This is a genomic window from Maritimibacter alkaliphilus HTCC2654, from assembly GCF_000152805.1.
GTDB classification, from domain to species: domain Bacteria; phylum Pseudomonadota; class Alphaproteobacteria; order Rhodobacterales; family Rhodobacteraceae; genus Maritimibacter; species Maritimibacter alkaliphilus.
In genome coordinates, this window is record NZ_CH902578.1 from 792,256 (window position 1) to 849,087 (window position 56,832).

The window sequence follows — 56,832 nt, forward strand, 5'->3', positions numbered from 1 at the left end:
GGCACCGGACCAAGGGCGACTGCGGCGACATCGAACTGCTATATGAACCCGGCACCGATCGCCAAGCCATTGCGGATGCGGTCAACGGGTTGAATCCAAAAGGCAAAACGCCGCTCTCAGCCGCCGTTCTGCAAGCCGCCGAAACCCTGAAGTATACCGAGGAAGCCGCGACCGTGATCCTCGTCTCCGACGGGATCGAGACCTGCGATTTCGACCCCTGCGCGCTCGGCCGGCAGCTTGAGGAAACCGGCGTCGGCTTCACCGCCCATGTCATCGGTTTCGACGTGACCGAGCCGGAAGCGCAGGCCCAGCTTCAGTGTCTGGCCGAAGAGACGGGCGGCATGTATCGGTCGGCCTCGAACGCGAGCGAATTGTCCGGCGCGCTGGAAGAGGTCGCCATCGCGGAACCCGAGCCGGAGCCGGAACCCGTCATCCACACGATCACCTTCCGCGCCACCGATGGCGAGAACGGGCCGATCATTCCCGAAGGTCTGGTCTGGACCATCGAAGGGGGCGAGCAGGTTTATGCCAACAAGGTCGAGGACGACAGCCTGAGCTATGGCATGGCGGCCGGAACGGCGGGCACCGCCGAGGTGCTGCGCCTGTCGGACGAAGCCACCGGAACCGCCAGCTTCACCACCGGGGGCGGCGACATGGTCATCACCATTGCCCTGCCCGCGTATGTTGAACCCCTGCCGGACGCGACCGTCGAAGCCCCCGCCTCGGCACCCGCCGGGTCGCTCGTGCCGGTGAGCTTCACCGGGCCGGACGCCGAGGGGGATTACATCGCCTCGGCCACCGCCGACAAGGACGACGGATATTACGACGCCTACGACTACACCCGGAATGCCGAGGATGGTGTGGTCATGGTGCGGATGCCGCCCGTCACCGGCCCCGCCGAAATCCGCTATATGCTTGGCAGGGGCGGCGATGTGCTTGCCCGGACGGCCATCGAAGTGACGCCGCTCGACATCCAGATCACCGCGCCGGACGAGGCGGCGGTGGGGATGCGACCCGAAATCGAATGGGTCGGCCCGGATTACAGGGGCGACTACCTGACCGTCGCCGCGCTGGATCAGGGCGACGGGTATTACGAGACCTATGCCTACACCCGCGACGGTAATCCGCTCGCGGTCCCGATGCCGACCGAACCCGGCACATACGAACTTCGCTATGTCCTGTCGGCTTCGCGTCACGTCGCGGGCCGGTCGGAGCCGTTCGAGGTCAGCGAGACGATGGTCACGCTCGACGGCCCGGACGAAGCGGTCGCGGGCGCGGATGTCGAGATCGGCTGGACCGGGCCGGACGCCAAGAACGACTATATCGGGATCGGGCGCGTGGGGCGCGATGAACGGCCCTACCTGACCTATACCTACACCAATGCGGGCAACCCGCTGGTGGTGAAGGCACCGATCGAGCCGGGCGACTACGAGATCCGGTATTTCCTTGGGCAGGACCAGTCGGTGCTGCATTCCGAACCGATCACCCTGACCGCCGTCGGCGCGTCGATCACCGCCCCGCCCTCGGCTCTCGGCGGCTCGGAAGTGTCGGTGGAGTGGACCGGCCCTGACTACAAGTCGGACTACCTTGCCGTGGCCAAGGTCGGCGCGGATGGGGGCGATTACGTCACCTACACCTATACGAACGAAGGCAGCCCGCTCGACATCCTGATGCCGACCGACGCAGGCGATTACGAAATCCGCTATATCGCCAGTCAGGGCAGCAAGATTCTGGGAAGCACGCCGATCTCGGTCGAGGCGGCGACGGCCACCCTGTCGGCCGCTGCGTCGGCCCCCGCAGGCAGCGACATCTCGGTCACGTGGGAAGGCCCGGCCACCAAGGGCGACTATCTGACCGTGGCCGAGACCGGGTCGGACGCCGGGGATTACATCACCTACACCTATGCGCAGGAAGGCAGCCCGCTCGACATCCAGCTTCCGTCCGTGGCTGGCACCTATGAACTGCAATACGTTCAGGCCGGGCGACCGGCCAAGGTGCTGACCCGCACACCGATCACGGTGAGCGAAGTGACGGCCACGCTTGGCGGTGCCCTCGTCGGTGACAAGATCGAGGTGACGTGGGACGGCCCCGGTCATCGCCGCGACTACGTGGCGATCGCGACCCCGGAGTCGAATCTGAGCACCTATGAGGATTATGCCTACACTTCGAACGGCAATCCGGCGGTTCTGGACGTTCCCGAAGCCTCGGGCACCTATGAGTTGCGCTATATTCTGGACGGCACGACCGACCGCATCCTGGCCACTACCCCCTTCACCGTTCCGTGACGCGCATCGGAGACCCTTGACGTATTCAATTTTTGGAATATATTCGTCGTCAAACGCGAATGAAGGATGTGTTCCAATGCTGAAAGCCATGTTCGGAGGGCGCTCCATGCCCAGCCTGTCGCCAAAGGACGCGGTCGAAAAGGCCGCCGCCGGCGAAATCACCCTGGTCGACGTGCGCGACCACAACGAGCTTGCCATGACCGGCAAGGCCGAGGGCGCGGTTCATATCCCGCTCGCGGTCATCCGGATGCAGGCCGACCCGCGCAGCCCGGATTTCAACCCGGCGCTGGATACGAACAAGCCGGTGGCGGTGTACTGCGCCTCGGGCGCCCGCTCGTCGATGGCGGCTCAGGTGTTCTCGTCCTTCGGGTTCGACGTGTCGAACATCGGCGGGCTTGGTCACTGGCAGATGGCGGGCGGCAAGATCGTGCGGGCCTGACCCGTCCGTTCGAAATTGAAACAAAGGCGGACGATTCCACACCGGGATCGTCCGCTTTTTCTTAATCCCTTGGTCCGAGCATCACGGCGTTCACTTATTCGACGGACGCGCGTGACCATGAAACCTCTCACACTCAAAGCCTTTTCCAACCTGACTTCGGTCGTCTGTTTCGTTTGCGCGGTGGCGTTCGCCGCCGCCTCTCTCGGCCTCTACACACTGGTCGGCCAGTTGGACCGCCAGATCGACATGGTCGAGCGGCAGTCCGACCCCAACGTGATCGCCATGAACGAGATCGTCGGAAACCTCGGCTTCGGCGGCATGATCCATGCCTTCAAGAACCACCTGTTGCGCGGCGGCGAAGAGATTCGGGTCTTCGACCAAAGCACCGGGGCGATCCTGTCGAACCTCGACAAGCTGGAACGGCAGCTTGGCGCCGCGCATGAGGCGGACATCGAAGCGGTCCGCGCGATGGTCGAAGACTATGCCGCTCAGATCGAAGTGGTGCGCAGGATCCGGGCGATGGACGATCAGGTCGAAGCCATCGACCGGGTGGTCCGCGTCGATGACAGCCACGCCGCCGCCGCGCTGGACAATCTGCGCAAGGCGGTGATCGAGGACGGTGAAAGCACCAAGTGGAAAGTGCTGTTCGAGTTGCGCCGCGCGCTCGGCTACGACGGCATGATCCATCACTTCAAGAACTACGTGCTGCGCAAGTCGCCGGACTACCAGACCCAAGCGCGCGCGGCCATCGACAGGGCACTCGTCGCACTCGAGGCCTATCGCTCCTTCGGGGTGAACGAGACGGAAGCCGCCGCGCTCGACGATCTGGCGGGTGTCATCGTCGATTTCCGCGTCAATCTGGACATTGCCGCCGAGATGATCGCGGCAGGCGCGACCGCCGCCGAACTCGACGCCGCCGTCGGTGTGACCAAGGATGCCGCCTATGCCGCGTTCATCACGCTCGGCAAGCAGATCCAGTTGGAATACCGCGCCTGTCTGGCCGATCTGCACGCGCAGATGGCGCTGTTGAAGCAAGGGGCCGTCGCAATGGCGCTGATCGTCTGTCTGGGCGTGATCGGCTTCAGCCTTGGCCTTCACTACGTGATCGAACGCATCGTCGTTCGCCCCGCCGCCGCCATCGCGCAGGGTCTGGGCGCCCTTGCGGCGGGCGAAACCCATGTCGACCTGTCCGCCTACGCGAGCGACACCGAGATCGGGCGCATCGCCCGCGCGTCGCGCCGGTTTCGCGAGGCGCTGGTGGACAATATCCGCAAGTCCGAGGATCTGCGCGGCCTGTCCCTCGAACGTGACGACATGCTGCGCGAACACGCCCGCATGGTGGCCGAACGCGCGGAATACACGACCAAACGCGCGGCCTTGGAACGGCTGCGGGCCGACGAACAGGAAGACCTTCAGAACCTGCGCGATGCCATCGGGACGGTGATCGAGAACCTTGAGAACGGCATTTTCAACTACCGGATCGACGAGGTTTATGAGGCGACCCACCTTGGCGGGCTGGCCCGTGACATCAACCGAATGCTGTCACGGATGGACGAGGCGTTTCGCGCGCTGGCGAAGGCCGTGGTGGCGGGGGATCAGGCGCTGCCCGGCGGACCCGATCCGGAAGATGTCCGGGCCGCGACGCTCATGCGCGAATCGATGACCCATGCGCTCCAGACTCTGAACGACGCCATCGAAGAGGTCCAGCGCGGGGCCGAGATGCTGCGCTACGCAAAGCCCTGAAACGCGAACGGGGGCGTCGCCGCCCCCGCCTGCATCTCCGATCCGACACGGATCAGAAGTGGATCGCCCGGCCGTAGGCGTCAAGCACCGACTCGTGCATCATTTCGCTCAAGGTCGGATGCGGGAAGACGGTCGCCATCAGATCCTCTTCCGTGGTTTCAAGCTGGCGCCCGACCACGTAGCCCTGAATAAGCTCGGTCACTTCGGCCCCGACCATATGCGCGCCCAGCAATTCGCCGGTCTTGGCGTCGAACACCGTTTTGATCATCCCCTCCGGTTCACCCAGAGCGATGGCCTTGCCGTTGCCGATGAAGGGAAACTTGCCGACTTTCACGTCGTAGCCCAGGTCCTTCGCCTTGGCCTCGGTGTAGCCGACGCTTGCCACCTGCGGGTTGCAATAGGTGCAGCCCGCGATGCTTTCCGGCTTCACCGGATGCGCGTGCTGGCCCGCGATCAGTTCCGCGACCATGACGCCCTCGTGGCTGGCCTTGTGCGCCAGCCACGGCGCGCCCGCGATGTCGCCGATGGCATAAAGCCCGTCGACGCCCGTGCGGCAGTATTCGTCGGTCACGACATGGGTGCGGTCGACCTTGACCCCAAGTTCGTCGAGCCCGAGACCTTCGACATTGCCGACGATCCCGACCGCGGAAATGACCGTGTCGAACTCTTCCGTCTCGGTCTTGCCGCCCTTCTCGATATGGGCCGTGACCTTGCCCTTACCGCGGTCCAGCTTGGTCACCGTCGATTTCTCGCGGATCTTCATGCCCTGCTTTTCGAACTGCTTCTTGGCGAAGGCCGAAATCTCGGCATCTTCGATCGGCAGCACGCGGTCCATGACCTCGACCACCGTCGTGTCGGCCCCGAGCGTATTGAAGAAACTCGCGAATTCGATCCCGATGGCCCCCGACCCGATGACCAGAAGCTTCTTCGGCATCCGAGGGGGCTGGAGCGCGTGCTTGTAGGTCCAGACCAGATCCCCGTCAGCTTCGAGCCCCGGAAGGGTGCGCGCCCGCGCGCCCGTGGCGAGGATGATGTTCTTCGCCGTCAGCGTCTCGGACCCCTTGTCGGTCTTGACCGCGACCTTGCCCTTGGCGGGGATCGACCCCTCGCCCATGACGACCGTCACCTTGTTCTTCTTGAGCAGGTGCGCCACACCGCCGGAAAGCTGCTTGGCCACGCCCCGCGACCGCTGCACGACCGCGTCCAGATCATAGCCCGCCTTGTCGACCGACAGGCCGAAATCCTTGGCCCGGTGCATGAGGTGATAGACCTCGGCCGACCGCAAGAGCGCCTTGGTCGGAATGCAGCCCCAGTTGAGGCAGATACCGCCCAGATGCTCACGCTCCACCACCGCGACCTTCAGGCCCAGTTGCGCCGCCCGGATCGCGGCCACGTAGCCCCCCGGACCGGAGCCGACCACGATCACGTCAAAGCTGGTCTCAGCCATCGATATCTCCCTCGCGAAAAAGTAGTTTACCCTTAAACTATTTCTGCGGGACGATCAATCGCCACAGAAAGCCAAGCAAAAACAAGGTCCGCCAGCGAAACCGGCGGACCCGTATAGTCTAGACGATTCGGTGAGTTGGGTCAGGCGGACATTTCGCGCAGCATGGCGCCGTATCCGCCCTGTTCGACGAAGGCCGCCTCGGCCCCGGTGGTCGTGCGCGAAAGTGCGTCGTTGCGATACGGGAACCGCCCGAAGCGGCGGATGACTTCGCGGTGGACCTTGGCATGAAGAAGGTTCCCGGCCCCGGTCTCGGGCATCCGCGTCAGCATCAGCCGCACGCAGCGATCCTGATCGATCAGGTTCTCGGAATGCATGAGCGGCATGTAGAAGAACTGGCGCGCCGGTTCGTCGATCTTCATGTCCCAATTCTTGTCGATGGCGCATTTCGCCGCCGCAAGCGCCACCTTGTCGGTCGAAAACGCCTTGCCCGACCCCCGGAACATATTGCGCGGGAACTGGTCGAGCAGGATGATGTAGGCGAGCGTTCCGCTGGGATAGGTCAGCCAGAGCGAATATGCGCCCCGCGTCGCCTCGCGCCAGGCATCGCCGAACCGCTCGACCACAAGGGCGTCCAGATCGTCCGTTCCCTCGTACCAGCCTTTCGGGCCGATCTCATCCAGCCAGAAGCTGAGTATGTCCTCGGGGTTGGCCATGACACCCTCCTCGCCCTCGCCTGTCCCTAGCCCGACGTTACAAAGTTTTTACGTTCGGACAAGGGGACTTAGGCTCAACGCATGTCGCTTTCTGCATGTGTGGCATCTTCGCTTGCCTCCGCAGCTTCCTCGACGGCGTCCGCATAGAATTCCTGCGCCACCTCCATCGCGACGGGCGAGGCCTGCGGCGACAGCGCCGCATAGCTGACGGTCGAGTCCACCGAAGCCGACGGGCGACGGGTCGTGCGCCAGAGGCCGTAGAGGACGACGAGCGCCAGAAGGAAGCCGATGACGAAGAAAAAGCCCTCGGCCCCCATCGGCCCCATGATCCACCCGACCGCAAGCGGCCCGGCGATCGCGCCGACGCCGTTGACGAACATCAGCCCGGCCGAGGCCGCCGACATATCCTCGTGGTCCAGAAAATCGTTCGTATGCGCGATGAGGAGCGCATAGAGCGGGCCGAGCATCCCGCCGATGAAGAACGCCGCGACCAGCAGGATGGCATAGACCGGGAACAGGTATCCCGCGACCGATGCGGCGACGGCCACGCCCGCCGTGATGATGATAAGCAGCCGGCGGTCGACCCGATCCGAAATGAACCCGATGGGATATTGCAGGACCATGCCGCCGACATAGAACATTGCCACGAACAGCGAGAGCTGCTCGACCGTCAGCCCCGCCTCGGTGCCATAGACCGCCGCCATGCCGAACATGGCCGCATAGGCGCCGCCGACCAGCAGCATCCCCATGACGCCGAGCGGCGAGTTGTTGAAAAGCTCGCGCAGGGTCATGCGCCGGGCGGTGTCGAAGGCGGGTGTCGGCGAGATCGACAGAAGGATCGGCGCGAACGAGATCGACACCAACACCGAGGGCAGGATGAACAGCACGAAACCGGAGGGATCGCCCAGCACGACAAGGCCCTGCGCGGCGATGACCCCGATCATCTGCACGATGAGATAGAGGGCAAGCGACTGGCCCCGCGTCTCGTTCGTCGCCTGATTGTTGAGCCAGCTTTCCGCCGTGACGTAGACGCCCGAGAAGCAGAACCCGATGAACAGGCGCAGGAGCGACCACGCGATCGGGTTGGTCAGCGTCGGATAAAGGATGAGCACGGCGGAAATGAAACTGCACAGCGCCGCGAAGACACGGACATGACCCACGCGGCGGATCAGTTCGGGGGCGGCCCGCGACCCGAACAGGAAGCCTGCGAAGTAGCTCGACATCACCACGGACATCTCGAAGGTCGAAAACCCTTCGAGCCCGCCGCGAATACCCAGAAGTGTGCCCTGAATGCCGTTGCCGACCATCAGGAACATGATGCCCAGTAGCAGGGCCCAAGAACTGGATAGAACCTGAATCATCGCACGCTCCTTGCCGGTGGTGCCCCCCGACTAACAGCCATCACGCCGGGGTGCGAGCCTTGCGCGACCCTTCGGCGGCGTTTCGCGTCAGAGCGACGTGACCCAGAGGATCAGGGCATCCTCCGGCGAGATCGAAATGACGTTGTGGCCCATGGAGGCGTCGTAATAGGCGCTGTCGCCGCGCCGCATGTCGACCGGCTCGTAGAATTCCGTAATCAGGCGGATTTCACCCGTGAGGACGTAAAGGAATTCTTCGCCGTCGTGGCGCACCCAGCCGTCGAATTCGTCGAAGCTGCGGGCGCGCACACGGGCGCGGTAGGGAAGCATCGCTTTCTTGGTCAGGGCACCGGCGAGCAATTCGTGCTCGTATGTGGCGGTCGGATGCGCCTGCCCCTCGCCGGTCTTGGTCACCGTCATCCGGCCGGACACCCGCGCGTCCTGCGGCGGGGTGAAAAGCTGGGGCACCGAGATCTCGAGCCCCACCGCCAGTTTCTTGAGCGCCTCGAAGGTGGGCGACATCTGGCCGTTCTCGATCTTGGACAGGGTCGAGCGTGCGAGCCCCGCCTGATTGGCGGCCTGTTCCAGCGTCCAGCCGCGCGACTTGCGCAGGTCGCGAACCCGTTCGCCCAGATCCAGCGGTTGCGGATCGGGCGCGGACCCGCCGCTTTCACGGGCGAGGCGGATCAGGCTGGGCATGGTTGGGTCGTTTTCGGCCATGCGCCGTTTTATGCCGGAAGGTCAGGCTATTGCAACTGGCCTGCGGGCTGACATAGCTGTGCGCATGGACGCGATCTACCATTCACAGCCCGACCTTCCGCCGCCGCCCGACGCCTTCAACATGGCGGCCTATGTTCTGTCCGGCGGGTCCGGGACGCCCGACAAGCTGGCGCTGTCGGTTCTGGGCGAAGCCCGCGACGACTGGACCTATGCGCGTCTGACCCGCGCGGTGCGCGCCATCGCGGGCGGCCTTCTCGCGCAAGGGCTGGTTCCGGGCGACCGGGTGCTGCTGCGTCTGGGAAACACGGTGGAATTTCCCTTGGCCTTTCTCGGCGCCATCGCCGCCGGGCTGGTTCCGGTCCCGACCTCCTCGCAACTGACGGCCCGCGAGATCACGGGGATGGCCGCGCAGATCGACCCCGCTTTGATCGTGGCGGGTGCGGGGGTGGCCCTTCCCGATCCCCTGCCCTGCCCGGTCCTGACGGAGGCGGCGCTTCACGACCTTGCCACGGGTCCGGAGGCCGCGTTCGCGATGGGCGACCCGAACCGCCCGGCCTATGCGATTTTCACCTCCGGCACCTCCGGCAAACCGCGCGCCGTGCTGCACGCCCATCGCGCGATCTGGGCGCGGCGGATGATGTGGGAGGGTTGGTATGGTCTGACGCCGGAGGACCGGCTGATGCACGCGGGCGCGTTCAATTGGACCTATACGCTGGGCACCGGGCTGATGGACCCGTGGTCGCGCGGCGCGACGGCCTTGATTCCGGCACCCGGCACGAACTCAAAGGCCCTGCCCGACCTCATCGCGGCGGAGCGGGTGACGATCTTCGCCGCCGCGCCGGGGGTTTATCGGCAGATGCTGCGCGGGGAAATGCCGGACGCGCCGGACCTGCGCCACGGTCTGACGGCGGGCGAGAAGCTCGCCGACCCGATCCGCGCGGCGTGGGAGGCGGCGACCGGCACCACGCTTCACGAAGCGTTCGGCATGTCGGAATGCTCCACCTTCGTCTCCGGCGCCCCCACCCGGCCCGCGCCGGAGGGATGCCTGGGCTACCCGCAGCCGGGCCGCAGGGTCGCGGTTCTGGGCGCCGATGGGCCGGTGGCCCGTGACGTGCCGGGCGTGCTGGCGATCCACCGGGACGATCCGGGGCTGATGCTGGGCTACGTGGGTGCCGAGGACGAGACCCGCGCGCGTTATCAGGGAGAGTGGTTTCTCACCGGGGATTCGGTCCTGATGACGGAAGACGGCGCGATCCGGTATCTCGGGCGCGACGACGACATGATGAACGCGGGCGGTTTCCGCGTCTCTCCGGTCGAAGTCGAAAGCGCCATGGTCCTCCATCCCGACGTGCACGAGGCGGCGGCGGTCGAGCTGTCCGTCTCGGCCACGGCCAAGGTGATCGCCTGCTTTTACGTGCCGGAACCGGGGGCCGCGCCGGATGAAACGGCGCTTACGGCCCATGCCCGCGACACCCTTGCCCATTACAAATGCCCGCGGGTCTTCATCGCCGTCGATGCACTTCCCAAGGGCGCGAACAACAAGCTGCTCAGGCGCGCATTGAGAGCACAGGCCGAGGCGGGAGAGTTCGGGGCCATCGGTCGCAAAGGCTGACGCGTCCGGTATTTCGGGACCACAAAAGCCGGACCGCCCCCGTGCAGGTGACAATCGGGCGCGAGCGGCGTAGGAGTCGTACATGCTGAAACTTTACATCTTCTCCGACCCGGTCTGCCCGTGGTGCTACATCGGCAAGGCGCGGCTCGACCGTGCGCTCGAACAGCGCCCGAACCATCCGTTCGACATCGAATGGCATCCGTTCATGCTGAACCCCGACATGCCGGCGGGCGGGATGGACCGGCGCGCCTATCTCGAGGCCAAGTTCGGGGGCAAGGAGGGCGCGGTTCAGGCCTATATGCCGGTGGTCCGTGAGGCCGAGGCGAGCGGGCTGAACATCAATTTCGACGCGATCGCCCACCAGCCCAACACGCTGGACGCGCACCGTCTGATCCACTGGGCCGGGCTGGAACAGCGGCAGACCGCGATCGTGTCACGGCTGTTCAAGGCCTATTTCGTTGAAGGGCGCGACATCGGCGACCACGGCGTTCTGGCCGACATCGCCGAGGGTGCGGAGATGGATCGTGAGATGATCCTGCGGCTTCTGGAAAGCGGCGCCGATGCGGACGACATTCGGGCGCGCGACATTGACGCGCGCGAAAAAGGCGTGAACGCGGTGCCGACCTTCGTGATCGCGAACCAGCATGTCGTGCCGGGGGCGCAGCCCACCGATCTGTGGCTCAAGGTGATCGACGAAATCGCGGCGCAGGTTCAGGGCACGGCCTGAGCGCACAACGTGCGTGCATCGGCGGGGCTGGCATTCGCGCGCGCGCGGATATATGCCGATAGCACACAAATTCCGAAGGCACATGTCCTACACCTCCGCCCCCACCAAACGTATCGGCACGCTGGAGCTTGTCGCGATCCTCGCGGGTCTCATGTCCCTCATGGCGTTCACCACGGATTCCATGTTGCCCGCCATGACCGATATCGCCGCCGAGATGGCGCGTGACGACAAGTCGCGCACGCAATACCTCGTGAGTATCTTCCTGCTCGGCGGCGCGGCCGGGATGCTGCTGTTCGGCCCCTTGGCCGACAGCATCGGACGGCGCGGCGCCCTTGCAGCCGGGATCGGGACATACGTGGTGGCCGCCATCGCGGGCGTGTTCGCCCCGTCGCTCGAACTTCTCATTCTGTCGCGGTTCTTCATGGGGTTCGGGGCCGCCGCCGCCCGCATCGTCTCCCAGACCGTGACCCGCGATCTTTTTTCCGGGGCCGAGCAGGCGCGGATCGCCTCGCTCATATTCATGTTCTTCGTCGTCGTCCCGGCGGCCGCCCCCCTCTTGGGGCAGCAGATCATCTTTTTCGTGGGCTGGCGGGGCCTGTTCGGTGTCTATGTCCTGTTCGGGCTGCTCGTCCTTGGCTGGTTCCTTCTGCGCCAGCCGGAGACGCTTGATCCCGCGCACCGCCGCGCCTTTCGGATCAAGCCCATTCTGGCGGCCGCACGCGAAGTTCTGACGACGCCCGTATCGCGCCGCTACCTTGCCGTGCAGGTCCTGATGTATGGCCAGTTCATCGCCTATCTGAGTGCGGCAGAGCAGCTTTGGGTCGATGCGCTTGGCGTGGGCGACATGTTTCCCGTCTACTTCGCGATTATCGCCCTGTTGTCCGCTGGCGCCGGGTTCATCAACAGCCGGCTGGTCATGAGGGTCGGAATGCGACGTATGCTCATCGCCGCCTTCGGGTCGCAGACCGTCTTTGCCACCCTTGCGTTCGGCTTGTGGACGCTGGGCGGGCTGGAAACCGCGAGCGATCCGGTTCGGATCGGCGTCTTCATGGCCTGGACGCTTTCGCTGTTCTTCATCAATGGTCTGACGCTGGGCAATGTAACCGCGCTCGCGATGGAGCCGCTGCCGCATGTCGCGGGCACCGCCTCGGCCGTGATCGGGGCCTTCGGTATGGGTCTGGGAATGCCCATCGCCGCCGCCATCGGTCAGGCCTTCGACGGAACGCCCCGGCCGATCATGCTGGGCGCGGTGGGATGCTCGTGTCTTGCACTGACACTGGTGCTGACCGACATGGGGCGCGAGCGGAAAGCCTGACCCGGGCGTTGTTCAGGCTTTCGCCTTTTTCTTCTCGGCCACGACCTTTTCGGCCAGATCGCGCGCGATGGCGAAGGCGCCTTTGATCTTGTCCGAGTCCTTCTTCCAGTCGCGCCGGACGATGATCTTGTTGTCCTTGACCTTGGCCAGCCCGTTCTGCGCCTGCATGAACTCGACCAGCCCCGTGGGCGAGGCGAATTTGTCGTTGTGGAACTGGATCGTCGCGCCCTTCGGCCCACCATCCAGCCGCGCGATCCCGGCCCGTTTGCACATCGCCTTGATACGCACGATCAGAAGCAGCGTGTTCACCTCTTTCGGAAGCTTTCCGAAACGGTCGATCAACTCGGCGGCGAAACCTTCGAGCTCGACCTTGGTGGTCAGGTCCGACAGGCGGCGGTAAAGGCCCAGCCGCACGTCGAGGTCGGGCACGTAGTCCTCGGGAATCATGACGGGCACGCCAAGGTTGATCTGCGGTGCCCAGGTTTCCTCGTATTCCGTGAGGCCTTCGAGTTCGCCCGAGCGGATCTTGGCGATCGCCTCCTCCAGCATGTGCTGATAAAGCTCGTAGCCGACCTCGTTCATGTTGCCGGATTGCTCTTCGCCCAAGAGGTTGCCCGCCCCGCGAATGTCGAGGTCTTGGCTGGCGAGCGCAAAGCCCGCGCCGAGGCTGTCGAGCGAGCCCAGCACCTTGAGCCGCTTTTCGGCCCCCGGCGTCAGTGGCACGCGCGGCTTGGTGGTGAGATAGCAATAGGCGCGGGTCTTGGAGCGGCCCACCCTGCCCCGGATCTGGTAAAGCTGCGCCAATCCGAACATGTCGGCCCGCCAGACGACCATGGTGTTCGCGGTCGGGATGTCGAGGCCGCTTTCAACGATGGTCGTGGCGACCAGAACGTCGAACTTGCCGTCGTAAAAGGCGTTCATCCGGTGATCGAGCTCGCCCGCCGCCATCTGGCCGTTGGCGGTCACGAAAGACACTTCCGGCACCTGCGTTTCCAGAAACTCTTCGATCTCGCGCAGGTCTTTCACGCGCGGGACCACGACGAAGCTTTGCCCGCCCCGATAGTGTTCGCGCAAGAGCGCCTCGCGGATCGTCACGGTATCGAATTCGGAAACATAGGTGCGGATCGACAGCCGGTCCACCGGTGGCGTGCCGATGATCGACAGGTCGCGCACGCCGGTCAGGCTCATCTGAAGCGTGCGCGGGATCGGCGTGGCGGACAGGGTCAGCACATGCACGTCCGAGCGCAGTTCCTTCAGCCGTTCCTTGTGGCTCACGCCGAAGCGCTGTTCCTCGTCGATGACCAGCAGGCCGAGGTCTTTGAACCGGGTGCCTTTGGCCAGCAGCGCATGGGTACCGACGACGATATCGACGGTCCCATCCTTCATCCCTTCGCGGGTGCGGTTCGCCTCGCCTTGGCTCACGAAACGGCTGAGTTGGCTCACCTGAATGGGAAAGCCCCGGAAGCGTTCCGCGAAACTTTTGTAGTGCTGACGCGCCAGCAGCGTGGTCGGTGCGATCACCGCGACCTGTTTGCCGCTCAGCGCCGCGACGAAGGCCGCGCGCATCGCCACCTCGGTCTTGCCGAAGCCCACGTCGCCGCAGATAAGACGGTCCATCGGGCTGCCCGCCGACATATCCTCGATCACGTCCGCGATGGCCGAAAGCTGATCGTCCGTCTCGGTATAGGGGAAGCGCGCCGCAAATTCCTCCCACGCGTGATGCGGGGCCTCCATCACCGGGGCCTTGCGCAGGCTCCGTTCGGCGGCGAGCCGGATCAGCTTGTCGGCAACCTCGCGGATACGCTCTTTCAGCCGCGCCTTCTTGGCCTGCCACGCGCCGCCGCCCAGCTTGTCGAGAAGCCCCTGTTCATGCCCGTATTTCGACAGAAGCTCGATGTTCTCGACGGGCAGATACAGCCGATCCCCGCCCGCGTATTCCAAAAGCACGCAGTCATGCGGCGCACCAAGCGCCGTGATCGTCTCGAGCCCGCGATAGATACCGACGCCATGATCGACGTGAACGATCAACTCGCCGGGGCTGAGGCTTTGATGCTCGGTCAGGAAGTTCTCGGCCCGCCGCTTTCGCTTGGGCGCGCGGATCAGGCGGTCGCCCAGAACGTCCTGCTCGGAAATCACCGTCAGGCCCGGCGCTTCGAACCCATGCTCCAGCGGCCACACGGCGAGGTAGAGCCCGCCCTTGCCCGCCACCACGTCGCGGAAATCGGTGATCTCGGTCTGCGCCGTCAGATCCTCATCCGACAGAAGCCCGCCGAGACGTTCGCGCGCCCCTTCAGAATAGGAGGCGACGACCACCGGTCCCTCGTCCCGCCGCGCCCGGATATGGGCCGCCAGCACTTCGAACAGGTTGATCTTTTCCTGCTGCCGTTCCGGCGCAAAGTTCCGGCCGATCCGCCCGCCGCCGTCCACGACCCCCGGCCCGGTCTGGCGCGGCAGTTCGGTCAGTTGAATGGCGCGCATCTCGGCCAAGGCCGCGGTCCATGCGTCCTCGTCCAGATAAAGCAGGTCCGGCGGGCACGGCTTATAGACCGTGTCCAAGCGGTTCTTGTCGCGCATCGCGGCGCGGCGCGTGTCGTACTGGTCCGCGATCCCTTCCCACCGCGCGATGCGGGCGGGGCCGGTCTGATCGTCGAGCATCACGCTCGCCCCCGGCAGATAGTCGAACAGGGTTTCGAGCTTTTCGTGGAAGAAGGGCAGCCAGTGCTCCATCCCCGAATGCTTGCGCCCCGCGCTGACCGCCTCGTAAAGCGGGTCGTCCGATCCGCCCGCGCCGAATTCCACGCGGTAGTTCTGCCGAAACCGCGCGATCGCGGCCTCGTCCATGATGATCTCGGACACCGGCGCCAGTTCGATGGCCGACAGCGTCTCGGTCGTCATCTGGCTGACCGGATCGAACCGCCGCGCACCGTCGAGCACATCCCCGAAGAGGTCGAGCCGCACCGGACCCGCCTCTCCGGGCGGGAAAATGTCGATGATCCCGCCGCGCACCGCGAAATCGCCCGGCTCGGTCACCGTCGGGGCCTGCGCGAAGCCCATGCGCACAAGGAACGCGCGCAGCCCGTCCACGTCGATCCGGCTGTCGACGGTGGCCGACCAGCTTGCCTCGGCCAGAACCTCGCGCGCCGGAACGCGCTGCGTGGCGGCATTCAGGGTGGTGAGCAGAATGAAAGGCCCCGGCATCCCGTGGGCCAGCGCCGCCAGCGTCGCCATGCGCGCGGCGGACACGTCGGCATTGGGCGACACCCGGTCGAACGGCAGGCAATCCCAACCCGGAAAGGTCAGCACCGTGACTTCCGGTGCGAAGAACCCCAGCGCCGCCCGCATCGCCGCCAGCCGTTTGTCGTCGCGGGCGACATGCACCACGGGGCCGCCGGACTTTTCCAGTTCTCTGGATACAAGAAGGGCGTCGAATCCCTCGGGCGCGCCCGATAGCGTGATGTGATCCCGGCTGGCCATGTGGGTGGGAGGTAAACCGCCCGGCAGCGGTGTCAATGCCCGATTGGCGGCTACTGCCCCAAGGCGCCGTAGGTCATGTTCTGATACATGCCCCAAAGCGCGGTCACGAAGATCGCGATCATGCCGACGAACTGCGTCATGATCCGGTGGCGATGCATGAACTTGCGCAGCGGCTGGCCAGACAGGGCGGTGTCGCGAATGACGCGCGCCGAATTCACCGACAGCGCCCCCACCACGATCATCGGCGCGCCGAGCAGGAACACCGCCTGCGCGAACTCCACGTCATAGTAAAAGCCGAGCATCGCCAGCCCGGTCATCAGCATCGCGCCGAAGCCGACGATCCAGAGGCCGGACACCCCCGCCACGTAAAGCAGTCGGTTGCAATTGATGCGCACCATGTCTTCGAGGTCGATCTCGGCCTCGCCGCCATGACGCCCGGCCCGCTGGATCATGTCGTAAGGCACGCCGAGCACGTAACGCGAGGTCTGGGACCAGACGGCCGCCAGCGCGATCCAGTACCAGAGGTTGGAAAAGCTCCTCATGTCGATGAGCTCGAAAACGGCTGAATACCAGTCCACCGTGCTGCCTGTCCCGTCTTGGCGGTTGTTTTGCGCGACCATACGCGCGTGATCCGCGCGGCGCCACCCCTTGAGGGCCGGGTTTTGCCGTGGCAAGGAAAGCGAACCCAGAAGGATGCAGACATGACACGCACAACCGCCCCCTTCCCGACCACCCGCCTGCGCCGCAACCGCCGCTCGCCCGCCCTGCGCGCGCTGGTGCGCGAGACGACGCTGACGGTGGACGACCTGATCTGGCCCGTGTTCCTGATGGAGGGCGAGAACGAGACCTACGACATCCCCTCGATGCCCGGCGTGAAACGGATGACCACCGACCTCGTGGTCAAGGCCGCGCGCGAGGCACATGATCTGGGCATCCCCGCGATCTGCCTGTTTCCCTATATCGAGCAGTCGGTGAAAACCGAGGATTGCGCAGGCGCGTGGGACCCGGACAACCTGTCCAACCGCACCACCCGCGCGATCAAGGACGCGGTGCCCGACATCGCGATCATGACCGACATCGCGCTCGACCCCTACAACATCAACGGCCACGACGGCTTTGTCGTGGACGGCGAGATTGTGAACGACCGCACGGTCGAGGCGCTGGTGAAGATGGCGCTCGCGCAGGCCGAGGCCGGCGCAGACATCCTCGGCCCCTCCGACATGATGGACGGGCGCATTGGCGCAATGCGCGCGGCGCTCGAGGCCGAGCGGCACCAGAACGTCTCGATCATGTCCTATTCGGCCAAATACGCCTCGGCCTTCTACGGCCCCTTCCGCGACGCGGTCGGCGCGTCCGGCGCGCTGAAAGGCGACAAGAAGACCTACCAGATGGATCCCGGCAACACCGACGAAGCGCTGCGCCTCGTCGAGCGCGACCTGATGGAAGGCGCCGACATGGTCATGGTGAAACCGGGTATGCCCTATCTCGACGTCTGCCGCCGGGTGAAAGACAGCTTCGGCGTGCCGACCTACGCCTATCAGGTGTCGGGCGAATACGCGATGTTGCAGGCGGCCATCCAGAACGGCTGGCTCGACGGCGAAAAGGTGATTATGGAAAGCCTTTCGGGCTTCAAACGCGCAGGCTGCGACGGCATCCTGACCTACTTCGCCCCCGAAGCCGCGAAACTCCTGAACGGCTAGGGGCGCACCCCGCGCCCCCTTCTCTGTTTCACAAATACTTCGGGAGGTCTGGAGGGCAGCGCCCTCCAGAGCCGCCACAGGCGGCTTGTGGCGGCTACGCTTCAGCCTTCTCCGCGAGCACCAGCCATTCCTCTTCCGAGGCCGCCAGCTTTTCCTGCCGCTCCACCAGCGCCTCGGTCGCCTTCTTGAACTTCACCGGCTCGCGCGTGAACAACTCCGGGTCAGACAGCAGCCCTTCGAGCTTGCCGATCTCGGCCTCCAGCCGTTCCATCTCAGCCGGAAGCGCCTCCAGCCGGTGCTTTTCGGTAAAAGACAACCCGGCCTTCTGCGGTTTGGCCACGGGCTTCGGCTCAGCCGGCTTGGCCGCAGGCTTCGCCTTCTCGACCGGGGCCGATGCGCCCTCGGTGCGCTGCGACAGGTGATCCGACCAGCCGCCCGCATAGACCGTGGCCCGCCCATCGCCCTCCATCGCGATGGTGGTCGACACCGTCCGGTCGAGGAAGTCACGGTCGTGACTGACGAGAAGCACGGTGCCGTCGTAGTCCATGATGAGTTCCTGAAGCAGATCCAGCGTCTCGACGTCCAGATCGTTGGTCGGTTCGTCGAGCACCAGCACGTTCGAGGTTTTCGCCATGATCCGGGCGAGGATCAGCCGCGCTTTCTCACCCCCCGACAGCGAACGCACGGGCGCACGGGCCTGCCGTTCGTCGAACAGGAACTCTTTCAGATAGCCGACCACATGCTTGGGCTGCCCGCGCACGAGGATCTGATCGGCTTTGCCCGACACCCGCATTTCGGGGTCGCCCGCAAGGTTCTCCCACAGGCTCGCGTCGTCGTCCAAAGTCGCGCGGTTCTGGTCGAACACCGCCATTTCGATGCCCGTCCCAAGCGTCACCGTGCCGCTGTCGGGCGATTCTTCCCCGATCAGCATTTTCAGAAGCGTGGTCTTGCCCACGCCGTTCGGGCCGACCAAGGCCACGCGGTCGCCCCGGTTCACGAGGATCGAGAAATCCCTCAGGATCACTTTTCCGTCGTAAGCCTTTGAAATACCTTTCGCGTCGATCACCTTGCGGCCCGATTTCGGCCCCGCCTGCAACTCCATCGCCGCAGCGCCCTGCCGCTTGATCTGTGCGGCCCGCTCGGCCCTGAGATCGCCAAGCGCGCGCACCCGGCCCATGTTGCGCTTGCGCCGGGCCGAGATGCCTTCGACCGCCCAACGCGCTTCCGCCTTGATCTTGCGGTCGAGCTTGTGGCGCTGCATGTCCTCGTCTTCCCAGACTTTGTCGCGCCAGGTCTCGAACTTGGCGAACCCTTCCTCCTGCCGCCGGACCTGCCCCCGGTCGATCCACAGCGTCGCGCGGGTCAGCGCGTTCAGGAACGCCCGGTCGTGCGAGATCAGGACGAAGCCTGCGCGGGCCGTCGAAAGCTCGTCTTCGAGCCACTGGATCGCCTGAATGTCGAGGTGGTTGGTCGGCTCGTCCAGAAGCATCAGCTCCGGCGCCTCGGCCAACAACTTGGCCAAGGCCGCGCGGCGACGTTCCCCGCCCGATGCGGTCGCCACGGCCACCTCCGGGTTGAATTTCAGCCCCTCGGCCACACGCTCGACCCGGTAGTCCTCTCCCGCGTCCAGCCCGCTCGCGGCGAAGTCGCCCAGCGTGGCGAAGGCCGACATATCCGGGTGCTGCTCCATATAGCCGACGCTGATCCCCGGCGGCAGGATCCGTTCGCCGTGATCGGGTTCGACCATCCCGGCCATGACCTTCATCAGCGTGGATTTCCCCGACCCGTTGCGGCCGACGAGGGCCACCCGGTCGCCGGGCTGGACCACCAGCGAAAGGTCGTGAAAGACGGGATCGCCGCCGAAGGTCAGCGAGATGTCGTTGAGTTGAAGAAGCGGTGCGCGTGCCATGCCGCTCACCTAGTCCCGGCCCGTGCCCTCGTCAATCGCCCGCCAGCAGCCGGAGCGCGCGCGCCCGGCCCGGCGGCACCTTGGCGATCTCGACGCCCGTGAAAACGTGCAGCGTGTTCATGGCGCGGTCGACGACCAGATGGTCCGACACCCATCCCCCCATGATGAGATAGGTTCTGAGCAAGGGCGGCATCTGACGTTGCGCCCGCCCCGCGTCCCAATTGCCGTGGGGCAAGGCGACTGTCTCGCCCGCTTGCGCGGCGAGGTTCAGATGCGCGGGCGCAAGGTGCCGGTCGCGCAGCAGGCCGAGCGCGTCGGCGTAGGGTGCGGGGTCATTGCCGTGAAACGACGAACACCCGAACAGGAGCGCGGCCGAGGCCCCGTCCACGATCCGGGTCATGGCGGCCCATGCGATGCGCACGACGTCGGGATCATGTTCCTCGGGCGCAAGGCAGAATCGCCCCATCTCGATCATCGGGCCGTCGATGGTGGCGAGGCCCGCAAGGTCGTAGAACTGGCCCGAATAGCCCGACCGGGCCGCCGTGCCATCCGCGAAGCTCTGGAAGCGATAGGTCGCGACGAGGGCGCCGTCGCGCTCTACGCGCACATGGTCGCAATCCGCGTCGAACGGGTCGATGTCGCGCGCGTCCGTGGCACCGCCGCGAAAGGCGCGCTGGCGCAGGTGTTGCGCCTCGGCGACCTCGGACTGGTTCTCCGCCAGCCGGACCGTCAGACCCGCACGGGACAGGATCGCGCCCATGACGCGGGCCCCGTCAGCCGCCGACGATATCGTCGAGGTTGATCTTGCCGATGTTGCCCAGAAGCTGCCGCAGGAAGCCGATGCCGCGGGTGTTCGACGTGGTCACACGGCGTGACAGCACGACGACGTTGCCCTCTTCCAGCCCGAAGCGTTCGATGTTCTCGACGACGCCCGCCTCGGTGAAGGTGATGCGCAGAACCTCGCGGTCGATCTCTTCCTTCTCGCGGTAGCCGACCTGCTCGAACCGAGACTGGACGTAATACCACGCCTCTTCGGTGAGCAGACCCGCAGCCCCCGGCTTGCCGACGATGGCCGCCACGGTTTCGCGCGTGTCGAGGCCGACCATGATCTCTTCCACGTCCTGATCGGTCGGAAGATACCCGTGGTTGGAATAGATCGGGGTGCAGGCCGAAACGGCCACAGTGATGGCCAGGGCAGCCATAAGGCGCAGGATCCCCGCCTTCGTACCGGTCGCGGTCATACTGCCCCCCTTGCCTTGCCGCTTATTCTCTTGCACCAAGTTCATATTGAATGATTGCGCGGCGTTCAAGGAACGAAAAGGCAAATGACGGCATCTGACGGCAAGATAGAGTATGGACCGGTCCTTCGCGTGGCAGATTTGGACAAATCCCGCCCGCGTGAGATCGAAGTGAGCCTGAATGAGCGGCAGTTGAAGGCTCTGGCGGACGAGTTGGGAATCGACGATCTGCGCAAGGTCCGGTTCACCGGAACGCTGAAACCGCTGTCCAAACGCGACTGGCGCTTCACGGGTCACATCGGCGCCACGGTGGACCAGATGAGCGTCATTTCCCTCGATCCCGTCACGACCCGGATCGAGGAAGACGTCGAGCGGACATGGATCGCGGGGCTCGAGCCGACGACCGCCGACGAAAGCGAAACGCCCAAGGACGTGGATCAGGAACCGCTCGGCACCGAGATCGACATGGGCACGGTGCTGGCCGAGGCGCTCGCCCTTGCCCTGCCCGACTATCCGCGCGGCGACGAGGAAGTGATCGGCGAGCAGGTCTTCACAGAACCGGGGAAAGAGGCGATGACCGACGAGGATGCAAAGCCCTTCGCCGGGCTTGCGGCCCTGCGCGACAAGCTGACCGGAGAGGGCGGCCACGACTGAGGTTTCGCGGGTCTTTGCGCCCGCGTTTGAAACGCGCGCGCCCCATGCATATCTCCGGTTTGTCCGAGGCGCAGCCGGCCCCCGCGAAAACCCTTGCAAAACAGGAGAATCGCAGTATGTTCCGGCCCTCTTTCAAAAGATGGGTTGGAACCGTGCGTTTAAGCGCGTAAGAGGCGGTCAGACTCGCGAAAGATGAGACTGGAACAACGGGCTTCGGCCCCTGACGAAACAGGGCAACGACACCGAAGCCCCCGCAAACATCGAGGTTGAGACATGGCTGTCCCTCAGAACAAAGTCACCAAGTCGCGCCGCAACATGCGCCGCTCGCACGACTCGCTCGTGGCTGACAACCCCAACGAATGCCCGTCCTGTGGCGAGCTGAAGCGTCCGCACCACGTGTGCCCGTCCTGCGGCCATTACGCCGACCGTGAAGTGGTCGCGATGGCCGACGAGGTGGACTTCGACGACGAAGACGCGGCGTAAGCCTGACACGAGGCCTGCCCCATGACGGAAACGACGGACCCCGGTTCCCGGACGTCGGCCTCCGCACAGGGGCTGCAACGCATTATCATTTCGGTCGACGCAATGGGCGGCGACCGCGGGCCGGCGGCTGTTGTCGCCGGTCTTGGTAAATCTGCGCGCAAGAACAAGCACATCGGGTTCATCCTGCACGGCGACAAGGATGAGATCGAACCGCTCGTGGCCAAGCGCCCGGAACTCAAGGGCATCTGCGAGGTGCGCCATGCCGAAGGCGTGGTGACGATGACCGACAAGCCGACGCAGATTCTGCGCACCGGCAAGAATACCTCGATGTGGTCCGCCATCGACAGCGTGAAGAACGGCGAGGCCGAGGTCTGCGTGTCCTGCGGCAACACCGGCGCGCTGATGGCCCTGTCGATGATGCGCCTGCGCAAGCTGCCGGGCGTGTCGCGCCCCGCGATCGCGGTGTTCTGGCCCTCGCGCAACCCCATCGGCTTCAACATCATGCTCGACGGCGGCGCCGACATCCGCGCCGACGAAATGGACCTGCTGCAATACGCCCTGATGGGCGCGTCCTATGCCCGCAACGGCCACGGCATCCAGCGCCCGCGCGTCGGCCTGCTCAACGTCGGGACCGAAGAGCACAAGGGCCGGGCCGAGATCAAGGCCGCCGCCGACCTCATCACCGACGCGGCCCCGGTGGCGAATTTCGACTACATCGGATTCGTCGAAGGGGGCGATCTGCTGTCCGACCGCGTGGACGTGATCGTGACCGACGGATTCACCGGCAACGTGGCGCTGAAGACCGGCGAAGGCACCGCCAAGATGGTGAACGAGGCGCTGAAAGACGCGTTCCTCGCCACGCCCCTGTCCCGCATCGCGGCATTGCTCGCAACCACCTCGCTGCGCCGCCTGAAAAAGCGGATGGACCCGCGCCGGTCGAACGGCGGCGTGTTCCTCGGCCTGAACGGGACGGTGGTGAAAAGCCACGGTTCGGCAGACGCCACCAGCTTTTCCGCCGCAATCAAGCTCGCCTTCGACCTCGCGCAGTCGGGCTTCAACGAGAAGCTTGCGGCACGGGTTGCATATACCCCCGGAGACACCCAAGATGCGCCAGCGTTGATCGAGAAGAAGGCGAGCGCAGAAGAATGACAATACGCGCTGTGGTCCGCGGGGTCGGGCACTACCTGCCCGAACGGATCGTCCCGAATAGCTGGTTCGAAGAACGGATCGACACGTCGGACGACTGGATTCGGTCGCGAAGCGGCATCGAACGGCGCCACTTCGCAGCCGAGGGCGAAACCACGTCCCAGATGGCCATCGCCGCCGCCAAAGAGGCGCTGCGCGACGCGGGCATGGGCGTCGATCAGGTCGATACGGTGATCGTCGCGACCTCGACCCCCGACCTGACATTCCCCTCCTGCGCCACGATGGTTCAGGCAGGCCTCGGCATGACCAAGGGCTTCGCTTTCGACGTTCAGGCGGTCTGCGCCGGGTTCGTCTTCGCGCTGGCCAACGCCAATGCGCTGATCGTATCCGGTCAGTCCAAATGCGTGCTGGTGATCGGGGCGGAAACCTTTTCGCGTATCCTCGACATGGAAGACCGTTCGACCTGCGTTCTCTTCGGCGACGGGGCCGGCGCCCTGCTGATCGAGGCCGCGACCGGCACGGGCGAGAACACCGACCGGGGCATCCTGTCCTCGGACCTGAACTCCGACGGGCGTTACCGCGAGATGCTGTATGTCGATGGCGGCGTCTCGACCACCGGGACGGCGGGCAAACTGCGGATGCAGGGTAATCCCCTGTTCCGGCAGGCCGTCGAAAAGCTCGCCGCGACCGCCGATGCGGCCTTGGGCAAGGCGGGGTTCACCCATACAGACGTCGACTGGATCGTGCCGCATCAGGCCAACATCCGGATCATTCAGGGCACGGCCAAGAAGCTCGACATGAGCATGGACAACGTGGTGGTGACGGTTCAGGACCACGGCAACACCTCGGCCGCCTCGATCCCGCTTGCACTCTACGAGGGCAAGAAACGCGGCCAGATCCGCGAAAACGACGTGGTCGTGACCGAGGCCATCGGTGGCGGACTTGCCTGGGGTGCCGTCGTTCTGCGCTGGTAATCGGCGCTTTCGCGCCAGATCGGCGTGAAACCCTTCTGCCAAGCCATTGATCTTGACTTGAAAATCGAACCGCCCCATGCTGCCCGAAACCATCTCGGGGGACGGTATGAGTGAAAAGACGCTGACGCGCATGGACCTGAGCGAAGCCGTGTTTCGCGAAGTGGGCCTGTCGCGCAACGAAAGTGCCCAGCTTGTCGAAAGCGTGCTGGGCCATGTTTCGGACGCCCTCGTGAAGGGGGAGACGGTCAAGATCTCGTCGTTCGGCACCTTTTCGGTGCGCGACAAGGCGGCCCGCGTGGGGCGCAATCCCAAGACCGGGCAAGAGGTTCCGATCTCGCCGCGCCGTGTCCTGACCTTCCGTCCGTCCCAGATCATGAAAGAACGGGTTGCAGCCGGCAACAAGAGCTGAGCCCGACCAAGAGCAGTCAATGAACGGGCATCGACATGGAACAGAAGTCACCTGACGCCTTCCGCACGATCAGCGAGGTGGCCGAGTGGCTCGGCGTCCCCACCCACGTCTTGAGGTTCTGGGAAAGCCGCTTCACACAGGTCAAACCGGTGAAACGCGCTGGCGGGCGGCGCTACTATCGCCCCAGCGACATGGAACTGCTCGGCGGTATCCGCAAACTCCTCCACGAAGACGGCATGACGATCCGCGGGGTGCAGAAGCTTCTGCGCGAAGAGGGCGTGAAACACGTCGCCGCCATGTCGCCCGCGCTCGATCTGGACGCCGAGGGCGACGGGGCGAGCAATGTGGTCTCGCTGTCGGCCCGCAGCCGCGCCAATGAAGCGGATGTCGAGGATGCAGAGGTCCTGGCCGAGGACGAAGGCACCCTGCCCGTCGACGAGGCGATGGAAGACGGCGCGGTCACGCCCGTCGACCCGGAAGAAGACCGGCCCGTGAGCTTCGGAACCGACGAAGACGCCGGACCGGCCGAGGTGGAAACCGATGCGCCGACCCTGTCCGACGAGGTGATCGCGCAAGCCGACGAACCCCAGCCCGAAGACGACTCCGCAGACGCCAACCTGTTCGCAGACCCGCTGGAAACCGCGCAGCCCGTGGACGCGGTGAACGACGACGCGCTGGTCGACGAGACCACGCAGGAAGACGACTGGGCAGAGGATGAAACCGCCGACGCAGCCATAGGCGAAGAGGACGACGCGCCGCAGGTCGAAATGGTCACCTCCGGCGCATTGCCCGGCGACGACGACCCTTGGGCGCTGTCCTCCGACGAACCCGTCACGCCCGCGTCCGACCCGTCGGACGAGGCCGAAGACGACACGCCCATATGGAACCCGGCGGTCGAAGTCTCCGGCGCGGACGACAGCGACATCGTGGCCCCGACCGTGGATACGCCGCCCCACACCGAAGACCCGCATATCTCGCGCGCCGATCCCGAGCCCGAGGAACATGGGCAAGAGGTGGAAGCGGCACCGCAGGACGACGACGACCTCGCGCCTGACGCTCCAACCTATTCGGACATAGACGACCCCGCAGCCGTGCCCACCGCGGCGGAACCGACCGGGGACAACCCGGCACCCGATGTCGCGGCAGAGGCCGACGACACCCCGACAGACCCCGCGCCGACATGGTCCGACGACACCGACATCCCCGTGGATGCGGGATATTCAGACTACGCGCCGGTTCTTGTGATGCCCGATATCGACGACGATCCGGCGGACGGCACGTTGCCCCCGGATATCGCGCCCGTCGGCCCGCGGCTCAGGCGTTTGCGGGCCCGCGGCCTCACCTTGCCGCCCGCCCATCTCAGCGCGCTGTCGGACCGGCTGAAGACGCTTGGAAGCGACCCGTCGGACGGCGCGTTGCGATAAGCGAAACCGAATGCCAATCCGGTCTTGCCCAGCCTGCGAAAACTGGTATGTAGCACCCCACATCGGGCTATGGCGCAGTCTGGTAGCGCGTCCGTCTGGGGGACGGAAGGTCGCAGGTTCAAGTCCTGCTAGCCCGACCAATCACCGAACCGCCCGCCCTCGCAAGGGGCGGGCGTTCGTGTATCCGGGGGATGGAAAATGACGATGACCGGAACGGGGGTCCTGCCCTCGCAGACGCTGCGCCAGATGATCGACGCGGGCACACTTGCCGCCGATCCCGTGATCATCCCCGAACAGATCCAGCCCGCCTCGCTCGACCTGCGGCTCGGCACCGTCGCCTACCGCGTGCGCGCGTCTTTCCTTGCGGGCGAAGGGCGCACGGTGGCGGACCGTCTGGACGAGTTCGAAATGCACCGCATCGACCTCACCCACGGCGCGGTGCTGGAAAAGGGCGCGGTCTACGTCGTCCCGCTGATGGAGCGCCTCGCCCTGCCGGACGGTATTCAGGCGGTCGCGAACGCGAAAAGCTCCACCGGGCGTCTCGACCTTCTGACCCGCACGATCACCGATGGCGGGGTCGAGTTCGACCGCATCGCGCCGGGCTACACCGGCCCGCTCTATGCCGAGATTTGCCCCCGCTCCTTCTCGGTCCTCGTGCGCCCCGGCATGCGCCTCAACCAGATTCGCTTCCGTCAAGGTCAGGCCGTGCTGTCAGACGCCGACCTGCGCACCCGTCACGCCGCCGATCCGCTGGTCGATGGGGCCCCTGTCATCGACAACGGCCTCGGCTTTTCGGTGGACCTGAAACCCGCGCAAGGCGACCTCGTCGGTTACCGCGCCAAACCCCATACCGGCGTCATCGACCTCGACAAGATCGGCCATTACGACCCGGCCGAGTTTTGGGAGCCGATTCACACAACCGAGGGCCGCATCATCCTCGACCCCGGCGCCTTCTACATCCTCGTCAGCCGCGAAGCCGTGACGATCCCGCCCGACTGCGCCGCCGAAATGGCCCCCTACCTCGCCATGGTCGGTGAATTCCGCGTGCATTACGCAGGCTTCTTCGACCCGGGCTTCGGCCATGACACGGCCGGCGGCACAGGGTCGCGCGGCGTGCTCGAAGTGCGCTGCCACGAAGCGCCCTTCGTCCTTGAACACGGTCAGGTCGTGGGCCGCCTCGTCTATGAAAAGATGTCGGAAACCCCGGAAACCCTTTACGGTGCCGACCTGAAATCGAACTACCAGGGCCAGGGCCTCAAGCTTTCCAAGCACTTCCGCGCCCCGAAAGCCTGACCCCGCGTCCCCTTCTCTGTTTCACAAATACTTTGGGAGGTCTGGAGGGCTAGCCCTCCAGAGGCGGCGCCAGCCGCCTGCCACCGCGACGACCTGCCGAAGGCAGGGCGGCGCAAAACCTGCGCGGGCGCATGCTCGCACCGCTTGAAAACGCTCGGATCAGCGGATGCGTCGCACCAGTTTCGACGCTTGCTTTGCCCGGCGCGCGGTCTGGTTCGCGGCCTTGGCGCGCTGACGGTCCTCGGCTGTCATCTCACCCTGCGGCTTGCCGCGCCGTGCCGCATAGTCGATGCCCGCATCCACGCCCTTGTGGACGAGACGCCCAAGGACCATGCGCACCACCATCGTGATCATTCGTTCGATATTCATCGGCCTGCCTCTGCCTGTTTTCGCCAGATTAACAGAACCGTTCAAAAAAAGGAATCACTCTTCGAAGAGCTCGGACTGGCCCTCGTCGTCCTCGTCTTCGTCTTCTTCCCCACCCATCGCGGGCGGCGGGCGGCTTTCCAGAAGCCCGGCGGCGCGCAATTCTTTCAGCCCCGGAAGGTCGCGCGCGCTTTCCAGCCCGAAGTGATCCAGAAAGCCTTGCGTCACCACGAAGGTCACCGGACGCCCCGGGGACATGCGGCGGCGGCCGAAGCGGATCCACTCCATCTCGATCAATTGGTCGATGGTGCCACGGCTGACCGAAACACCGCGGATTTCCTCGATCTCGGCGCGGGTGACCGGCTGGTGATAGGCGATGATCGCCAGCGTCTCGATCGCCGCGCGGCTCAACTTGCGCGTCTCGACCGTTTCCTTCTGCATGAGGTAGCCAAGGTCCGGCGCCGTGCGGATCGCCCAGGCATCGCCAACCCTCACCACGCGCACACCACGCCCCTCGTAGCGCTTACGCAGATGCACCAGCGCCTCGGCGGGGTCCGAGCCATGAGGCATTCGCGCGGTCAGTTCGGCCACGGTCACGGGTTCGGCGCTGGCGAACAGGATCGCCTCGACCATCCGCTCCTGCTCGCCCATCGGAGGGGCTTCGAACAGGCTTTCCTCCTGCTCCACCGCGTCGTGTTCTTCAGTCATTCGGTTTCCTGCGGATCTGGATGGGCGAGAACGTCTCGCCCTGCCGGATTTCGATTGCGCCCGCCTTGGCAAGCTCCAGAGAGGCCGCGAAATTCGCGGCCGTGGCCGAGCGGCGGCGCACGGGATCGTTGCCCCAGCCTTCGGGCATGTAGGACATGATGTCGGTCCACTCGCCGGCGAAACCGATCAGGTGGCGCATTCGGTCCAGCGCCTCCTCCATCGTCATGACGCTTTCGCGGTCCATGACGAAAGGCCGGAATTCGTCGCGGGTGCGGATGCGGGCATAGCCCTGCATGAGATCGAGCAGCGTGGCGGTGTAGCTGATCGTCTTTCGCCGCTCGACCACCTCGACCTGTCCACGCACGAAAAAGTCGCGCCCTTTCTGATCGCGCGCCATGAGCCGCGCCGACACGTCGCGCATCGCTTGCAGGCGTTCCAGCTGGAACGCGAGATGCGCCGCCAGTTCCTCGCCCGACGGTCCCTCTTCGGTCGGATCGGGCGGCAAGAGCAGGCGCGACTTGAGAAAGGCGAGCCAGGCGGCCATGACCAGATAGTCCGCCGCCAGTTCGATGCGCAGATGCCGGGCCTTTTCGACGAAGGCCAGATACTGCTCGGCCAGCGCCAGCACGGAGATCTTGCGCAGGTCCACCTTTTGCGTGCGCGACAGCGTCAGCAAAAGGTCGAGCGGCCCCTCGAACCCGTCGACATCCACGATCAGGGCTTCTGCGGCCATCCTCTCGGAGACCGACAGGACGTCTGCCTGAAACTCGTCGTCGTCTGACATTGAAAAGGGGTTACCCGGCCCGGTGCGTCATCAGGCTATGAAACTCAGCGTCCAGCGCCGCAATGTCAATATCGTCGGGGGCCTTGCGCCATGTCAGCGCGGCCTCGGCGCGCACGGCGGCCTGCCCGGCCAGTCGCCCGGTGGCGGCCACCACGGCCTGCATCTCGTCCCGCTCGCCGTTGCAGTGCAGGATCAGGTCGCACCCGGCCTGAAGCGCGTCATGGCACCGATCTTCGAAGCTGCCCGCGAGCGCCTTCATCGAAATGTCGTCGGACATGAGCAGCCCGCCGAACTTGATCCGGTCGCGGATGATCGAAATCATCTTGTGTGAGGTGGTCGCGGGCGCGTCGGGGTCGATATCGGCATAGACCACATGCGCCGTCATCGCGATGGGCAGACCCGCCACGGACTGAAACGCGAGGAAATCCGACACGTTCAGCGCCTTTTCCTTGGTCTTCACGACCGGCAGTTCCAGATGGCTGTCCGCCGTCGCGCGGCCATGACCCGGAATGTGCTTGATGACCGGCAGAACGCCGCCGTCCACCAACCCCGTGGCCGCGGCCCCCGCGATGTCGGCGACCCGCACCACGTCATCGCCGTAGCAACGGTTCGCGAGGATCTCATGCGTGTCGGGGCGCACGAGGTCCAGCACCGGGGCGCAGTTTCCGTCGATCCCGACGGCGCGCAGTTCGTGCGCGATGATCCGGTAGCGCAGATACATCGCCTCGGCGGCCTTGCGCTTGGTCAGCTTCACCTGTTCCAGCGGTGGCAGCCAGTCGCGCCAGTGGGGCGGTCGCATCCGGGCGACGCGGCCCCCTTCCTGATCAACGAAGATCGGAGCGTCGCGGCCCACGGCTTCGCGCAGTTCGGTGGTCAGCCACGCGACCTGCTCCGGGTCTTCGATATTGCGCGCGAACAGGATGAAACCCCACGGATCCGCATCGCGAAAGAAGTCGCGCTCCCAACGAGTTAGACGCGGGCCCTCACACCCGAGGATGTAGGCACCCGCCCCCATTGGATCAGCGCGTCACGACGGGAATGCAGGAGGCTTTGGCGGCCGTCAGGGCCGAGCACAGGCGCCGCGCTTCCGACAGGTCGTCGAAGCCCATGGCGCGCAGGCGGTAGAACGTCTTGCCGCCCGATTGGGCCTGTTCGATCACGCGCGACTTGCCTTCGAGGTATTCCGCGAAGCGCCCGTTCAGCGTGTCCCACTCCGCGCGCGCCACGTCCTCGGTGTCGAAGGCGCCAAGCTGGACGAGCCGCGTGCCCGCCGGAATGTCGGACGGCGCGACCTCCCGCGTGGCCTCGCGCGTGGCGGCCAGAAGCGCATCCGACGACGGGCTCGCAGCGGCACGGGTGACAAGGTCCGTGGGGCGCGCACGCGGGCGCGGCGAGGCGGCGACGCCCGGCACGCTCGGCTGCACGATGTCGCCCGACCGCGCGGCGGCGAGCGCCCGCTCCTCGGCCTCGGGCGTCATGGAAAGGTCGGCCTCATCGCCCGACAAGGGCGCGGACCCGGCCGCGATCTGCTCGGCCATCGCACGTGCGGCGGCTTCCGCATCATCGGCGGACACCGCAGCATCCAGCGGTTCGGTCCCCAGCTTGGGCTGGCTGTCGCCGGCTTCGGCGGTCGGCGTCACCTCGATGGTCGACGAGGACACGGCAGGGGCATCGTTCTCTTCGAGCCGTTCGGCAGGCGGCGCGAGGACAAGCTGACGCGCAGGCCCTTCCGCCGCGCCTTCCGCGGTGACGTTGTTCACGGCCAGACCCTGATGTTCGGCATCTTCGCCGCCGGGATTGTCGGGCTGGATACGCATCGGCCCCTCGAGCGCGGCGATCACCGGCACTTCGGTCACGTCGCGCATGGCAAGCTGGTAACCCCAGACGGCAAGACCGCCCACCAGCGCGATCGACAGGATCGCGCCGACGCCGTTCATGAACCCCGCCACGCGCCCGCGATCGGCCACGCCTTCGTCGGGCGCGGCGTAATAGGCGGCCTCGTGATACTGCGGCGCGGGATCGTAATGCGGCTGACCATAGGCCTCATGCGAGGCGGCATAGCCGTGCTGCGGCTGGGCCTGCGCCTGCTGATAGGGATTGGCGTATTGCTCGGGGGCCGCCCGATACGGTTGAGCGTGCGGCTGGGGCGCGGGCTGCGCCGGGGCCTGCCGACGCACCTGCGGCTGCGCCTGCATCTGACGCGGCTGAGGTTGCGGCTGGCGTGCTTGCGGCTGCGGCTGGCGTGGCTGCGGTTGCGCCTGCATCTGCGGTTGCGGCGCGCGGCCCTGCGCCGCCTGCTGAGGCTGGCGCGCGGGCTGCGTCGGCTGTGCGGGCCGCTGCATGGCCGGCTGAGGCGACCGCTGCGGCTGGGGCTGCGCCACCCGCTGTTGGGTCTGCTGAGGCATCGGCGCCGATTGCGGCGCCGCCGGTCGCTGCGCCTGAAGCCGTGGCTCCTGCCGCGTCACGGGCGGCTGGCCGTGCCATGCCGGATCCTGCGCATGCGGGTGATGAGAGTGGCCCTGTTGGCCCTGCTGCGGATAGCCGGATTGTCCCGCGCGGGGACCGCCCCAATTCGCGTTCGTCATTGCCTGCCTCACTCCGGGAGCGCCGATCTTTCCGACCGATCACCCCTCGTCTCGTGCCTCGCCCGCCCCTTGTTTTTCTGGGTTTTTCACCCGGGATCTGGGCTTTTCCTGACTGCTCGGCGGCGCTTGTTCGTCAGCGCATTTCTTCGAGCGGCGTCACGCCAAGAATACCAAGACCCGCTGAAATCACAACGGAAACGGCTTTCGGCAGGGCAATTTTCGCCGCTGTTGCTTGGGAGTCACTCTCGGCAAGGAAACGCAGTTCGGGGTGATCATTCCCCTTGTTCCAGAGCGCGTGAAATTCACTGGCCAGTTCATACAGGTAGAACGCGATCCGGTGCGGCTCATGCGTGCGCGCGGCGATCTCGACCAGACGCGGCCACTCGGCCAATTTCTGCGCCACCTTGATCTCGGCCTCGTCGGTCAGCGACGGCTTGCCCGGCTCGACCCCCATGTCGGCGGCCTTGCGCAACACTGAATGGACCCGCGCATTGGCGTATTGCACGTAGAACACCGGGTTGTCCTTGGACTGCTCCAGCGCCTTGTCGAAATCGAAATCGAGCGGCGCGTCGTTCTTGCGGGTCAGCATGATGAACCGGGTCACATCGGGCCCGACCTCGTCCACAACGTCGCGGAGCGTCACGAAAGTCCCGGCCCGCTTGGACATCTTGAACGGCTCGCCGTTCTTGTAGAGCTTCACGAGCTGCGTGAGCTTGATGTCGAGCGGCACCTTGTTGTCCGACAGCGCCGCGACTGCGGCCTTCATCCGCTTGACGTAACCGCCGTGATCGGCCCCGAACACGTCGATCAGCTGATCGAAGCCGCGCGTCACCTTGTCGTAATGATAGGCGATGTCGGGCGCGAAATAGGTCCAGGCCCCGTCCGATTTCATGATCGGGCGGTCCACATCGTCGCCGTAGTCGGTCGACTTGAACAGGGTCTGCTCGCGCGGTTCCCAATCCTCGGACAGTTTGCCCTTCGGCGGCTCCAACGTGCCTTTGTAGATCAGGCCCTTGCCCCTGAGATCCTCGATCGCGGCCTCGATCCGGCCCGTGCCGTAAAGGCTCTTTTCCGAAAAGAACACGTCCATCTCGACGCCGAGCGCCTTCAGGTCCGCACGGATCAGGTCGAGCATCGCATCGGTCGCGAAATCGCGCACGTCTTCCAGCCAGAACTGCTCGCCCTTGCCGACGAAGGCGTCGCCCACCTTGGCCTTCAGCGCCTCGCCCACCTCGATCAGGTAGTCGCCGGGATAGGTGCCGTCCTCGAACGCGACCTCCTGCCCGTGGGCTTCCAGATAGCGCAGGTAAACCGACCGCGCGAGCACATCGACCTGCGCGCCGCCGTCGTTGATGTAGTATTCGCGGGTGACGTCATGGCCCGCATAGGCCAGAAGGCTCGCCAGCGCGTCGCCGAACACCGCACCGCGCGTGTGACCGACGTGAAGCGGCCCGGTCGGGTTGGCGGACACGTATTCGACGTTGACCTTCTGCCCCTGCCCCATGTCGGACGTGCCGTAATCGGGATCGGCCAGAACGCCCTCGACCAATGCGGCCCAGACGCCCGGTTCGAGCCGCAGGTTCAGAAACCCCGGCCCCGCGACCTCGGCGGAGGCGATCCGGTCGTCGGCGGCCAGTTTGGCGGACAGGGCGTCGGCAATGTCGCGCGGCTTGGCGCCTGCTGGCTTAGCCAGCACCATCGCCGCATTGGTCGCCATATCCCCATGCGCCGCATCGCGCGGCGGCTCGACCGCGACGTTCGCGAAATCGAGCCCGGCGGGCAGCGCCCCCTCGGCCACGAGCGCATCGAGCGAGGCAATCACGAGAGACCGGATATCGGCGAAAAGGTTCATGTCACACCTGTCTGAGAAACCCCGCGCGGTCTACCACGCCCCGCGCAGAGGTCAACGCCCGCGAGTCGTCTGCGGGTCAAGGATGCCGCAGGCACGGCGGCCTTGCCGCCGCTTGTCCTTGACGCGCAGGCGACTCGCATCACCCTTGATCTGGCGCCTTGAGGGGCGGATCGCCCCCTCAAGCGCCTCCCCAGCAAACGAAGCGACCTCGGCCAAAGGGTCAGCCCAATGGCAAGAGCGCCCACCGCGCCTGTCCGCCCGAAGGCGGAGAGGCGCAAACTCTGCGCGGGCGTCAGCCCGCACCGCTTACTTGGACAAAAGCCGGGATCGGGTGTCGGTGCCGCCGATGAAGCGCGAGTGGGTCTCGATCGCGAAGCGGTCGGTCATCCCGGCGATGTAATCCGCAACGATCCGCGCCAGCGCCCGCTCGTCCGCGGCCTCCGCCACGTCCTCGCGCCATTCCGAGGGCAGGTAATCGGGGTGTTCCATGAACAGCGGGAACAACTCGTCGATGATCGTCGTCACCTCTTCACGCATCTTTACCACTGAGGGCGCGCGATAGACCTTGCGGAACAAGAACCCGCGCAATTGCTTGAGTTCCTCCCAGATTTCATCCGAGAACCGAATGATCTGACGCCCGGCCATGCGCACGTCGGTCGCGGTCTTGGGGTCCACTTCGGCAATCGCGGCGCGCGAGGCCGCCAGAACGTCTTCGACCATCACGCCGAACACCCGGCGCAGCGCCTCGTGCCGACGGCGCTTCATGTCGAGGTTTGGATAAGCCTGATCGACCGCCGCATAGGACCGCCGGATCATCGGCACCACGAGGATTTCCTCCTCGTCGATCAGTTTGGCGCGGATCGCATCGTGCAGGTCGTGGTTGTTATAGGCGATGTCGTCGGCCAGTGCCGCGATCTGTGCCTCGGCGCTCGCGTGCGTATGCAGTTCAAGGTCCTGCACCGCATTGTATTCGGCCAGCGCGACAGGCAACTCGCCCGTCACCGGACCGTTGTGTTTCGCAATGCCTTCAAGGGTTTCCCAGGTGAGGTTCAACCCGTCGAACTCGGCATAATGCCGTTCGAGCGAGGTGACGATCCGCAAAGCCTGTGCGTTGTGGTCGAAGCCGCCATAGGGCTGCATCAGCGCGTCCAGCGCATCCTCGCCCGTATGACCGAACGGCGTATGTCCAAGGTCATGGGCCAGCGCCACGGCTTCCGTCAATTGCCCGGACATGCCCAGAGTGCCCGCAATCGTGCGCGCGACCTGCGCCACCTCGATGGAATGGGTCAGCCGCGTGCGGTAATAGTCGCCCTCGTGCTCCAGAAACACCTGCGTCTTGTGCTTGAGCCGCCGGAACGCCGACGAATGGATGATCCGGTCGCGGTCGCGCTGGAAACACGAGCGAAACTGGCTTTCTTCTTCGGGGTATAGCCTGCCCCGGCTTTGCGCCGGATCACACGCGAATGTGGCCTTCATGGTGCCGCCGCGCCTTTCTCGTCTCTTGTTGCCCTGTCCCAAGGCTCATATATTCCAACTGCTACGGACTTGAAACATCGGGTGAAACATGGACCTCAACCTGCCCCCCAAAGTGACCGACCGCGCCTTCGCCCGGCTGGGCGAAATCGGTGCGGGCAAGGACGGCAAGGCGCTGCGCGTGGCCGTCGAAGGCGGTGGCTGCTCGGGCTTTCAATACGACATCGCGCTGGACGCGCCCGATGACGGCGACCTCGTGCTCGAAGGCGCGGGCGAGAAGGTCGTGATCGACGAAGTGTCCCTGCCGTTCCTGACCGGGGCCACCATCGACTTCACCGAAGAGCTGATCGGCGCGCGCTTCGTGATCGACAATCCGAACGCGTCAAGCTCCTGCGGCTGCGGCACCTCGTTCTCGATGTAGCCGTTTTGCGCCGCGAGGCGTCGCAATCGGGGACTCTGCCCCGTCGCCATTGTCTCTCGGACCAATGGCGTGACAATTGCGACCCCCGAGGTATTTTCAGACCGAAGAAGAAGACCTCGGGAGCGAGACAGGCGCCATGTCGGACCAAGACCCCCTCATCATTTTCACCCCGTCGGGCAAGCGCGGACGGGTGCCGGAAGGCACGCCCGTGCTGGACGCCGCGCGCCGGTTGGGGGTCGACCTCGATTCGGTCTGCGGCGGGCGCGGCAAGTGCTCCAAATGTCAGGTGGCGCCGGGCTATGGCGAGTTCGCCAAGCACGGGGTGACGGTTGCCCGCGACGCGCTGTCGGCATGGAACGAGGTCGAAGCGCGCTATGATCGTATCCGGGGCCTGAAGGATGGGCGTCGGCTGGGCTGTCAGGCGCGCGTCATGAAGGACGTCGTGATCGACGTGCCGCCGGAAAGCCAGGTTCACAAGCAGGTGGTGCGCAAGCGGGCGGAGTTGCGCGACATCGTGCTTTCGTCCCCCCTGAGCCTTGCCTATGTCGAAGTGGCCGCGCCGGACATGCATCATCCGTCGAGCGATCTCGACCGGCTGCTGGATGCACTCAAGGCGCAGGTGGGGCTGGAGCGGCTCGGGATCGACCGTCACCTCCTCCCCGTCCTGCAACCCACGTTGCGCAAGGGCAAGTGGGCGGTGACGGCGGCGATCCACGTCGACGGCGACCCGCGTGTCGTCGCGCTCTGGCCGGATTTCTTCGAGGGGCCGCTGCATGGCGTGGCCGTCGATCTTGGCTCGACCACCATCGCGGGGCATCTGGTGAACCTCGTCACCGGCGAGGTTCTGGCTTCGTCCGGCCTGATGAACCCGCAGATCCGGTTCGGCGAAGACCTGATGAGCCGAGTATCCTATTCGATGATGAACCCCGGCGGCGCGGCCGAAATGACGCGCGTGGTGCGCGAGGGCGTGGACCGTCTGATCGGCGAGCTGGTGGCCGAGGCCGGGATCGGCGCCGAGACGCTGCTCGACGCGAGTTTCGTGATGAACCCGGTGATGCATCACCTGTTTCTGGGTCTCGACCCATATGAGCTGGGACAGGCGCCTTTCGCGCTTGCCGTGGGAACGGCCCAGCGGATGATGGCCAGCGATCTGGGCCTGACCATCGCCCCCGGCACGCGCGCCTATGTCCTGCCGCTGATCGCAGGCCATGTGGGGGCCGATGCGGCGGCCGTCGCCCTGTCGGAAGCGCCGCATCGCTCGGACGACCTCGTGCTGGTCGTGGACGTGGGGACCAACGCGGAGATTCTGCTCGGGGATAAGACTGGCGTGCTCGCCTGTTCCTCGCCCACAGGCCCCGCTTTCGAGGGCGCACAGATCAGCGCAGGACAGCGGGCAGCCCCCGGTGCGATCGAGCGGGTCGAGATCGACCCCGTGACCAGGGAGCCGCGCTTCAAGGTCATCGGCTGCGACCTGTGGTCGACCGAGGACGGGTTCCGGACCGCCGTCGCGGCGAGCGGGATCACCGGCATCTGCGGATCGGGTATCATCGAAGTGGTGGCCGAGATGCGCATGGCGGGCATCGTGGACCCCGGCGGGCTGATCGGCGCGCCCGAGGCCACGGGCACGGCGCGCTGCATCCCCGAAGGGCGGACCTATTCCTACCTGTTGTGGGAGGATGGCGACCGCCGGATCACCGTGACCAATGGCGACATCCGCGCGATCCAGATGGCCAAGGCCGCGCTTTATGCAGGTGCGCGTCTGCTCATGGACAAGCGCGGCGTGGACCGCGTGGACCGGGTGGTGCTGGCGGGCGCGTTCGGGGCGCATATCTCACCCAAACACGCGATGGTTCTGGGCATGATCCCGGACTGTCCGCTGGACAGGGTGACGAGCGCGGGCAACGCGGCGGGCACCGGGGCGCGGATCGCGCTTCTGAACCGTGAGGCGCGGGGCGAGGTCGAGGCGCTCGTGCGCCGGATCGAAAAGATCGAAACCGCCGTCGAACCGCGATTTCAGGAGCATTTCGTCGCGGCCACCGCCATGCCGAACGCCGCCGACCCTTTCCCGATCCTGCGCTCGGTCGTCGATCTGCCGGAGGTCGATTTCAACACCGGCGGCAGCGGCGACGGCGGGCGGCGGCGCAGGCGGCGGGGTTGAGGGTTGCCGGAAAGGCGAAATCCCGAAAGACTGGCCCTGCCGCCGCCGAAAGGACCCCTGATGCTCCGCGCCATGCTCGCCCTTGCCCTGTTCACCCAAGCCGCCACCGCCGAGGATTTTTCCAGCGCCATGCTCAAGGGCGCGGACCTGTCCGGGCAGGACCTTGCCGGCAGCGACTTTTCCGGGGCTTTTCTGGGCGAGGCGAACCTGACCGGCACGACGGTGGACGGCGCGACATTCGACGGTGCGCTGCTGACCGACGCGACGATGACGGGCTGTTCGGCCAAGGGCGCGATCTTCACCGGCGCGGTGCTGAAGGACGCCGATCTTTCGGGCTGCGCTCTTGCGGGCGCGGATTTCACGGGTGCCCTTCTCGAAGGCGCGTCGCTTGCCGGTGCCGACCTGACGGGCGCCAGTCTCAGAAGCACCCTCATGGCAGGTGCGGACCTGACCGGGGCGACGGTGACGGAGGTGGATTTCACCGAAGCCCGTCTTTGCGACGCGCTTATGCCCGATGGAACGCGCGGGGCCTGCTAGACGCAGAGCCCCTTGACGGACCCCGCACTCAATCGTATCTCAGCCGTCACGCGGGTGTAGCTCAATGGTAGAGCAGGAGCTTCCCAAGCTTACGTTTCGAGTTTGCGGATCTTGTCGCACCTTGCAAGACGCTTGATTTACAACGAAAAACCGTCTCATGTCGTTTCAGTGAACTGGCGCGAGTTGCATTTGCGCGCCTACAATTTCACTGCAAAAGGACGTGTGAGATGGCTGCGACGAAGAAGAAACTGACCCAAACGGTCGCCGACAAGGCGGGCCCGAACGAGAAGATTTGGGATACCGAGATCAAGGGCTTCTACCTGGTCACGGGAAAGACCAAGAAGACCCTCTACTACCAGAAAGACGTGAACCGAAAGACGGTGCGCCACAAGCTCGGGTCCCTGCCCGAGATCACGGTCGCCGCTGCTCGCGTTGAGGCCGAACAGTTGCGCGCGGAACATGCAACGGGTGCGGTCGCGCAGCGGCTGGCTGCGTCACGCATACCGACGCTGCGTGACGCGACTGACACCTATCTTGCCCGCCCCAAGCTGCGTTCCGAGCACAATAAGAACCAGGTCCGCGCCCAGATGGAGAACAAGCTGACCGACTGGCTCGACCTTCGCCTGGACGAGATCACGAAGGCCGACTGCGTTGCGATGCACGCGCGCCTCGGGGCCGATGGTGAACGCGCAGCGAACCACGTCCTCAAGTCCTTCCGGTCGATCTACAACCATGCCCGCCGCGTGCATGACCTGCCTGAATGCCCGACAATGGCGATTGAATGGTTCCCGGAGCCCGCATCAGGCAAGATCATCGACGACCTCGACGCTTGGAAAGAGGCGGTCGATGGGCTCGAGAACGACGTGCACCGCGCCTTCTATCGCTTTCTTCTCCTGACAGGTCTTCGACTAAGCGAAGCCCTGTCCTTGAGATGGGACCAGGTTCATGCCGACCACCTGCATCTGCCCTTGACCAAGAACGGTCGCCCGTTCGACCTGCCGTTGCTCGCGGAGCACCACGGCATCTTGCAGCCCATGCAGGCCTACCGTTCCGACTATGTGTTCCCAGGCACGCGTCACGCACTGCACCTCAAGTCGCCCGAGCGCATCGCGTGGTCAGCCCACGCACACCGCCGCACTTTCGCGACGGTCGCGGCGGAGTCTGGGCTCTGGGAAGAGACCATCGGACGCCTTCTGAACCACACGCCGCAGAGCGTCACGGGCGCGCACTATGTGAAGGTTGGGCATGAGCAGTTGCGGGCCCCGATGGAGCAGGTCGTGTCCGCGTTTAAACGCAAGGGACTGATATAACTCGCTTATAACCCGCTTTCCCACTTGAAGGTCGATGCAAGTCGCACTAACTTTGCCGATACGAAACGCCGACGACCCACCTAAAGAGATCAACGTGTGAGGGTCTGAAAGCTCCGGTGGCCCGAGAGGGTCAGGACCTGCGACGTGCAATGACGCACGGGGCAAACGGGATAGGCTCCGACGCTGTGAGCCGTTGACACCGTTACCGCAGGCCGCGCGGCAGCAGGCACCAACCCGAAAGGGATGTGTGACCTATGACTGCCCAAGACAAATTCCTCGATACGGCCCAAGCCGCCCACTACCTCGGATACTCGATGTCAACGCTCGAGACCTGGCGTTGCGAGAGCATGGGGCCGAAGTACTACAAGCTGCACCGCCGCGTTCGATACAAGCAGAGCGACCTCGATGCCTGGCTTGAGGCGCAGGTCGTAACGCCGAAGCGCGAGGTGGTGTGATGGAAAAAGCAGTATTCGCGCACGCAGACGCCGTGCGACGTTTCACACTCGGCCAGAACAAGCGCGTGGAGCTCTGGATCGCCAACAACTGGGAACGCCTCGGGCTACAAGGCCCCATGCACCCGACGACGATCTCCCACGCGTTGAACGGTCGCCCAGTGTCCGCCGACTTCGTTCGCGCCCTCAATGACCTCTATAGCGAGATGCGCGACGATCCCTGGACCTGGTGCGAACCACCCAATCGCCTCGAGCTCCTGGACCAGTATGCCCCGCTGATGTGGTGGTACGAAACGCTGGGCCTGCACGAGATCCCAGAGTCGATGTGGCGCCGCCTCAAGACCCACCCGCTCGATCCTGATCGCCAGCAGCTGGTCAAGCGCCTATACGACGACTGGTACCGCCGCCTGCGCGCGGCCTGCGACCAGTTCAAGGCTGACCGCGAGCTTGTCCGCGCACTCGAAGCCGACGACGATCCTGAGTACCAGGTGTTCCGCAAGGTCGATGGCGAGTGGTGGGTCGGGTATGATGCGCAAGCCGAGGAAACGCGTCGCGGTCGCGTCGGCAATCCAGGTCTGCACGGTCGCTCGCTCAAGGACGTGGGCATGGCGATGGCGCTCGACGAGGAAAGCATGCCTTTGCCCGACATCGAACGCGCCTGCCTGACCTACTCGCGTCCCGTGCCCCTGCATGTAGAGACCTGGGAATCCGAACCCGTCGAGCCGTTCATGGGCGACGCGTTTGAGGGGTTCGAGTTCAAGCGACACGCGCTCCCACAGCTCGAGTATGGTGACCCATATCACGGGCAGGACGCCGTCGAGACAAAGTGGCGCGTCCGCTTCTACTGGACTGGTGACCGCTACGAGGCTGAAGACGTCGAGCCGTTCGCCCAGGTGCGCATGGGGCCGAAGGATCAGTGGGTCGAGGCGTCGCCTTCCGACCGAGTCCTACTTATGACGGGGATGCGCCGCAAGTTCGAGACAGTCGAGGAGCTCGACGCGCGCAAAGATGCGTGGGTCGAGGAAACGTGGGCGGGGCTGAAAGAAACGTGGGCCGAGAACATCCGATCCACGCCCTGGGGTTCGCCGTGGAATCAGGAAGACTATCCGGACGGTGTGCCGCGTCAGGCGGCGGTGGCGTTGTTCGAGGAGCGTGTGCTCGGGTCTGTTGATCAGGTGGCCGCGACGTCCGAACTGCGCGAGGTCGAACGTCGCCGCCGTAAGTTCATGCGCAGCCTTCGACGAGCGCCGAAGGGAACAGTTCACGCATAATCGGGATGCGCTTCTCGTCGTCGAAACGGTCTCGCAGCCAGTTGTCGCAGGCTGCGGGATCGTTCAGTGCGTTTGCACGGGCGAGACGGGTCAGGAGGCGTGCGGGCACGCGGGTCGGGAAGTCCAGGGGCATGGGTCGGGTCTCCATGTGTTGCAGTTGGTGGGATCATTGTATCGCGGCTGGGTCTAGGTGGACGACCGAGATCGCAGGAGTATCCTGAGAAACCACGCGGTGGGACTGTGTTCGCGTGAGAAACGTCCGAGGGTCGTCTGCAACAATGATCGCAACATGGTGCCATGTTTCGTGCATCGGTCATTTATTGACGGTGGCAGATACCCGTGCGGTCCTGCGGTGATGTAGTTTCTGCGGTGATGGTGTTAGGGGCAGGATTGCAGGGTGGCAGGGTTGCTACTACAGCCGTCCGTCCAGGACGCTGCTGAACGAAACAGTGAACGCATAGTGCTGAGATGTTGCGGCGATTGTTGCTGCTCAGGGCTCTGTTTCTCTTACGCGAACAATGGCAGCAGGCTCCATCCTGGTCATTGCCGACGCACAGTCGGGGCGGTCCATCCTCGGTATATCAACATTGCTGACGTAGTTTGATTCTGATCGAACGCAGCCGCCTACAAATTCACTGCACTTTCACGCTAACGTCCTGTTATTGAAGCCATGTGCTACGTTGTCTGAGCTTACGTTATACGTTCCGAGGCAGGTAGGCACATCATCTTGACCATCCTGCGCGCATCCGCGCAATCGACCCCCTCCTCTGGAGCCAGAGCCCTGGGACCGGGGTCGCGCAGATTTTTGCCAGAGATACAGACACCCCGTCCTGCATCAGAGCGCCCAGCAGCTCGCACGAGCTCCGCGCCCCTAAGGCCATCGCCCCACAACGATGCCCGCTGACCCCAACCCCACGTCTCTGCCTCGCTCTCTCGGCACCTAATTCTCCCGGTCGACACCCCCGCCCTGGCCATCTTACGTTCACGCCCGAGTGGTCGCGCGCCCGCAGTCATAGGTGACCACCTCGCGCCGCCCTGCGATCCATACACGCAGCATCCTGGATCGTAGGGCGGCACACCCCTCCCACCAGACATTGCAAGACACACCGGTGTTCCCGCCGACCCCTCCCCACTTACGCTGATCCCTGCGCGTCATGCTGGCTCAACGGCGGGCGGCTCGCACGCGCCCCAGTCCTTTCAGGGCCGCCCGCCAACAGCTTGGAGAACACCAATGCAAGTCACTCTCGAGGCCACCACAGACGCCTCCTGCACCCTGAAACAGACGACCCCGTCCCAGTCGGTTTCGTTCACCCTGCCCGTCGCGAAAGACGTCCTCCTGGACGGCCTCGTCGGCTTCCTGGCCCAGCCCGAGGTCACGGAATCCCAGATCGACGACATCATGGTCACCCAGAACCGCGACGGCATCTTCCTGCACGCGGGCGGTGGCAAATTCCATCTGTCCTGGCCGTTCGCAATCGCACTCGCCATCGAGGCGTAACCTATGAGCAATCGACGCACGCGCTGGGATCGACTCCAGCACCAATATCGAACGATCCGCGACTGCCTGGAGGGCAGCGACGCCGTGAAGGATCAGGGCCAGCTCTACGTCCCGAAGCCATCCGCGATGCAATCCCAGGACTATCAGGCATACCTCCAGCGCGGTCACTTCACGGGCGCACCCCAGATGACCCTGCGCGCTCTGACGGGGCTAGCACTGCGCAAGGACCCTGTGATCAAGCTCCCGTCACGGCTCGAGCCCTGGCGCCTGGCTGCGGGACACGACAACGCGCCGCTGTCGATCCTAATCGAAAAGATCACACGCGAAGTTCTGTGCATGGGCCGTCACGGTATCCTGCTCGACTTCCCCATCGACGGCACGACCTCCCTAACCCTGCCCCACATCACGACGTTCCGCGCGGAAGACATCGAGGATTTCTCGACCGCCTACGTCAACGGCAAGAAGGTCCTGACCAAGGTCATCCTGGGTGCGGACGAGGATTACGACGGGCGAGACGTGAAGTATGAGCTGACCCTGGAGACTGGCGTCTATCAGTTCCAGCGCTTCTATCGCGACGAGGACAAGACGCGCGTCGACTTCGGGGAGACTGTCATCCCGATGGTCAACGGTCGCAGCCTCGACTACATCCCGTTCTGGATGGTCAGCCATGAGGGCCTGCAACCGGACGACGTGACCCCGCCATTCTACGCTCTGTGTCAGGCCGCACTCGCCCACCTAGCAACCTCCTGCGACAAGCGACACGCCCTGCACCAGACAGCAGCGCCAACGCCCTACATCATTGGCAGCATCGCCTCGGACAAGGTGCCGACCGCCATCGGCGCGGGTGCCCTGTGGAGCCTGCCTGAGGGCGCGGAATGTGGGCTCTTGGAATTCACGGGCGCGGGCATCGCTGCGATGAAGGAGGAGATGAAAGAGCTCGAGAACGAGATGGTGTCGGCGGGCGCGCGTATGCTGTCGACCACCATCAACCGCAACGAGACGCACGAGACCGCGTCCCAGCGCACCCGCTCGGAGCTGTCCCTGCTCCACGGCGCTGTCGTCAACGTCGAGGCGGCGCTGAACCAGATCGTCCGCACGGCAGCGGAATGGGTCGGTGCGAACCAGGACGAGGCCCAGATCAGCCTGTCCCGCGACTTCATCGAGGCCTCGATGGACCCGCGCATGATCGAGGCGCAGATGAAGCTCTACCTGGGCGGCATGATCTCCCGTGCGACGCTGCACGAAAACCTGCAACGCGGCGAAGTCATGCGCGCAGATGTCACATGGGAGGACGAAAAGGACCGCATCGAGGAGGATGGTGGCGATGTGTCGTCCATCATCCCGCGCCCGCAACCCGAGGAGTGACACATGCTGGCAGACCCGAATGTCCAGCCGCGTCCTTTCCTGCCCGAGCAAGAGCTCGCCTTCGCCGTGATCATGCAGGCGATTGAGGACCTGGAATCGAGCGACGAGCAGCTGCGCTTCGAGGCACACGAATTCTTTCTGCAACCGAAGGGACCGTCCGCCGACATGCGGGCGTTCTTCTTCGACGCTGTGGGGCTCGATCACGAGGCCGTCTACCAGGCCCTGACCGAGAAGCTCGAGCCACCCGAGCGCCCCATGCGGAAATGGACGTTCGACGAGATCGGCGACCACATGCCGCGCGACCGCGCGTTCCGTGCAGGCGACATCTGCGATCTGACGGGGCTGCGGCATGACCAGGTGCACTCGCGATTGCAGCACCTGAAACGTCTCGGGCGCGTCGTCCAGCTCGACCGCGGCGTCTACTGCCACCCTGACTACGAGGAAAAGTGGCGCGCAGAGAACGTCCGACTGATCGAGGCCCCGGCCCATACGGCGTTTTCTGGCTTCGACGACAACAAGAACGAGCGCCTCGGATCGACACAGCGGGCGATCTTGGCCGCGATGCAGGATGGGCGCGAGACGATCCGCGAGATCGGATGGGACGTGCAACTCGACTTCAACGCCCTGAAATGCGCGCTCGACCGCCTGGTCGAGAGTGGGATCGTCGTGAAGGACGGGCCTAAGTACCGCATCGTGCAAGATGCTGCCGCATAGGCTGGTCGCGCGCTCCCGCACGTCCCCGCATATTCGACGCGTAGGGCTGGGAGCCGTGCATCCTCACACGTTCAGGAAGCGGGCTCCACCAGGGGCCCGTTTCTTTTTGTGGGAGATGCACATGTCAGACGACGACAAGAACTCGGAGATGATGGACAAGTTCATCGCCTCCGCAACGCCCAAGCTGCTCGAGGCGATGCAGGAGCAGATCGGCAAGATGGTCGAGGACCAGATCGGTGGGCTGAAAGAGGCCAGCCAGAAGATGCTCGACGAGATCAAAGACCACAAGCGCGAACGCGACGAGGCCGCGGCGGCGCAGAAGGCCGGCTTCGACCAACTCAAAACCCTGCTCGAGCGCGGCGACGAGCCGCGAGCCGTCCACGATGCCTTGAACCCGGAGCCCGTCGTCCTGACGCGCGAACAGGCCCGCGATCCGGCCCTGTATCGTCGCGCCAAGGCAGCGGCAGAGCAGCAAGGCGTTGCGCTGAAGATCGCAGCCGATGGCTGACGAGCGCCTGACGGATAAGGTCAAGCGACTTCTCCCCAAGGACCCGAGCAAGAGCCGGAAGAACACCATCCGCCTGCGCCCGGACGTCGGGGAGATCGTCTGCGACGTGGTACTCGGTCGCCGCACGGTGGCCGAGGTGTCACGCCGCACGGGCATCCACCGCGACACGGTCGACCGTTTCTTCGCCAAATTCGTCACCGACGACATCAAGAAGGCAATCCTGGCCGACCAGTCGACCCACGACGAACTCGACCGAAAGATCAACTCGGGGCAGGACACTGTCGAGAAAGGCCTGAACTCGATCATCACGGAGCAGAAAGAGCTCTACAGGCTCCTGCGCGACAAGGTCGGTGATGGGCGCGACATCGAGGACGTGCTGCCGGGACTAAGCCAACTTCTGCGTGACCAGGGCCAGAGCTACGAGCGGCTCCTGAAGTCGTACTCGCTCCTTAAGGAGAAGACCACGATCACGCTTTCCATCAATGAGAGCCCCGACTGGCAGCAGCTCCAGGACGTGCTATACCAGGTGTTCGAACAGTACCCGGACGCGTTCGACATGTTCCGACAGCTCGTCCGCGAGCGGAGGCTCCGCATTGAATGAGGCGCTGTCGCTATACCTCCGCACGCTTGAGGAGCGGCTTGACCCGACTGCTCTGTTCGAGCGCGTCGTGGGCGGGCCACCAGACAACTGGCAGCGCCGGTTCCTGACCACCGCGTCGCCTTTCGTCATGGCGCTGTGCTCGCGACGGATCGGCAAGTCCCAGACGACAGCAATCCTTGCCGCTCAAACCATCGGCGCACCAGGCCGCACGGTGCTGGTCCTCAGCCCCACACTCGGCCAGTCCCAGCTCCTGTTCAAACGCATCCTTGAGGCGTGGGCCGCGATGTCCCTGCCCATCGAGAAAACACGCCTGACGCAGACCACTATGGAACTTGCGAACGGCTCGGTGGTCGCCTGTGTGCCAGCTGGTCAGGACGGCTCGTCCGCTCGCGGATATGGCGTGAAGGACGGAGGCCTGCTGATCTACGAAGAAGGTGCCTTCTTGGCGGACGCCGTTTACGACGCGACGATCCCCATCCGCGAAGACGGCGGCCGCATTCTGCTGATCACGACGCCTGGGAACGTCGGCGGGTTCGCCCACACGGCCTGGACCGAGAACGACGAGATCGAGAAAATCACCGCCCGGTCGACCGAGATCGAGCGCATGGCAGAAAAGGTGGCGTTTGACCGCCGCTACATGCCGCCCCGCCAATTCGCTACGGAACACGAACTGCGCTGGTCGTCAGGTGGCGATCCGCTTTTCGCATCGGAGACCATCGAGAACGCCTTCGTGGACATTCCCGAACTGAAACTGGGAGAACTGTATGCAGCCTGAACTCGTGCAACAGGGCGAGGACCTGATCCTGCCCTCATCCGACCCCGCCGTCACGATTGCAAAAGGATACCGCCGCTACCTCGTCGGGTTCGACATCGCGCAGTCGGCCACCACAGTCGACGCGAACGCCTTTGCCATCATCCAGGATGAACGCATCCCGCACTGGACAGAATATGCCCAAGAGCTCGGGCCGCGTCGCCGCACGGTCGTTCGCGCAGAACGCGTGCCTGCGATGTCCTACACGGAGCTTGGCGTCGTCGTTCGCAACCTGATGCGCCAGGAGCCGCTGGCGACTGCGGGCTACCTCGTGGTGGACAGCTCAGGTGTCGGTCGCGCATTCTCAGACCTCCTGCTTGCGCGCTCTGTCCAGCACACGCGGATGCAGATCACGTCCGGTGAGGGTGAGTCCGAGGCGAAAGAACGCGGCGTCACGTTCAACAATGTCTCTAAATCGCTGCTGCTGAACTCGATGAACTCGGCCTTGCACGTCGGGGACCTGAAGATCGGGAACTTTCCGCTGCGGAACGAGCTGCAACGCGAACTGGAATCCTTCTCAGTCAAGCACTCGGACACCGGGCGCTCGACATTCTCGGGCGGGACGAAAGCGGGGCACGCAGATATCGCGATGTCGGTCGCGATGGCGCTCTGGTTGTCGGATCACCGCACGGTCGGCGCGCACGTCGGGGAGACCCGCCTCAAAGGTTACTGGGACTGATGTGGGAGGCCGTGATCGTCGGGGACAGCGTTGTCGTGATGGCCTACGCTCTCTGGGAAATCCTGCGCTAGACCCACGTCTCTCGTCGAGCTCTTCGACACCGCGCCCATGTCGGCCCAGGCGCTTACAGGAGCGACGCAGCCTCTCGGGCAGCTCTGCGGTTACTGGTGTGTCTCGGGCATCATGGTGGGGCGCAGCCTCTGCCCCGAAGCGCTCGCGCGTTTTTCGTGGGTGGTGCAGCCCATCAGCACTTAGGCAGGACGTTTACACGCGCCTCTGCAAGTCGCGGGGACAACTGGCAAGCCAATGGGACACGCAGAAAATGCGCGACGCCGTGGCATGTGGCTTTCTGGGTGTGGGAATTGCAAACAGAGGAGCACCCACAACATGACCAACGACTTCCGCGACCTGCTCATCATCCTGAGCGAACATGCCGAGGAGGCTACCATCCACAACGAGGGATGGGACTACCATCTCGAGTGGCGCGACGGCGACTGCATCGTCACGCAGACGAAGCAGTACTGCATCGACTGACACCATCGAAGCGGCCTCGGGATCTTCTCCACACTATGTGTGCCGAGGCCGCGAAGCTCTCGCCCGTGGAACGGCGGGGCCGCTGCCGCAGACAGCGACTTGGCCCGGGCGTTTGTGCGTCCGGGTCTTTTTCTTTTGCACCAGCCGAAACGCAACGGACGACGCGTCTAAGCGCCGCCCGCTTGCGTTTTCTGGGCGACGTTACTCAGCCGCTATTGCCAACTTCTCGCGGCTCTGAAGCGCAGCAACGGCAGCGGGCGCGGTTTAACCGCGCAGACGGTCACGCCGAGGATGTGAACTTGCCCGCAGATTACAACTCATCTACATTTATTTTTGCCTACATCGCAAGATTTCCGAAATCGAAATGCAGGCCTAATTATCTTCAGTCTCAATGTCGGATTCCTCGTCAAATTCATCTTCCTTCACAGAAAATGTAAATTCCTCCGGCTCATCGCCGACAAGGCGGATGTAAACATCCCCATTGGAAATATCGAAGTCAAATTGAAGAAAATCTTTCTTGTCGACACCTAACGCAGCGAAGGCTTCACGGAAGCCCGACATAAACCCATTCTCAATCTTTGCCGCGCCAAGCTTTAACCCGTCAACGGTCTTAACATTCCACTCGCCGGACGTAAGGTTTAGGACAAATGTTGGCACCGTCCGCGTGCCGGCCTTGGCAGTAGGTCTGTCCGCTTGAAAATGCCACCAAAGTGTCCCGGCCTTTGACCACCCAGTAGTGTCCTCAAACCGACTTTCCTTAATATCATCTTTGAGCTGACTAATGGCGCCAGGCTCCACGTCTTGACCCACCAGCGCGAACACACCGGTTGCAAGCTTGGTTACAAGAGGAGAGTAGCTCAAATAGACATAGAAGCTATGGATATTCATTCCAAGTCCATCAATGCAGAAATCTTCCAGCTGCTCTCTGGTTGCCGGGCTGCCGAGCGCTTCAAATGCGTAGACAAGGCCTTGATCATTTATTCCGAGATCAGGCTGCCCAATGTTTTCTCCTGCGACAGCAACTCTATTGTCCATTTTAGCAATGCCATAAAATTCGAGCAGTCTGCCAAGCGCATCCGGCGGCGGGACAAAATTCACTCGAATATGGCGCCGCAATGCCGCACGTAGTTCATTTATTTCGACAGATGGCGCCACGGAAAAGACCTTCTCCGCAATATTCGCCAATCGATTTCGGGTCGATCTTTGGGAAAGCAGCCATGTCGAGCCTGCATCAAGCCACTCAACCTCGGGGAACATTTCTAACAGATCACGCACCCGATCTGCATCATCAAGTTCCAGGCCGACAATTAGTGCGAGGCGCTGAATATTGGTACAACCATTGGCTGAGGTCTCCTTCCGAAGAGCCGAAAGAAGCCGCTTTGGAAACGATACTTCGTCTGCAGTGCCATACAATTCAACCTGACCGATACGAATCTTCGTAATGGAGTTCTTCTCCCCCAGAACGTCCAAAGCTGCCAGCACCCCTTCTACATGAAAGTCGATTTCAGAGATACCCGCGTTCCTCGCGGCCACAAAGAAGTCTTTGTTAGTAAACAGTGGGCCTAATTCAGACGTAATGATCTTGGCCGCCTTGTCCAGGCAGCACAAAGGACGCCACAGCTCACGTAGTTTCTTTTCTGTGCGGGCGGCAATTTGCCGAACGCGCTCACGCGTCAAGCCATACGGCTGTCCGGAATACTCGAGTGTCTTTGGCCCATCTTCATTGAAACCGTAGAAGACGCTCAGCATTTCCGCGTTTCGTTCATCTTCGACTTCAAGAAGTAACGCAAACAGTTCGCTTTCCAGAGTATCATGGGCATGCCATTCGGTCGGAATTAGTTCGAATACCCGCTTTTGCACATTGCGCCCCAAAGCCTTTCGAGCTTCGAAGGCGAGCTCTTCATCCCAGCCGCAAAGTTCCATACCTAGCGACAATCCAAGGGCTTCAAGAGTCGCCCTTGCCTCGCGATAGGACTTTTTCCCTAGACCCTGCTTGCGAAGAATATCACCGGCTGTCAGTTGAACGAAGGAACCGACCAGCACGATACCCTCTTTTGCCATGGCGGTCCTAAGGCGATTGGGCATGCCAACCTCGCCGAGTGTTGCCAGTATAGCTTCGTTTCCACCCGACCAAGGAACCTCGAACAATGTCCGTTGCCCCCTTTTCAAGAGTATAGGGTACTGGCCGCTAAGGTTGCCATCCGGTTCATCCCTTCACGGACCGCTGTGATCGCATCCTGCGGGTCCATGAAGTGCCCATCATTGGCCATCTCAACTGACAGTGCGATCGAGTACTCTGCAAAAGCTACCTCGTAAGCCAGGCGCCGAAAAGCCGGATCCTCGATACCCCCAACCTTCAAGGCGGCAGCAAGTTGCGGATGTTCAACATTTACCAAAATGCTTCGCTCCGACGCCTCATACTTGGCCCGAGGTTCATGCTCTCCCATGTCTCTGAAATCGACACTGAAACCACCTCCACGTGACTTCTTCTTGCTGTCCATCTTCCGTTTTCCGGCCTTTTCTGCTCCGTCCGGATCAGCTTCATAGGTTGCGGCGGAATTCTCTGGATTTGGGTCTGGGTTTGGTGGTTTCGGCTTGTCATCATGGATATCAGACGGCCCGCCCTCATCAGAAATTTTTTTGGCTGGCTCATCGCCTTTGCCTGCCAGAATATCGAAATCTTCATCATCGGCGATGATCGAAGGTTTGTAGTCCCTCGCACCAGCAGTGTGAGCGATTACGTTCTGAATTTGAACTTTCCATTGCTGAAAGTCCTTGTTTATTAGGTCAGCAATAGCATCAGCTTCCTTTTGGAGCCGCTTGGTTTCTTCTTTCTGTTTTCTAAGACGCTCTTCTTCCTCTAATTCCTGCAAAACCAGCTCCAACTTCATGCCGACGAACGCCATGATTGCTCGAACGAGTTCATTCTTCGGGTTCAATTGCCCGGATCGGGACAAATCGAATGGTGGAATTGGTGATTTGTCGTGCGCCAAGTCGGGGACATCTATGTTTCCGAAAACGTAATTGGTAAACTGTCGCTTGTCCTGACCAGCTAAAGTGGATTCATGCAGAACACCATTAGAGGTCACCGCTATGCCCTGCTGTTCCTTCGCTAGTGGAGCCTTAGAGACTGCTATCCGAAGAGTCACGTCACCAAGTTGTTTGGCGAAAGGCGATTCAGACGCCTTGAATTCTTTTTCGAATCTAACTGACGGCTCCACATATTCACATTTGTGGGTGCCGACAAAAACGGTAACCCCCTTCCAAAACGCAATGTGTTTTTCAATTTCACGTGTGATTGCGTTAGTATCGATGCTCTTGAGATTTATATCACACACTTCAACGACGGTACCGTTTTGCTCGTCCGTCGGAACTTCTTCCTCAAGCACTCTGATCGGTACCGTTTCTGCAGATTCTGGCCTCTCAATATCAGCACGGTGCAGCTCGACGGTCGAACGCTTGCCGTTCTTCACCGTCGTGACACGTAGTAGATTGGCAATCCCAAATGCGGCCGACTTTCCGGTTCCGAACATGCCTCGCCCAGGACGCCCCGCCTTGGTATCAATATTCTCACCGTGCATAGTGAAATAGTTTTCAAGGTCGGTTAGGTTCATTCCCCTTCCGTTATCTTTTACCGTCATTCGCTTTTGACTTTGGTCGATGTTCACAGTGACAATTGGTGAGACATTGGTGTCGACGTATTGAAGGCCATTGGAGACATACTCCCAAGCAACCTGCCATTCGTGCTTGAACAGTGCTGAGCTTTGCAGCAAGTCTCTGCCAATATGCGACTTAACTTTTAGTGCATGGGTCTGCTTAGTCACGATCTCGCACCTTCTTTGCAATTTCATTGATTGCCTCTGACATTGTTTGGTCAGCAGCAAAAATATCCCTGGCGCGCTTTACACGCGAACGCCTTAATTCACCGACGATATAGTCATCGATGCGGAAGAATCTTTCCGCTTCGACAGGCTGAATTTCATCAATGAGCCCGTCTTTCCATTTCCTAAAGGCCGTTTCAGCTTGCATACGGCCTCTCTCGCGTGTCGCCCACGCCTGCTCCTTTTGAGACAGTCGGATCGACCCCTCTTCCGGATTCTCAAGCTGGTCAGAGTGTTCACGGCAAAACTGCAAGCCCGCTTCGGTTAGCAACCAACCGTCTCGTTCAGATCCCGTTAGCAGTCTCCCCATCTTTTCGGATGAGGCATCCCACAACCTCTTCCTAATGGTTTCGATATTGATCTGTTCGGGGTACTTACGCCAGCTGAAGCGTCCAGGGGCTAGTTCCGCTGCCTTGACAGCAATGTCTTCGGTATCAGCGTGCGCTCTAGAAGCGCCAGCCAGATACGCCGCGAGCACGGCTACCTGGCTATTAGTAAGTCTCCCGACTTCACTCGGTGCATCTTGAACTTTTCTCGCCATGCAACCTCTCTACAGCTTGAACTTTTGACCTGATTTCGATCGCGGCGACGCAAAGCGCCCCTCAACTTCGCTGACTTCTGCTCTCAGGGCCTTGATAATGCTTTTCACTTCGTCCTCCTCCCACTCGTAGAGAGAACGGTTGGAAAGATTGGCTATCCGACCAATCGCCTCAAGAGCCTTGTTTGTTCGACTCTCCGCAAGCTTTCGAAACTTCTCGCGCTTCTCACTGGCGACCATTGCAAGCCTTTCCTCAATTATTCCACGCCAAAGGTGGGGGTTTTGAGGAACATGTCAACGAGTATCGGTCGAAAAACTGAAAAATATGTCGTCAAATATGTGTCGAAATAGTGTTCGAAAACGCGTATGGGTTTGGGCAAAGGTGCTTGAAGAGGCTTGACAAACGGTGGTATTAACCAGCGAGTCGCGGGTGTAGCTCAATGGTAGAGCAGTAGCTTCCCAAGCTAACGACGAGGGTTCGATTCCCTTCACCCGCTCCATCGCTCGAGCCGCGAAGAAAATTTCTCCGAGGTCGTTTGATGATAGTGACTATCCCCAACAGCTTAGCGCCCCCTTCTATCCTGGCTTTCGCAGCAGAGTTGGATGGTTTGCCTGCGGCAGAACTCTACGAGTTTGACTTCGGTCGTTCGCGTTGGTTCCCGCCCTTTTCGATGTTGCTACTGGCCATCATCCTGAAGCGCTTTCGGGACGCCCACCCAGAATCCCGCTGCCGTGCACGGAATCACGAACACCACACCTACGCCGCGCATCTTGGTTTCTTTCGCTCATTTGGCCTGCAACATGGCAATTCACCCGGCGCAGCGCCTGGTAGTGACAACTACGTGCCAATCACACGATTAGACATCGAAGAGATCAGAAGAGAGGCTGTCGATCGCTGGGTTGAGGTTGGCGATGTATTAGAAGCAAAGGCGCGTGAGCTTGCGGGAGTTTTGACGAGGACGGATCAAGGCGCGTTGTTCGACACGCTGTCCTATTCAATACGTGAGATCATCCGTAACACCGTCGAGCACAGTGAAGCCCCGGACTTGCTCATTTGTGCTCAGTATTGGCCGACCAGGAACGAAGTTGAGGTCGGTATCGCCGACGCGGGCATCGGTATTATGAGGGGCCTCCAGCGCAATCCGAGTTTTGCGGATTTGGACGAACGGCAGGCTATTCAGACAGCACTCATGCCAGGCGTCTCAGGCAACCCCTTAGCTGGCACGGGTACCGATGTTTGGCAAAATTCGGGATATGGTCTCTATATGACAAACAGGATCTGTCGGAGTGGCGGCAAGTTCATGATTTGCAGCGGCAACGCAGCCCTACAGCTCACCGCTAACGACAAGATGGACTTGGCAGGCAACATGCCGGGAACAGCCGTCAGACTTCTTATCAACACCGACCGGTTACCTGACTTGAGAGAGCAGCTTCAGCGCTTCCACGAAGAGGGTCGAAGGGCTGCGCAAACGATAAGAGGTGCGAACACGAGCTTTGCATCAACCGCTTCTCAGATGCTATCCGAGGACTTTCAAGGCAATGAAATCGATGATGATTTTTGACATGCCCGACGCCTACAAACTGCCTATAGCAACGATCTAGAGCTGGGGCGAACCGATTGAAAAAAAAGTGGGAAAGTGGTTTCTGCCGTCAGCTTCCCAAGCTTAAGACGAGGGTTCGATTCCCTTCACCCGCTCCATTCCCCGACAGGCACGAAAAACGCCGCCACCCCTGCGGGCGACGGCGTATCCGTGGTGATCCAAGGGCGGCTTATTCGGCCGCGTCGCGGGTGTGGGCGATGCTTTCCGCCGAGGCGAGGCCTTCGGCGTCGGATTCGCCGCCCAGCTCGTCGCGCACCGCCTTTTCGATCCGGTTTCCGACCTTTTCGTCGATGTTGCGCCAGTAGTCGAAGGCGCGTTTCAGGACCTTTTCGCTGACCCCGTCGAGCAGATGACCCGAGACGTTCGACACCAGACGCTCGCGCGCCGCGTCATCCATCACGTCGCGCACGAGGGCATGGGCCTGTGACCAGTCGTCATCGTCGGGGCGCAGCTTGTAGGCTTCGCGCACCATCTCGCCGTCGGCCTCCCACAGCCCCGCTTCGTGCTTTTGCGGCTGGGCGGCGGGGCCGCCGTAGGAATTGGGGGCATAGACCGGGTCCGACACGTTCACGGTGCGCCCCTCGCCATCCTTGGAATAGCTGTGAACCGGGCTTTTCGCCGCGTTCACCGGGATCTGCTTGTAGTTCACGCCAAGCCGGGCGCGGTGCGCATCGGCATAGGAAAACCCGCGCGCGAGCAGCATCTTGTCCGGCGACAGACCCACACCCGGCACCATGTTGTTGGGCTCGAACGCCGCCTGTTCGATCTCGGTATGGAAATCGGTCGGGTTCCGGTGCAGCACCAGTTTGCCGACTTCGATGAGCGGATAGTCGGCATGTGGCCAGACCTTAGTGAGGTCGAAGGGGTTGATGCGATAGGTCTTGGCGTCCTCGTAAGGCATGATCTGCCAGCTCAGGGTCCAGCTCGGATGGTTCCCGTCGCGGATCGCGTTGAACAGATCACGGCGGTGGTAATCGCCATCGGTGCCCGCCAGTTTGTCGGCCTCGTCCTGTGACAGATAGGCGTTGCCGTCGCCCTGATCGGTGTGGAAGTGGAACTTGACCCAGAACTTGTCACCTGCGTCGTTCACCAGCGAATAGGTGTGCGAGGAATAGCCGTTCATCTCGCGCCAGGTGCGCGGGATACCCCGGTCGCCCATGAGATAGGCGACCTGATGCGCGCTCTCGGGGCTGAGGGTCCAGAAATCCCACTGCATGTCGTGGTCGCGCATGTCGTTGTCGGCGCGGCGTTTCTGGCTGCGGATGAAATGCTGGAACTTCATCGGGTCGCGGATGAAGAAGACGGGCGTGTTGTTGCCCACCATGTCGAAGTTGCCCTCCGCGGTATACATCTTGACCGAGAAGCCGCGCGGGTCGCGCCAGGTGTCGGGGCTGCCACGCTCGCCCGCGACGGTCGAGAACCGGACCAGCGTGTCGACCTTGGCCCCGGGCTGGAACAACTTGGCCTTCGTGTATTTCGAAACGTCGTTCGTGACTTCGAAATAGCCGAAGGCGCCACCGCCCTTGGCATGGGGCTGGCGTTCCGGAATGCGCTCGCGGTTGAAATTGGCCATCTGCTCAAGAAGATAATGATCGTTCAGAACGATGGGACCGTCGGAGCCGATGGTGAGCGAATGTTCGTCGCTTTGCACCGGGATACCGGCATCGGTGGTGGTCGGGGGGACAGATTTGTCCTTGGTCATGGAAACGCCTTCCTGTTGCGAGATGGATCGTCTCGGAAACAGGTGGGCTGGCGCTTATGTTCCATCGCGCCCGACTTCGTCGCGGGCCTCGGGTCTGGCGGCATTGATCCACGCGCGCCATCGCGGCGATGCGCCCGTCAGAGAGCGGCCATCAACCGGGCCTTCTCGCCCGCGTCGTCGGGGTGGGACAAGGCCTGCGCCAGCGCCTCCAGCGAGGCGATGTTGTGCCCCGCGCGAAAGGTGTCGACATGGGGCAACATCGCGCGGATGCCGGCCGCCTTGGGCGCGAAACCTTCCCACCTGAGAAGCGGGTTGAGCCAGATCACGCGCTTGGCCGACAGGTGCAGACGCTCCATTTCCTTCGCCAGTCGGTCCGGGTCGTCGCGGTCCAGACCATCGGTGATGATGAGCACGACCGCCCCCTGCCCCATCACCCGCCGCGACCAGTCGCGGTTGAAGGCATGAAGGCTTTCGCCGATCCGGGTGCCGCCTTCCCAATCCTGCGCCTCGGCCCCGGCGGCGGCGAGGGCTGCGTCGACGTCGCGGGTGGCCAGATGGCGGGTGATGTTGGTGAGCCGCGTGCCGAAGGTGAAGCCATGCACCTTGGCCCAGCCCGCGCCTTTCTGGTTGGCGACGGTGTGAAGGAAATGCAGGACCATTCGGCTGTAAGACGACATCGAACCGGAAATATCGCAAAGCACCACCAGATTGGGCCAGCGAATGCGCCGTTCCTTCTTGGCCAGATCGCGGATTTCGCCCCCCTGCCGCATCGCGTCGCGCATCGTGCGCCGCCAGTCCGGCAACCGCCCGTCGAGCGCGGCCTTGGTCCGGCGCGATTGAAGCGGTTTGACCGGGAGCGTGAGGCGCGCGAGCAGGCGCTTGGCCTCGGCCACTTCCGAGGTCGACATCTGTTCGAAATCGAGCGTGCGCAGCCGTTCCTCGGCGGACATGGTGAGCGAGGCATCGACCTCGATCTGGGTCTCGTCGGTCTCCTCCTCGCCCTGGCCTTCGGGCCTTTCGGGTTCGATCCCGTCGAGAAGCGATTCCGCCGCGCGTTTTTCGGCCGGTTTCGCCGCGCGATCCTCCTGCACCCCGCGCACGGCGGGCAACATGAGCGACATCATGTGTTCGAGGTAGCGCGGATCGCGCCAGTAGAGCCGGAACACCTGATGGAACACGCGCCGTTCCTCAGGCCGGGACACGAAAACGGCGTGGAGCGTCCAGTAGAAATCGGTCTTGGAGGTGAAGCCGACGGCGGCGACCGCCCGCGTCGCCTCCAGCACCTTGCCCGGTCCGGCCTTCAGCCCCGACTTGCGAAGCGCGCGGGCGAAATGGGTGATGTTCGCCGTGAGCTTGGGGTTTTCCGGCAGGTCGAGGTCGGGAAGGCCCTCCATGTCAGGTTTCGAACCGGCTTGCGCCG

Annotated in this window: 51 protein-coding genes, 2 tRNA genes and 1 pseudogene; 31 read left to right on the forward strand and 23 right to left on the reverse strand. The window is 63.5% G+C overall.

From position 1 onward, the window contains the following. The 3 genes from RB2654_RS05025 to RB2654_RS05035 form a co-directional block, all read left to right on the forward strand. A partial coding sequence (locus RB2654_RS05025; protein ID WP_008329201.1) for a vWA domain-containing protein occupies positions 1 to 2,285 on the forward strand: 2,285 nt, incomplete at its 5' end. Between the two features lie 76 nt (positions 2,286 to 2,361). Further along, positions 2,362 to 2,724 carry a rhodanese-like domain-containing protein gene (locus RB2654_RS05030; RefSeq protein ID WP_008329202.1) on the forward strand — a complete coding sequence of 121 codons (363 nt, stop codon included), beginning with the start codon at positions 2,362 to 2,364 and terminating at the stop codon, positions 2,722 to 2,724. A gap of 117 nt (positions 2,725 to 2,841) precedes the next feature. After that, a complete protein-coding gene (locus RB2654_RS05035) occupies positions 2,842 to 4,467 on the forward strand; it encodes a hypothetical protein (RefSeq protein ID WP_008329203.1) in 1,626 nt (541 codons plus the stop codon). 52 nt (positions 4,468 to 4,519) lie between these two features. Here the strand turns inward: RB2654_RS05035 and lpdA are convergent, their stop codons facing one another. The 4 genes from lpdA to RB2654_RS05055 form a co-directional block, all read right to left on the reverse strand. After that, positions 4,520 to 5,914 carry a dihydrolipoyl dehydrogenase gene (lpdA, locus tag RB2654_RS05040; protein WP_008329204.1) on the reverse strand — a complete coding sequence of 465 codons (1,395 nt, stop codon included), beginning with the start codon at positions 5,912 to 5,914 and terminating at the stop codon, positions 4,520 to 4,522. 140 nt (positions 5,915 to 6,054) lie between these two features. Next, on the reverse strand, positions 6,055 to 6,627 hold the full coding sequence (locus tag RB2654_RS05045) for a DUF924 family protein (protein ID WP_008329206.1): 573 nt from the start codon (positions 6,625 to 6,627) through the stop codon (positions 6,055 to 6,057). 74 nt (positions 6,628 to 6,701) lie between these two features. After that, complete coding sequence (locus RB2654_RS05050) at positions 6,702 to 7,988, reverse strand: MFS transporter (RefSeq protein WP_040884420.1); 1,287 nt, start codon at positions 7,986 to 7,988, stop codon at positions 6,702 to 6,704. Between the two features lie 87 nt (positions 7,989 to 8,075). Continuing rightward, a complete protein-coding gene (locus RB2654_RS05055) occupies positions 8,076 to 8,705 on the reverse strand; it encodes a helix-turn-helix domain-containing protein (RefSeq protein ID WP_008329210.1) in 630 nt (209 codons plus the stop codon). Positions 8,706 to 8,769: 64 nt separating this feature from the next. On the opposite strand from RB2654_RS05055, the gene RB2654_RS05060 reads away from it, so the two are divergent. The 3 genes from RB2654_RS05060 (at position 8,770) to RB2654_RS05070 (ending at position 12,359) form a co-directional block, all read left to right on the forward strand. Continuing rightward, positions 8,770 to 10,317, forward strand: coding sequence for a class I adenylate-forming enzyme family protein (locus RB2654_RS05060; protein WP_008329211.1), 1,548 nt, complete (start codon positions 8,770 to 8,772; stop codon positions 10,315 to 10,317). 82 nt (positions 10,318 to 10,399) lie between these two features. Then, positions 10,400 to 11,044, forward strand: coding sequence for a DsbA family oxidoreductase (locus RB2654_RS05065; RefSeq protein WP_008329212.1), 645 nt, complete (start codon positions 10,400 to 10,402; stop codon positions 11,042 to 11,044). 82 nt (positions 11,045 to 11,126) lie between these two features. Then, positions 11,127 to 12,359, forward strand: a complete 1,233-nt coding sequence (locus tag RB2654_RS05070; RefSeq protein ID WP_008329213.1) for a multidrug effflux MFS transporter — start codon at positions 11,127 to 11,129, stop codon at positions 12,357 to 12,359. A 12-nt stretch (positions 12,360 to 12,371) separates the two neighbouring features. Here RB2654_RS05070 and mfd read toward each other — a convergent pair whose 3' ends face one another. Together mfd and RB2654_RS05080 are read right to left on the reverse strand one after the other, a co-directional pair. Continuing rightward, entirely contained in the window at positions 12,372 to 15,833 is a 3,462-nt protein-coding gene (gene mfd / locus RB2654_RS05075) for a transcription-repair coupling factor (protein ID WP_008329214.1), read from the reverse strand. A 50-nt stretch (positions 15,834 to 15,883) separates the two neighbouring features. Then, on the reverse strand, positions 15,884 to 16,411 hold the full coding sequence (locus RB2654_RS05080) for a hypothetical protein (RefSeq protein WP_040885458.1): 528 nt from the start codon (positions 16,409 to 16,411) through the stop codon (positions 15,884 to 15,886). 123 nt (positions 16,412 to 16,534) lie between these two features. On the opposite strand from RB2654_RS05080, the gene hemB reads away from it, so the two are divergent. Then, positions 16,535 to 17,533 (forward strand): porphobilinogen synthase, encoded by a 999-nt coding sequence (gene hemB, locus RB2654_RS05085; RefSeq protein WP_008329216.1) that lies wholly within the window; start codon positions 16,535 to 16,537, stop codon positions 17,531 to 17,533. 94 nt (positions 17,534 to 17,627) lie between these two features. Here hemB and RB2654_RS05090 read toward each other — a convergent pair whose 3' ends face one another. Genes RB2654_RS05090 through RB2654_RS05100 form a run of 3 tightly spaced genes read right to left on the reverse strand, consistent with a single transcriptional unit; the run spans position 17,628 to position 20,683 of the window. After that, positions 17,628 to 19,442: an ABC-F family ATP-binding cassette domain-containing protein gene (locus RB2654_RS05090; protein WP_008329217.1), complete on the reverse strand. Its 1,815-nt coding sequence runs from the start codon at positions 19,440 to 19,442 to the stop codon at positions 17,628 to 17,630. A 31-nt stretch (positions 19,443 to 19,473) separates the two neighbouring features. Further along, positions 19,474 to 20,202, reverse strand: coding sequence for a GNAT family N-acetyltransferase (locus RB2654_RS05095; protein WP_008329219.1), 729 nt, complete (start codon positions 20,200 to 20,202; stop codon positions 19,474 to 19,476). Positions 20,203 to 20,215: 13 nt separating this feature from the next. After that, a complete protein-coding gene (locus tag RB2654_RS05100; RefSeq protein ID WP_040884422.1) occupies positions 20,216 to 20,683 on the reverse strand; it encodes an outer membrane protein assembly factor BamE in 468 nt (155 codons plus the stop codon). 129 nt (positions 20,684 to 20,812) lie between these two features. On the opposite strand from RB2654_RS05100, the gene RB2654_RS05105 reads away from it, so the two are divergent. The 8 genes and pseudogenes from RB2654_RS05105 (at position 20,813) to RB2654_RS05140 (ending at position 27,063) form a co-directional block, all read left to right on the forward strand. Then, on the forward strand, positions 20,813 to 21,334 hold the full coding sequence (locus RB2654_RS05105; RefSeq protein ID WP_246146590.1) for a YceD family protein: 522 nt from the start codon (positions 20,813 to 20,815) through the stop codon (positions 21,332 to 21,334). A gap of 273 nt (positions 21,335 to 21,607) precedes the next feature. After that, complete coding sequence (rpmF, locus tag RB2654_RS05110) at positions 21,608 to 21,817, forward strand: 50S ribosomal protein L32 (protein ID WP_008329231.1); 210 nt, start codon at positions 21,608 to 21,610, stop codon at positions 21,815 to 21,817. A 21-nt stretch (positions 21,818 to 21,838) separates the two neighbouring features. Beyond that, positions 21,839 to 22,966, forward strand: a complete 1,128-nt coding sequence (plsX, locus tag RB2654_RS05115; RefSeq protein WP_008329232.1) for a phosphate acyltransferase PlsX — start codon at positions 21,839 to 21,841, stop codon at positions 22,964 to 22,966. After that, a complete protein-coding gene (locus RB2654_RS05120) occupies positions 22,963 to 23,937 on the forward strand; it encodes a beta-ketoacyl-ACP synthase III (RefSeq protein ID WP_040884425.1) in 975 nt (324 codons plus the stop codon). The genes plsX and RB2654_RS05120 overlap by 4 nt, the downstream gene beginning before the upstream one ends. A 106-nt stretch (positions 23,938 to 24,043) precedes the next feature. Beyond that, complete coding sequence (gene ihfA, locus RB2654_RS05125; protein ID WP_040885460.1) at positions 24,044 to 24,346, forward strand: integration host factor subunit alpha; 303 nt, start codon at positions 24,044 to 24,046, stop codon at positions 24,344 to 24,346. 35 nt (positions 24,347 to 24,381) lie between these two features. Continuing rightward, positions 24,382 to 24,660: pseudogene (locus RB2654_RS24130) on the forward strand (MerR family transcriptional regulator); the annotation flags it as partial. 1,173 nt (positions 24,661 to 25,833) lie between these two features. Continuing rightward, a tRNA-Pro gene (locus RB2654_RS05135) sits at positions 25,834 to 25,910 on the forward strand. A 58-nt stretch (positions 25,911 to 25,968) separates the two neighbouring features. Beyond that, positions 25,969 to 27,063, forward strand: a complete 1,095-nt coding sequence (locus tag RB2654_RS05140; RefSeq protein ID WP_008329236.1) for a 2'-deoxycytidine 5'-triphosphate deaminase — start codon at positions 25,969 to 25,971, stop codon at positions 27,061 to 27,063. Positions 27,064 to 27,222: 159 nt separating this feature from the next. Here RB2654_RS05140 and RB2654_RS05145 read toward each other — a convergent pair whose 3' ends face one another. From RB2654_RS05145 to RB2654_RS05175, 7 genes are all read right to left on the reverse strand, one after another. Continuing rightward, positions 27,223 to 27,432, reverse strand: coding sequence for a hypothetical protein (locus tag RB2654_RS05145; RefSeq protein WP_008329238.1), 210 nt, complete (start codon positions 27,430 to 27,432; stop codon positions 27,223 to 27,225). A gap of 54 nt (positions 27,433 to 27,486) precedes the next feature. Then, the gene (gene scpB / locus RB2654_RS05150; protein WP_008329239.1) at positions 27,487 to 28,137 is read right to left on the reverse strand and encodes an SMC-Scp complex subunit ScpB; all 651 of its coding nucleotides are present in this window, start codon (positions 28,135 to 28,137) and stop codon (positions 27,487 to 27,489) included. Continuing rightward, positions 28,130 to 28,921: a segregation and condensation protein A gene (locus RB2654_RS05155; protein WP_008329240.1), complete on the reverse strand. Its 792-nt coding sequence runs from the start codon at positions 28,919 to 28,921 to the stop codon at positions 28,130 to 28,132. Before RB2654_RS05155 ends, scpB begins: the two co-directional genes overlap by 8 nt. A 10-nt stretch (positions 28,922 to 28,931) precedes the next feature. Beyond that, entirely contained in the window at positions 28,932 to 29,936 is a 1,005-nt protein-coding gene (nagZ, locus tag RB2654_RS05160; RefSeq protein WP_008329242.1) for a beta-N-acetylhexosaminidase, read from the reverse strand. Positions 29,937 to 29,940: 4 nt separating this feature from the next. Then, complete coding sequence (locus tag RB2654_RS23180; RefSeq protein WP_050771935.1) at positions 29,941 to 31,506, reverse strand: SPOR domain-containing protein; 1,566 nt, start codon at positions 31,504 to 31,506, stop codon at positions 29,941 to 29,943. A gap of 133 nt (positions 31,507 to 31,639) precedes the next feature. Continuing rightward, entirely contained in the window at positions 31,640 to 33,358 is a 1,719-nt protein-coding gene (argS, locus tag RB2654_RS05170; RefSeq protein ID WP_008329244.1) for an arginine--tRNA ligase, read from the reverse strand. Between the two features lie 306 nt (positions 33,359 to 33,664). After that, entirely contained in the window at positions 33,665 to 34,834 is a 1,170-nt protein-coding gene (locus RB2654_RS05175; protein WP_008329246.1) for a deoxyguanosinetriphosphate triphosphohydrolase, read from the reverse strand. Between the two features lie 88 nt (positions 34,835 to 34,922). On the opposite strand from RB2654_RS05175, the gene RB2654_RS05180 reads away from it, so the two are divergent. The 6 genes from RB2654_RS05180 (at position 34,923) to RB2654_RS05205 (ending at position 40,980) form a co-directional block, all read left to right on the forward strand. Continuing rightward, the gene (locus tag RB2654_RS05180) at positions 34,923 to 35,252 is read left to right on the forward strand and encodes a HesB/IscA family protein (protein ID WP_008329247.1); all 330 of its coding nucleotides are present in this window, start codon (positions 34,923 to 34,925) and stop codon (positions 35,250 to 35,252) included. A 136-nt stretch (positions 35,253 to 35,388) separates the two neighbouring features. Further along, the gene (locus tag RB2654_RS05185; protein WP_008329248.1) at positions 35,389 to 37,410 is read left to right on the forward strand and encodes an ASKHA domain-containing protein; all 2,022 of its coding nucleotides are present in this window, start codon (positions 35,389 to 35,391) and stop codon (positions 37,408 to 37,410) included. Positions 37,411 to 37,470: 60 nt separating this feature from the next. Further along, positions 37,471 to 37,947 (forward strand): pentapeptide repeat-containing protein, encoded by a 477-nt coding sequence (locus RB2654_RS05190; protein ID WP_008329249.1) that lies wholly within the window; start codon positions 37,471 to 37,473, stop codon positions 37,945 to 37,947. A 227-nt stretch (positions 37,948 to 38,174) separates the two neighbouring features. After that, positions 38,175 to 39,257, forward strand: a complete 1,083-nt coding sequence (locus tag RB2654_RS05195; RefSeq protein WP_008329250.1) for a tyrosine-type recombinase/integrase — start codon at positions 38,175 to 38,177, stop codon at positions 39,255 to 39,257. A 254-nt stretch (positions 39,258 to 39,511) separates the two neighbouring features. Continuing rightward, on the forward strand, positions 39,512 to 39,712 hold the full coding sequence (locus RB2654_RS05200; RefSeq protein WP_008329252.1) for a helix-turn-helix transcriptional regulator: 201 nt from the start codon (positions 39,512 to 39,514) through the stop codon (positions 39,710 to 39,712). Then, a complete protein-coding gene (locus RB2654_RS05205) occupies positions 39,712 to 40,980 on the forward strand; it encodes a hypothetical protein (RefSeq protein ID WP_008329254.1) in 1,269 nt (422 codons plus the stop codon). Before RB2654_RS05200 ends, RB2654_RS05205 begins: the two co-directional genes overlap by 1 nt. Here the strand turns inward: RB2654_RS05205 and RB2654_RS23325 are convergent. Further along, positions 40,934 to 41,113, reverse strand: a complete 180-nt coding sequence (locus RB2654_RS23325) for a hypothetical protein (RefSeq protein WP_148912591.1) — start codon at positions 41,111 to 41,113, stop codon at positions 40,934 to 40,936. The genes RB2654_RS05205 and RB2654_RS23325 overlap by 47 nt on opposite strands. 1,098 nt (positions 41,114 to 42,211) lie before the next feature. Here RB2654_RS23325 and RB2654_RS05210 point away from each other — a divergent pair. From RB2654_RS05210 to RB2654_RS23330, 8 genes are all read left to right on the forward strand, one after another. After that, positions 42,212 to 42,478 carry a hypothetical protein gene (locus RB2654_RS05210; RefSeq protein WP_008329256.1) on the forward strand — a complete coding sequence of 89 codons (267 nt, stop codon included), beginning with the start codon at positions 42,212 to 42,214 and terminating at the stop codon, positions 42,476 to 42,478. Positions 42,479 to 42,481: 3 nt separating this feature from the next. Continuing rightward, positions 42,482 to 43,843, forward strand: a complete 1,362-nt coding sequence (locus tag RB2654_RS05215; protein WP_008329257.1) for a DUF4055 domain-containing protein — start codon at positions 42,482 to 42,484, stop codon at positions 43,841 to 43,843. Positions 43,844 to 43,846: 3 nt separating this feature from the next. Next, on the forward strand, positions 43,847 to 44,557 hold the full coding sequence (locus RB2654_RS05220; RefSeq protein WP_008329260.1) for a hypothetical protein: 711 nt from the start codon (positions 43,847 to 43,849) through the stop codon (positions 44,555 to 44,557). Positions 44,558 to 44,678: 121 nt separating this feature from the next. Then, positions 44,679 to 45,065 (forward strand): hypothetical protein, encoded by a 387-nt coding sequence (locus RB2654_RS05225; protein ID WP_008329261.1) that lies wholly within the window; start codon positions 44,679 to 44,681, stop codon positions 45,063 to 45,065. Then, positions 45,058 to 45,666, forward strand: a complete 609-nt coding sequence (locus RB2654_RS05230) for a hypothetical protein (RefSeq protein WP_008329263.1) — start codon at positions 45,058 to 45,060, stop codon at positions 45,664 to 45,666. Before RB2654_RS05225 ends, RB2654_RS05230 begins: the two co-directional genes overlap by 8 nt. Next, the gene (locus RB2654_RS05235; protein WP_008329264.1) at positions 45,659 to 46,441 is read left to right on the forward strand and encodes a hypothetical protein; all 783 of its coding nucleotides are present in this window, start codon (positions 45,659 to 45,661) and stop codon (positions 46,439 to 46,441) included. Before RB2654_RS05230 ends, RB2654_RS05235 begins: the two co-directional genes overlap by 8 nt. Further along, positions 46,431 to 47,156: a hypothetical protein gene (locus RB2654_RS05240; protein ID WP_008329265.1), complete on the forward strand. Its 726-nt coding sequence runs from the start codon at positions 46,431 to 46,433 to the stop codon at positions 47,154 to 47,156. The genes RB2654_RS05235 and RB2654_RS05240 overlap by 11 nt, the downstream gene beginning before the upstream one ends. A gap of 387 nt (positions 47,157 to 47,543) precedes the next feature. Next, the gene (locus RB2654_RS23330; protein WP_008329268.1) at positions 47,544 to 47,690 is read left to right on the forward strand and encodes a hypothetical protein; all 147 of its coding nucleotides are present in this window, start codon (positions 47,544 to 47,546) and stop codon (positions 47,688 to 47,690) included. Between the two features lie 372 nt (positions 47,691 to 48,062). On the opposite strand, the gene RB2654_RS05245 is transcribed toward RB2654_RS23330, so the two are convergent. The 4 genes from RB2654_RS05245 to RB2654_RS05260 form a co-directional block, all read right to left on the reverse strand. Beyond that, complete coding sequence (locus RB2654_RS05245; protein ID WP_008329270.1) at positions 48,063 to 49,751, reverse strand: RNA polymerase sigma factor; 1,689 nt, start codon at positions 49,749 to 49,751, stop codon at positions 48,063 to 48,065. 104 nt (positions 49,752 to 49,855) lie between these two features. After that, positions 49,856 to 51,514, reverse strand: coding sequence for an ATP-binding protein (locus RB2654_RS05250; RefSeq protein WP_008329272.1), 1,659 nt, complete (start codon positions 51,512 to 51,514; stop codon positions 49,856 to 49,858). Further along, complete coding sequence (locus RB2654_RS23335) at positions 51,507 to 52,112, reverse strand: hypothetical protein (RefSeq protein WP_040884433.1); 606 nt, start codon at positions 52,110 to 52,112, stop codon at positions 51,507 to 51,509. Before RB2654_RS23335 ends, RB2654_RS05250 begins: the two co-directional genes overlap by 8 nt. A 9-nt stretch (positions 52,113 to 52,121) precedes the next feature. Continuing rightward, complete coding sequence (locus RB2654_RS05260) at positions 52,122 to 52,349, reverse strand: hypothetical protein (protein ID WP_008329285.1); 228 nt, start codon at positions 52,347 to 52,349, stop codon at positions 52,122 to 52,124. Positions 52,350 to 52,535: 186 nt separating this feature from the next. Between RB2654_RS05260 and RB2654_RS05265 the strand changes: the two genes are divergently transcribed. Next, a tRNA-Gly gene (locus RB2654_RS05265) sits at positions 52,536 to 52,609 on the forward strand. Between the two features lie 39 nt (positions 52,610 to 52,648). Further along, positions 52,649 to 53,671 carry an ATP-binding protein gene (locus RB2654_RS05270; RefSeq protein ID WP_008329286.1) on the forward strand — a complete coding sequence of 341 codons (1,023 nt, stop codon included), beginning with the start codon at positions 52,649 to 52,651 and terminating at the stop codon, positions 53,669 to 53,671. A gap of 208 nt (positions 53,672 to 53,879) precedes the next feature. Here the strand turns inward: RB2654_RS05270 and RB2654_RS05275 are convergent, their stop codons facing one another. Then, complete coding sequence (locus RB2654_RS05275) at positions 53,880 to 55,412, reverse strand: catalase (protein ID WP_008329288.1); 1,533 nt, start codon at positions 55,410 to 55,412, stop codon at positions 53,880 to 53,882. 137 nt (positions 55,413 to 55,549) lie between these two features. Then, a complete protein-coding gene (locus tag RB2654_RS05280; RefSeq protein ID WP_040885464.1) occupies positions 55,550 to 56,806 on the reverse strand; it encodes a vWA domain-containing protein in 1,257 nt (418 codons plus the stop codon). Positions 56,807 to 56,832: the final 26 nt, after the last annotated feature.

Excerpts from the sequence above, each read along its gene's own strand:
- RB2654_RS05030 (WP_008329202.1), top strand. The coding sequence starts at position 2,362 with ATGCTGAAAGCCATGTTCGGAGGGCGCTCCATGCCCAGCCTGTCGCCA.
- RB2654_RS05035 (WP_008329203.1), top strand. The coding sequence starts at position 2,842 with ATGAAACCTCTCACACTCAAAGCCTTTTCCAACCTGACTTCGGTCGTC.
- lpdA (WP_008329204.1), bottom strand. The coding sequence starts at position 5,914 with ATGGCTGAGACCAGCTTTGACGTGATCGTGGTCGGCTCCGGTCCGGGG.
- RB2654_RS05045 (WP_008329206.1), bottom strand. The coding sequence starts at position 6,627 with ATGGCCAACCCCGAGGACATACTCAGCTTCTGGCTGGATGAGATCGGC.
- RB2654_RS05050 (WP_040884420.1), bottom strand. The coding sequence starts at position 7,988 with ATGATTCAGGTTCTATCCAGTTCTTGGGCCCTGCTACTGGGCATCATG.
- RB2654_RS05055 (WP_008329210.1), bottom strand. The coding sequence starts at position 8,705 with ATGGCCGAAAACGACCCAACCATGCCCAGCCTGATCCGCCTCGCCCGT.
- RB2654_RS05060 (WP_008329211.1), top strand. The coding sequence starts at position 8,770 with ATGGACGCGATCTACCATTCACAGCCCGACCTTCCGCCGCCGCCCGAC.
- RB2654_RS05065 (WP_008329212.1), top strand. The coding sequence starts at position 10,400 with ATGCTGAAACTTTACATCTTCTCCGACCCGGTCTGCCCGTGGTGCTAC.
- RB2654_RS05070 (WP_008329213.1), top strand. The coding sequence starts at position 11,127 with ATGTCCTACACCTCCGCCCCCACCAAACGTATCGGCACGCTGGAGCTT.
- mfd (WP_008329214.1), bottom strand. The coding sequence starts at position 15,833 with ATGGCCAGCCGGGATCACATCACGCTATCGGGCGCGCCCGAGGGATTC.
- hemB (WP_008329216.1), top strand. The coding sequence starts at position 16,535 with ATGACACGCACAACCGCCCCCTTCCCGACCACCCGCCTGCGCCGCAAC.
- RB2654_RS05090 (WP_008329217.1), bottom strand. The coding sequence starts at position 19,442 with ATGGCACGCGCACCGCTTCTTCAACTCAACGACATCTCGCTGACCTTC.
- RB2654_RS05095 (WP_008329219.1), bottom strand. The coding sequence starts at position 20,202 with ATGGGCGCGATCCTGTCCCGTGCGGGTCTGACGGTCCGGCTGGCGGAG.
- RB2654_RS05100 (WP_040884422.1), bottom strand. The coding sequence starts at position 20,683 with ATGACCGCGACCGGTACGAAGGCGGGGATCCTGCGCCTTATGGCTGCC.
- rpmF (WP_008329231.1), top strand. The coding sequence starts at position 21,608 with ATGGCTGTCCCTCAGAACAAAGTCACCAAGTCGCGCCGCAACATGCGC.
- plsX (WP_008329232.1), top strand. The coding sequence starts at position 21,839 with ATGACGGAAACGACGGACCCCGGTTCCCGGACGTCGGCCTCCGCACAG.
- RB2654_RS05120 (WP_040884425.1), top strand. The coding sequence starts at position 22,963 with ATGACAATACGCGCTGTGGTCCGCGGGGTCGGGCACTACCTGCCCGAA.
- ihfA (WP_040885460.1), top strand. The coding sequence starts at position 24,044 with ATGAGTGAAAAGACGCTGACGCGCATGGACCTGAGCGAAGCCGTGTTT.
- RB2654_RS05140 (WP_008329236.1), top strand. The coding sequence starts at position 25,969 with ATGACGATGACCGGAACGGGGGTCCTGCCCTCGCAGACGCTGCGCCAG.
- RB2654_RS05145 (WP_008329238.1), bottom strand. The coding sequence starts at position 27,432 with ATGAATATCGAACGAATGATCACGATGGTGGTGCGCATGGTCCTTGGG.
- scpB (WP_008329239.1), bottom strand. The coding sequence starts at position 28,137 with ATGACTGAAGAACACGACGCGGTGGAGCAGGAGGAAAGCCTGTTCGAA.
- RB2654_RS05155 (WP_008329240.1), bottom strand. The coding sequence starts at position 28,921 with ATGTCAGACGACGACGAGTTTCAGGCAGACGTCCTGTCGGTCTCCGAG.
- nagZ (WP_008329242.1), bottom strand. The coding sequence starts at position 29,936 with ATGGGGGCGGGTGCCTACATCCTCGGGTGTGAGGGCCCGCGTCTAACT.
- RB2654_RS23180 (WP_050771935.1), bottom strand. The coding sequence starts at position 31,506 with ATGACGAACGCGAATTGGGGCGGTCCCCGCGCGGGACAATCCGGCTAT.
- argS (WP_008329244.1), bottom strand. The coding sequence starts at position 33,358 with ATGAACCTTTTCGCCGATATCCGGTCTCTCGTGATTGCCTCGCTCGAT.
- RB2654_RS05175 (WP_008329246.1), bottom strand. The coding sequence starts at position 34,834 with ATGAAGGCCACATTCGCGTGTGATCCGGCGCAAAGCCGGGGCAGGCTA.
- RB2654_RS05180 (WP_008329247.1), top strand. The coding sequence starts at position 34,923 with ATGGACCTCAACCTGCCCCCCAAAGTGACCGACCGCGCCTTCGCCCGG.
- RB2654_RS05185 (WP_008329248.1), top strand. The coding sequence starts at position 35,389 with ATGTCGGACCAAGACCCCCTCATCATTTTCACCCCGTCGGGCAAGCGC.
- RB2654_RS05190 (WP_008329249.1), top strand. The coding sequence starts at position 37,471 with ATGCTCCGCGCCATGCTCGCCCTTGCCCTGTTCACCCAAGCCGCCACC.
- RB2654_RS05195 (WP_008329250.1), top strand. The coding sequence starts at position 38,175 with ATGGCTGCGACGAAGAAGAAACTGACCCAAACGGTCGCCGACAAGGCG.
- RB2654_RS05200 (WP_008329252.1), top strand. The coding sequence starts at position 39,512 with ATGACTGCCCAAGACAAATTCCTCGATACGGCCCAAGCCGCCCACTAC.
- RB2654_RS05205 (WP_008329254.1), top strand. The coding sequence starts at position 39,712 with ATGGAAAAAGCAGTATTCGCGCACGCAGACGCCGTGCGACGTTTCACA.
- RB2654_RS23325 (WP_148912591.1), bottom strand. The coding sequence starts at position 41,113 with ATGCCCCTGGACTTCCCGACCCGCGTGCCCGCACGCCTCCTGACCCGT.
- RB2654_RS05210 (WP_008329256.1), top strand. The coding sequence starts at position 42,212 with ATGCAAGTCACTCTCGAGGCCACCACAGACGCCTCCTGCACCCTGAAA.
- RB2654_RS05215 (WP_008329257.1), top strand. The coding sequence starts at position 42,482 with ATGAGCAATCGACGCACGCGCTGGGATCGACTCCAGCACCAATATCGA.
- RB2654_RS05220 (WP_008329260.1), top strand. The coding sequence starts at position 43,847 with ATGCTGGCAGACCCGAATGTCCAGCCGCGTCCTTTCCTGCCCGAGCAA.
- RB2654_RS05225 (WP_008329261.1), top strand. The coding sequence starts at position 44,679 with ATGTCAGACGACGACAAGAACTCGGAGATGATGGACAAGTTCATCGCC.
- RB2654_RS05230 (WP_008329263.1), top strand. The coding sequence starts at position 45,058 with ATGGCTGACGAGCGCCTGACGGATAAGGTCAAGCGACTTCTCCCCAAG.
- RB2654_RS05240 (WP_008329265.1), top strand. The coding sequence starts at position 46,431 with ATGCAGCCTGAACTCGTGCAACAGGGCGAGGACCTGATCCTGCCCTCA.
- RB2654_RS23330 (WP_008329268.1), top strand. The coding sequence starts at position 47,544 with ATGACCAACGACTTCCGCGACCTGCTCATCATCCTGAGCGAACATGCC.
- RB2654_RS05245 (WP_008329270.1), bottom strand. The coding sequence starts at position 49,751 with ATGGCAAAAGAGGGTATCGTGCTGGTCGGTTCCTTCGTTCAACTGACA.
- RB2654_RS23335 (WP_040884433.1), bottom strand. The coding sequence starts at position 52,112 with ATGGCGAGAAAAGTTCAAGATGCACCGAGTGAAGTCGGGAGACTTACT.
- RB2654_RS05260 (WP_008329285.1), bottom strand. The coding sequence starts at position 52,349 with ATGGTCGCCAGTGAGAAGCGCGAGAAGTTTCGAAAGCTTGCGGAGAGT.
- RB2654_RS05270 (WP_008329286.1), top strand. The coding sequence starts at position 52,649 with ATGATAGTGACTATCCCCAACAGCTTAGCGCCCCCTTCTATCCTGGCT.
- RB2654_RS05275 (WP_008329288.1), bottom strand. The coding sequence starts at position 55,412 with ATGACCAAGGACAAATCTGTCCCCCCGACCACCACCGATGCCGGTATC.
- RB2654_RS05280 (WP_040885464.1), bottom strand. The coding sequence starts at position 56,806 with ATGGAGGGCCTTCCCGACCTCGACCTGCCGGAAAACCCCAAGCTCACG.